The sequence below is a fragment of the Herbaspirillum sp. UBA812 genome (assembly GCF_002296545.1).
In the GTDB taxonomy this organism is placed as follows: Bacteria; Pseudomonadota; Gammaproteobacteria; order Burkholderiales; family Burkholderiaceae_D; genus Herbaspirillum; species Herbaspirillum huttiense.
In genome coordinates this window covers 1-41,977 of the sequence record NZ_DBIC01000298.1, presented here as the reverse complement: position 1 = coordinate 41,977, position 41,977 = coordinate 1, and the positions used below count along the sequence as shown (strand labels likewise).

35 protein-coding genes are annotated in these 41,977 nt (G+C 64.1%); 17 read left to right on the top strand and 18 right to left on the bottom strand.

All coding sequences use genetic code 11. The features are described 5' to 3' along the window. On the bottom strand, window positions 1-723 hold a 723-nt coding region (locus B3873_RS20735), incomplete at its 3' end, for an SDR family NAD(P)-dependent oxidoreductase (RefSeq protein ID WP_286868734.1). Between the two features lie 210 nt (window positions 724-933). On the opposite strand from B3873_RS20735, the gene B3873_RS20730 reads away from it, so the two are divergent. Next, window positions 934-1,824 carry a LysR substrate-binding domain-containing protein gene (locus B3873_RS20730; RefSeq protein ID WP_034332118.1) on the top strand — a complete coding sequence of 297 codons (891 nt, stop codon included), beginning with the start codon at window positions 934-936 and terminating at the stop codon, window positions 1,822-1,824. Here the strand turns inward: B3873_RS20730 and B3873_RS20725 are convergent. The 3 genes from B3873_RS20725 to B3873_RS20715 form a co-directional block, all read right to left on the bottom strand. Then, window positions 1,818-2,711 carry a hypothetical protein gene (locus B3873_RS20725; RefSeq protein WP_286868733.1) on the bottom strand — a complete coding sequence of 298 codons (894 nt, stop codon included), beginning with the start codon at window positions 2,709-2,711 and terminating at the stop codon, window positions 1,818-1,820. The genes B3873_RS20730 and B3873_RS20725 overlap by 7 nt on opposite strands. 67 nt (window positions 2,712-2,778) lie before the next feature. Beyond that, the gene (cls, locus tag B3873_RS20720; protein ID WP_039785938.1) at window positions 2,779-4,197 is read right to left on the bottom strand and encodes a cardiolipin synthase; all 1,419 of its coding nucleotides are present in this window, start codon (window positions 4,195-4,197) and stop codon (window positions 2,779-2,781) included. A 228-nt stretch (window positions 4,198-4,425) separates the two neighbouring features. After that, the gene (locus B3873_RS20715; RefSeq protein WP_286868731.1) at window positions 4,426-6,975 is read right to left on the bottom strand and encodes a PepSY domain-containing protein; all 2,550 of its coding nucleotides are present in this window, start codon (window positions 6,973-6,975) and stop codon (window positions 4,426-4,428) included. Between the two features lie 313 nt (window positions 6,976-7,288). On the opposite strand from B3873_RS20715, the gene B3873_RS20710 reads away from it, so the two are divergent. Beyond that, window positions 7,289-7,663, top strand: coding sequence for a type II toxin-antitoxin system RelE/ParE family toxin (locus tag B3873_RS20710; RefSeq protein WP_134137167.1), 375 nt, complete (start codon window positions 7,289-7,291; stop codon window positions 7,661-7,663). Further along, on the top strand, window positions 7,647-8,027 hold the full coding sequence (locus B3873_RS20705; RefSeq protein ID WP_121044185.1) for an XRE family transcriptional regulator: 381 nt from the start codon (window positions 7,647-7,649) through the stop codon (window positions 8,025-8,027). The genes B3873_RS20710 and B3873_RS20705 overlap by 17 nt, the downstream gene beginning before the upstream one ends. 72 nt (window positions 8,028-8,099) lie before the next feature. Here B3873_RS20705 and B3873_RS20700 read toward each other — a convergent pair whose 3' ends face one another. Both B3873_RS20700 and B3873_RS20695 read right to left on the bottom strand, forming a co-directional pair. Further along, on the bottom strand, window positions 8,100-8,933 hold the full coding sequence (locus tag B3873_RS20700; RefSeq protein WP_209567777.1) for an alpha/beta hydrolase: 834 nt from the start codon (window positions 8,931-8,933) through the stop codon (window positions 8,100-8,102). A gap of 45 nt (window positions 8,934-8,978) precedes the next feature. Continuing rightward, the gene (locus B3873_RS20695; protein WP_121044179.1) at window positions 8,979-9,893 is read right to left on the bottom strand and encodes a LysR substrate-binding domain-containing protein; all 915 of its coding nucleotides are present in this window, start codon (window positions 9,891-9,893) and stop codon (window positions 8,979-8,981) included. A 244-nt stretch (window positions 9,894-10,137) separates the two neighbouring features. Between B3873_RS20695 and B3873_RS20690 the strand changes: the two genes are divergently transcribed. Genes B3873_RS20690 through maiA form a run of 4 tightly spaced genes read left to right on the top strand, consistent with a single transcriptional unit; the run spans window position 10,138 to window position 14,837 of the window. After that, window positions 10,138-11,481: an MFS transporter gene (locus tag B3873_RS20690; protein ID WP_286868724.1), complete on the top strand. Its 1,344-nt coding sequence runs from the start codon at window positions 10,138-10,140 to the stop codon at window positions 11,479-11,481. Next, window positions 11,478-12,815 (top strand): homogentisate 1,2-dioxygenase, encoded by a 1,338-nt coding sequence (gene hmgA / locus B3873_RS20685; protein ID WP_286868723.1) that lies wholly within the window; start codon window positions 11,478-11,480, stop codon window positions 12,813-12,815. The genes B3873_RS20690 and hmgA overlap by 4 nt, the downstream gene beginning before the upstream one ends. Beyond that, window positions 12,812-14,158, top strand: a complete 1,347-nt coding sequence (gene fahA, locus B3873_RS20680) for a fumarylacetoacetase (protein ID WP_286868722.1) — start codon at window positions 12,812-12,814, stop codon at window positions 14,156-14,158. Before hmgA ends, fahA begins: the two co-directional genes overlap by 4 nt. A 31-nt stretch (window positions 14,159-14,189) precedes the next feature. After that, window positions 14,190-14,837 carry a maleylacetoacetate isomerase gene (maiA, locus tag B3873_RS20675; RefSeq protein WP_039785948.1) on the top strand — a complete coding sequence of 216 codons (648 nt, stop codon included), beginning with the start codon at window positions 14,190-14,192 and terminating at the stop codon, window positions 14,835-14,837. Window positions 14,838-14,841: 4 nt separating this feature from the next. On the opposite strand, the gene B3873_RS20670 is transcribed toward maiA, so the two are convergent. The 10 genes from B3873_RS20670 to B3873_RS20625 form a co-directional block, all read right to left on the bottom strand. After that, complete coding sequence (locus B3873_RS20670) at window positions 14,842-15,297, bottom strand: MaoC family dehydratase (protein WP_134137161.1); 456 nt, start codon at window positions 15,295-15,297, stop codon at window positions 14,842-14,844. Between the two features lie 83 nt (window positions 15,298-15,380). After that, window positions 15,381-16,049 (bottom strand): hypothetical protein, encoded by a 669-nt coding sequence (locus tag B3873_RS20665; RefSeq protein WP_276841428.1) that lies wholly within the window; start codon window positions 16,047-16,049, stop codon window positions 15,381-15,383. A gap of 224 nt (window positions 16,050-16,273) precedes the next feature. After that, the gene (fliD, locus tag B3873_RS20660) at window positions 16,274-18,295 is read right to left on the bottom strand and encodes a flagellar filament capping protein FliD (RefSeq protein WP_209532045.1); all 2,022 of its coding nucleotides are present in this window, start codon (window positions 18,293-18,295) and stop codon (window positions 16,274-16,276) included. Between the two features lie 432 nt (window positions 18,296-18,727). Beyond that, the gene (locus tag B3873_RS20655; protein WP_081486017.1) at window positions 18,728-19,222 is read right to left on the bottom strand and encodes an Lrp/AsnC family transcriptional regulator; all 495 of its coding nucleotides are present in this window, start codon (window positions 19,220-19,222) and stop codon (window positions 18,728-18,730) included. Between the two features lie 143 nt (window positions 19,223-19,365). Beyond that, a complete protein-coding gene (locus tag B3873_RS20650) occupies window positions 19,366-20,742 on the bottom strand; it encodes an aspartate aminotransferase family protein (RefSeq protein WP_039785950.1) in 1,377 nt (458 codons plus the stop codon). 190 nt (window positions 20,743-20,932) lie between these two features. Then, window positions 20,933-21,835: a GNAT family N-acetyltransferase gene (locus B3873_RS20645; protein WP_039785952.1), complete on the bottom strand. Its 903-nt coding sequence runs from the start codon at window positions 21,833-21,835 to the stop codon at window positions 20,933-20,935. Window positions 21,836-21,884: 49 nt separating this feature from the next. After that, window positions 21,885-23,366 carry an NAD-dependent succinate-semialdehyde dehydrogenase gene (locus B3873_RS20640; RefSeq protein ID WP_286868716.1) on the bottom strand — a complete coding sequence of 494 codons (1,482 nt, stop codon included), beginning with the start codon at window positions 23,364-23,366 and terminating at the stop codon, window positions 21,885-21,887. Window positions 23,367-23,441: 75 nt separating this feature from the next. After that, window positions 23,442-24,797: an NAD(P)/FAD-dependent oxidoreductase gene (locus B3873_RS20635; protein WP_286868715.1), complete on the bottom strand. Its 1,356-nt coding sequence runs from the start codon at window positions 24,795-24,797 to the stop codon at window positions 23,442-23,444. 132 nt (window positions 24,798-24,929) lie between these two features. Further along, window positions 24,930-25,856, bottom strand: coding sequence for a 2-hydroxyacid dehydrogenase (locus B3873_RS20630; protein WP_209532039.1), 927 nt, complete (start codon window positions 25,854-25,856; stop codon window positions 24,930-24,932). A gap of 20 nt (window positions 25,857-25,876) precedes the next feature. After that, window positions 25,877-26,764: a GNAT family N-acetyltransferase gene (locus tag B3873_RS20625; protein ID WP_209532038.1), complete on the bottom strand. Its 888-nt coding sequence runs from the start codon at window positions 26,762-26,764 to the stop codon at window positions 25,877-25,879. Between the two features lie 157 nt (window positions 26,765-26,921). Here B3873_RS20625 and B3873_RS20620 point away from each other — a divergent pair, with 157 nt between their 5' ends. The 8 genes from B3873_RS20620 to B3873_RS20585 all read left to right on the top strand — a co-directional run bounded on the left by B3873_RS20620 (window position 26,922) and on the right by B3873_RS20585 (window position 35,701). Further along, window positions 26,922-27,386: a hypothetical protein gene (locus B3873_RS20620; RefSeq protein WP_286868709.1), complete on the top strand. Its 465-nt coding sequence runs from the start codon at window positions 26,922-26,924 to the stop codon at window positions 27,384-27,386. Between the two features lie 14 nt (window positions 27,387-27,400). Beyond that, window positions 27,401-28,069, top strand: coding sequence for a haloacid dehalogenase type II (locus B3873_RS20615; protein WP_034332087.1), 669 nt, complete (start codon window positions 27,401-27,403; stop codon window positions 28,067-28,069). 206 nt (window positions 28,070-28,275) lie between these two features. After that, window positions 28,276-29,895: an ABC transporter substrate-binding protein gene (locus B3873_RS20610; protein WP_414651555.1), complete on the top strand. Its 1,620-nt coding sequence runs from the start codon at window positions 28,276-28,278 to the stop codon at window positions 29,893-29,895. Window positions 29,896-30,029: 134 nt separating this feature from the next. Beyond that, window positions 30,030-30,701 (top strand): response regulator transcription factor, encoded by a 672-nt coding sequence (locus tag B3873_RS20605; RefSeq protein ID WP_286868706.1) that lies wholly within the window; start codon window positions 30,030-30,032, stop codon window positions 30,699-30,701. Further along, a complete protein-coding gene (locus tag B3873_RS20600; protein ID WP_286868704.1) occupies window positions 30,698-32,053 on the top strand; it encodes a sensor histidine kinase in 1,356 nt (451 codons plus the stop codon). Before B3873_RS20605 ends, B3873_RS20600 begins: the two co-directional genes overlap by 4 nt. A 93-nt stretch (window positions 32,054-32,146) precedes the next feature. Then, the gene (locus tag B3873_RS20595; protein ID WP_286868702.1) at window positions 32,147-32,710 is read left to right on the top strand and encodes a cytochrome b; all 564 of its coding nucleotides are present in this window, start codon (window positions 32,147-32,149) and stop codon (window positions 32,708-32,710) included. A gap of 299 nt (window positions 32,711-33,009) precedes the next feature. Further along, complete coding sequence (locus B3873_RS20590) at window positions 33,010-35,079, top strand: c-type cytochrome (RefSeq protein WP_414651557.1); 2,070 nt, start codon at window positions 33,010-33,012, stop codon at window positions 35,077-35,079. 244 nt (window positions 35,080-35,323) lie between these two features. Next, window positions 35,324-35,701, top strand: a complete 378-nt coding sequence (locus B3873_RS20585) for a hypothetical protein (protein WP_039785798.1) — start codon at window positions 35,324-35,326, stop codon at window positions 35,699-35,701. 19 nt (window positions 35,702-35,720) lie between these two features. Here B3873_RS20585 and B3873_RS20580 read toward each other — a convergent pair whose 3' ends face one another. Both B3873_RS20580 and B3873_RS20575 read right to left on the bottom strand, forming a co-directional pair. Beyond that, window positions 35,721-37,130 carry a sensor histidine kinase gene (locus tag B3873_RS20580; RefSeq protein ID WP_414651556.1) on the bottom strand — a complete coding sequence of 470 codons (1,410 nt, stop codon included), beginning with the start codon at window positions 37,128-37,130 and terminating at the stop codon, window positions 35,721-35,723. A gap of 2 nt (window positions 37,131-37,132) precedes the next feature. Then, entirely contained in the window at window positions 37,133-37,810 is a 678-nt protein-coding gene (locus B3873_RS20575; protein WP_286868700.1) for a response regulator transcription factor, read from the bottom strand. A 227-nt stretch (window positions 37,811-38,037) separates the two neighbouring features. Here B3873_RS20575 and B3873_RS20570 point away from each other — a divergent pair, with 227 nt between their 5' ends. Together B3873_RS20570 and B3873_RS20565 are read left to right on the top strand one after the other, a co-directional pair. Further along, on the top strand, window positions 38,038-39,186 hold the full coding sequence (locus tag B3873_RS20570) for an efflux RND transporter periplasmic adaptor subunit (RefSeq protein ID WP_286868699.1): 1,149 nt from the start codon (window positions 38,038-38,040) through the stop codon (window positions 39,184-39,186). After that, window positions 39,179-41,977: efflux RND transporter permease subunit (locus B3873_RS20565; RefSeq protein ID WP_286868697.1), on the top strand; the 2,799-nt coding region annotated here is incomplete at its 3' end. The genes B3873_RS20570 and B3873_RS20565, both read left to right, overlap by 8 nt.

Genomic DNA, 41,977 nt, shown 5'->3' with positions numbered 1-41,977 from the left:
GTCCAGCGTGATGCCGGTGCAGTATTGCGAAAGGTCGCTGCCGAGGAAGACGCAGGCGCCGCCGATGTCGTCGGCACGGCCCAGGCGCGCCAGCGGAATGGTCTCGGCGATCTCGGCCTTCTTTTCTTCGGTGAGCTTGCCCTTGATGATGTCGGTGCCGATCAGGCCGGGGGTGATGCTGTTGACGCGGATGCCTTCCGGGCCGAACTCGCGCGCCATGGCACGCGCCAGCCCCAGCACGCCGGCCTTGGCCGCCGAATAGTGCGGCCCCCCCAGGATGCCGCCGCCGCGCTGCGCCGATACCGACGAGATGCAGATGATGGAACCGCTCTGCTGCGCACGCATGGCCGGCAGCACCGCCTGCGACATGTAGAGCGTGCCGCGCAGGCTGACATCGAGGATGCGGTCGTAATCCGCACCGGTGATCTCCAGCGTCTTGACGGGTTGGGTGATGCCGGCATTGTTGACCAGGATGTCGATGCGGCCGAACTGCTTGACGGCCTGGGCGATGGCCGCCTCGCAGGAAGCCTTGTCGGTCACGTCCGCCACCAGCCCCAGATGCTGGCTGCCGATGCGGGCGGCAGCACCGGCCGGATCGGCTTGCGCCAGGTCCAGCACCACCACGCGGGCGCCTTGTCCGGCCATCAGGCGCGCGGTGGCGTAGCCCAGTCCGTTGATTCCTGCACCGCCGGTGATGACGGCAACCTTGTCCTTGAGCAGCATGTCGTGTTCTCCAGATGTTTGCGTTGAAGTGAGCAACAGCGGAGACAGCGCGGATGCGCGATGGCGCGTGCTGCCGTGCAGCATGCAGGGGATTTGACCATGTCTCCGTTTTTGTTCTGATGGGCATGGTCGAACTTTCCTCGCCTGACGACAAGCGAAGTCTCGTCATGTTAAAGTGACGGATCATCATCTTAGCCACAGAGCCCGTCCATGGCCGTTCTCCCGCCGTTACCCAACCTTCAGGCCTTCGAAGCGGTGGCCCGGCGCAAGAGTTTTGCGCTGGCGGCGGCCGAGCTGCACCTGACCGCTTCGGCGGTGAGCCATCAGGTGGCGCGGCTGGAGTCCTATCTCGGCATTCGCCTCTTCGAGCGCAGCGCGCATGGCGTGCGCATCACCACGGCCGGGGAGAGCTATCTGGCGCGCATCCAGGGGGCGATCTCGGCCATTACGGCGGCCTCCATGGATGTGCGGCAGGGGGTCAGCAATACGCTCTACATCCACTCCGCGCCCAGCATCGCCAGCCTGTGGCTGATGGCACGGCTCAATGATTTCGCGCGCACCTATCCGGAGATCACCTTCAATCTCTCGGCGGCACACTCGCAGAGCAATTTCGAACTGGGCGAGGTCGATATCGACATCCGCTACGGCATTCCCAACTGGCCGGGACTGGTGGTGGAACCGCTCTTTGAAGAGCGCATCGTGCCGCTGGCCAGCCCGGCTTTCATCCGTGAGTACAAGCTCAAAAAACCTGCCGATCTGCTGGGCGTGAAGCTCATTCGCAGCAATGTGAGCGTGGTGCAGTGGTCGGACTGGTTCGGGGAATTTGCGGACGTGCGTCCGCCGGAGCAATTCGCTGTGCGCTTCGACCGCGCACAGATGTCACTGGATGCCGCCACCCAGGGATTGGGCGTGGCGCTGGAGAGCGCGACCGTGGCCGCGCGACACATCGAGGAAAAGAAACTGAAACCGGTCTTTGGACTGGAACGCGCCATCAAGGTCAAGGCGCACTTTGCGGTCTATCCGGCGCATCATGCGCGCCGGCCTGCGGTGGCTGCGTTCCTTGAGTGGCTGCGTGAGCAGGCCGAAGTGCAGGATTACTGAGCGGCCTTCTGCTGCCGCGCCACTTCCTTGCGCTTCATGGAGAGATAGTCCTCGCGGCTGACCTCATGCAACTGGCGGGGATATTGTTCGGTCGCACCGTACCAGGCCGTCAGCCGCTTCTCCAGCCGTTCTCCGGCCGGTGCTTCCAGGCCGGACAGATAGGCATCGACGGCCAGGTAATAGCGCATGGTATTGCGCTCCACCGTGGCGCGGCTGCCCGAGACATACTGCGGCTGTCCGTTGGCCTCGCGCTTGACCACGCTGAAACCGACCTTGTCGCGGCCGGCCGTCATCAGGTAGGCACGCAGCGCCAGCTTGCTGGCCATGCCATAGGAATAGGCATAGCTGAAATGCAGGAAGGAGCGCTTGTCATCCAGCGGAATGGCTTCAATCTCGATGCGATAGTTGGAGGTGTCCAGCGGACCCTTGTCGGCCAGCATCGAGGACGAAAAATAATCGACCGCGCTGGCCCCGCCGTGATAGCGCAGGTCGACGCGGTAGGTATCGTTGAGATCCTGTTCGGTCTTCTTGCCGACCTGCATGCGCAGGGTGGTCTTGCCGTTCTCGCGCATCATGCGGCAATACTTGGTGTTGAGGTGCAGGATGAGAATGTCACACCAATGATCAGGATTGTCCAGCGACTCGCGCACTTGCGCAAAGGGATAGCTCAGCACGGCATAGATGTCGCCCTTGACGTTGCCGCCCTCCTCGCGCGAATTCAGGTAAAGCGGGCGATGGTAACCGTTGTTGCTGAGCTCGCCCTGCAATTCTTCGTAACGGCTCTTCATGGCGACCGCACCGGTCTGGGTTTGGGCATGTGCCCAGCTGCCGACCGCCAGGGCACAGGTGGCAGCCAGCAACAAGCGTGAGGTCAGACGGGACAACATCGATCGCAAACCGGACTCCTTTTCGATTTCAGTACATTCGTTCATTCACCGGCGTTTCCCGCCGCGCTCAAAGCAGGCGGGACCAGACGCTGGCACCAAATTCCTTCATCCTTTCACTGATCGGGCGCTGCTCCCATTGTTCCTTTGTGATTTCCTTGGAGGCGCCAAGATCCCGGTCGAACATGGTTTTATTCTGGGCCCCGAATTGCGGGCTCAGGATCACGGCATTGATTTCCTGGTTGTAGACGAAGCTGCGCCAGTCGAGGTTGGTCGAACCGATGGTGGACCAGACGCCATCGATGAGCGCGGTTTTGGAATGCAGCAGCGCGTCCTGGCGCTCGTAGATGCGCACGCCCGCTTCCAGCAGTTCGCTGTAGAAGGAGCGCGAGGCATACAGCACCAGCGAGGAGTCGCTGTGCGAGGGCAGGATCAGGCGCACATCCACGCCGCGCCGGGCCGCATCCTTGAGCGAATCGCGCAGTTGCGGATCGGGCACGAAGTAGGCATTGGTCAGGTAGATCGAGCTCTCGGCATGCTGGATGGCCGAGATGAAGGTGGCGTAGATGATGCTGTAAGGATCATCCGGTGAGCTACCGATGGCGCGCACGATCTCGTTGCCGGCCGGGGCCACGGGCGGGAAATAGCGATGGTCGCCGAGGTCCGGACCGCGCTGCTTGCCCCAGGTCTCAATGAACAGCTTCTGGAATTCCAGCGCCACCGGGCCATCGATGCGCACCTGCGTATCACGCCAAGGGATCTGCTCGCCGTCCTTGTTGAGCTGTGGTTTTTTCTTGCGGGTGCTGAAGGACCCGCTGGAATACACGCTGCTGATGTTGATGCCGCCGACGAAAGCGGTCTTGCCATCGACCACCAGCAGCTTGCGGTGATCGCGCTGGTTGACGGCCCAGTCCTTGCGCAGCTGCGTCGGATTGAGCGGGTTGAATTCCAGCACGTGGACACCGGCATCGATCAGGGGCTGGAAGAATTCGCGCGGGGTATTGATGCTGCCCACGCTGTCATACATCAGGTTGACCTGGACTCCCTTTTTCTGCATGGCGATCAGCAGATCGGCAAACTGGCGGCCGACCTCATCGTCTTCCATGATGTAGGTTTCCATGTTGATGTGATAGCGCGCGGCCTGGATGGCCTGCTGCATGGAGGCGTAGGTGGCCGGGCCGTCGATGAGCAGCGTGACCTTGTTGCCGGTGACCAGCGGCGAGCCGGTGATGGCGCCTTCGATGGCCACGTGGCGGTCCAGCAGGGTGTTGTCGGCATTCTGCGCGCGCAGCTTGTCCAGCGCGGCCTTGGCCTGTGCCTCCGAGAGTACGCCGCGTCCGCCCTTCATCTGGATGGTGCGGGCCGATTGCGTGTCCATGTCGGGCACGATGGTGGGCAGCGAACTGCACGCGGCCAGCATCACCGAGCTCAGCAGCAATACGAGCCCGGCGGCGGACCAGCTCCTCAATCTCATTTTCTTGTTGGTCATGGAAGGATCCCGGTTGGGCGCTGCCATGGACCGCGACGCTGTCCGGCGTCGGCAGGCAACGCTGTGCGGACGAGTATATGCCCGGCCGCAGCGCCGTAGCGCGGCCGCAGGCACGAATCGGAACTGTCCTACAGAGGAAAGCGGGAGCTGCCTACAGGGGGGCGCGGGAGGTGTTGCATCCCGCAGGAGGAGAGGCGGATGGATCGACGATCCATCCGGCGGGAATCATCAGTAAACGTCGCGGCGATAGCGATTCTGTTCGATCAGGGCATGCAGGCCGGCTTCGCCCAGCAGGTCCGTGAGGACGGCATCGACACCGGCGGCCATGCCTTCCAGGCTGCCGCAGACGTAGATGACGGCCCCCTGGTCCAGCCACTGGCGCAGCTCGGGCCCGGCTTCACGCAGGCGGTCCTGTACATACAGGCGTTCGCTCTGGTCACGCGAGAAGGCGAGGTCAAGGCGCGCCAGGCGGCCGTGCTCCAGCCAGTCTTGCAATTCATCGGCATACAGGAAATCGTAACGTTCGTTACGTTCTCCAAAAAGCAGCCAGTTGCGGGACTGCGTTTCTGCGTGCTGCATGCGTGCGCGCAGGTGACCGCGCAAGCCGGCCAGGCCCGAGCCATTGCCGATGAAGATGGCCGGCGTATCGGCCGCGACCGGAGCGAAACCGGCGTTCTCCACCAGTCGCAGATCGATGGACGCATCGTCTGGTGCAAATTCGGTCAGCCAGCCGGAGGCCAGTCCCAGTCCGTCTTCATGCCGGACCTGGCGCACCAGCAGGTGCACCGCGCCATCCTGTGGCACCGAGGCCACCGAGTACGAACGCGCGGCCAGGGGCTGCAACTGGTCGGCCAGGGCTTGGGCATCCCGTACGGGATGCGTGGGCAGCACGCTGCAGGCCAGCGCGTCGGCCAGCGTCTTTTGGCGGCCTTGATGGCTCACCATGGCGCTGCCATCCAGCTGCAGTCGCTGCAGCAGCAGGGCGATACGATCCGGTGCGTGGCGCGGCAGGATCTCCACCAGTGCACCGGCTTGCCAGTCGGGCAGGCTGCCGTCCTGCGGCTTTAATTCCACGTGATACAGCGGCGCGCCTTGGCTGCCCGGATTCATCAGCACGCGTCGTGTCAGCTTCCATTGTTGCCATGCCGGTGCAGTGGTGGGCAGGAGTTCGCTCACATTCGCCTGCAGTCCGTGGGCAGCCAGTTCAGTTTCCCATTTGCGCAGCGCCACGCCGGCCATGCGGTCCACTTCCACCAGCGGGAACAGGGGCTTGGCCCCGCACTGGCGCAGGCCGTGGTCGAGGGTGTGGCCGAAGCCGCAGAACTGTGCGTAGTGACGGTCGCCCAGCGCCAGGATGGCGTATTGCACGTGGGCCAGCGACTGCCCTGCGGCCTGGCGCAGGCGCTTTTCGAAGCCGCGTGCGCTGTCGGGCGCATCGCCCTCGCCAAAGGTGCTGGCGATGAAGAGGATGCGGCGGTGATGGCGCAAGCTCTCCGGCGTGCTTTGTGCCAGCGCTTGCAGCTGCACGGCGATGCCGCTGCGGCGCAGGCCGGCAGCGGTATGCAGGGCGATGCGCTCGGCCTGGCCGGTCTGCGAGGCATAGGCCACCAGGACCGGTTCGCCTTCGGGAGCGGGTGCGGTGCCGTTGAGGCTGGCACGTTCGGCGCGCAGCGCGGCTTTCTTGCGGCGGCGGTCGAGATAGAGCATCCAGCCGGTGATGCCGAAGAGCGGCATCATCAGGCTGGCGATGGCCATGATGATGCGGCCCGGCAGGCCGAAGTAAGTGCCCATGTGCAGCGGATAGATGGCGGCGATCAGCTTGCCGCCATTGCTCTTGTCCTCGTAACGTTCCAGCTGCCGGACCTCGCCGCTCTGCGGCAGGACTACCATGCGGCTGCGGGCGCGCTCATGGGGCGCACCGTGATCGAGGAAGAAGATCTGCACCGGCTGTGATCCCTGTTCCGGCAGGCGCAGCTGGGCGCTCTGGTAGTCCGGTGCTTTGGCGAGGAAACTGTTCCAGGCCTGGGTCAGTTCCAGCGGGATGGCTTCGTCCGTGGCCGGTTTCTTCTTGCCTTCGCCGCGCTGCATGGCGGGGCGGCGGCTCTCGCCGGCCAGCGTATTGAGGCCGTCCTTGAACCAGTCCAGCGCCCAGTAGGCACCCGTGATGGAGAACACGACATACATCACCAGCGACCAGGTACCGATCACCGAATGCAGATTCCACAGGAAGGAGCGGCCCTGCAACTGGAAGTCCAGCCGCAGCCAGGCGCGCAGCGACAGCGGGCGGCGCGGCCAGCGCAGGTAGAGGCCGGAGAGCGCCAGCATCAGCAGCGCCAGTGCCAGCGTGCCCAGGACGATCTTGCCGATCTCGGTGGGCAGCAGCAGCCAGCGGTGGAAGTGCTCGATGAACTCGAAGAATTCCGCGCCTGTCACCGGCGGCAGCAGCGCGCCGGTATAGGGATCGGCATAGCGCACCTCACCGCGCCGCACGCCGGGCGGCGGCGCGAACACCACGCGGGCCGAGGCGCCGGGTTCAGAAGTGAGGGTGAGGGTGGTGACGCGCCGGGCCGGTTCGGCCTCACGCAGTTTGTCCAGCAGTTGCTGGGGCGTGAGCGTGGCCTGCTGGCGCACTTGCACATGCATCACGCCGGGGCTCAGGGCTTCCATGATTTCTTCGCGGAAAGCCAGCACGGCGCCGGTCACGCCGATGGTCATCAACAGGGTGCCGGCAGTAATGCCGATGAACCAGTGCAACTGGAACCAGATCTTCTTGAACATGTATCACTAGGGCGGCGAGAGGCGCGCATGCGCCTTGTTGGTCTTGTCTGCCGGGCCGCAGCGGGGGCGACCGGCGGGTCAGGCCGGTATTATAGTTCAGATGAAAATGATTCTTATTGTTGTTTTGGGTGGCGTGATGTAGCTGTCCGTACACAAAACTCTTCGAGCTCCACCATGAATTTTCCTTGAGGAAATTATTTGCCAGTCTTGCTGGTTAACCTGGCCGACCAAGCCAGGAGCGCATGTTGCCGGAAATTCTCCTGCCATCTTCAAAAAATTCCTTAAGTGGAATATAACTTCAGGGGAATAAAGCATGCAATGCGAGGTAGAATTTACCGATGAATTCGAAGACTGGTGGGATCGGCTCAATGATGCTGAGCAGACGTCCGTGGCTGCCTACGTCGGCCTGCTGGAGAAAAACGGACCCGCTCTCCGACACCCATACAGTTCTGGAATTCTCGGTTCCAGGCATGCGCACATGAGAGAGCTTCGGATCCAGCATGCCGGAAGACCTTACCGGGTGCTCTACGCATTTGATCCATTGCGGCATGCGATCCTGTTGATTGGCGGAGACAAGACCGGAAACCATCGTTGGTACGAGCACACCATCCCTCTCGCGGACAGGCTCTACGACGTTCATCTCGACACACTGAGCAAGGAGGCAGTCGATCATGGCAAAAAAATTTAGTGAATTGCGCGCCCGCATGCATCCTGAGGCGCAAGTGCAGGCAAACGCAAGAACCGAATCCATGCAGACCTGCATCAAATTGCAGGCATTGCGCAAGAGCCTGCAAGTGACGCAGGCCAGCCTTGCCGCGAGTTTGAATATTCAGCAGGCAGCCATTTCGAAGATGGAAAGTCGTGATGACCTGCTAGTGAGCAGCGTCATGGACTTCGTGCGGGGCTTGGGCGGTCAATTGGTGCTGACGGCAACGTTCCCAGGCAACAAGACGTTTGATTTGACACCCGAACCGGTGAAGGTCCTGCGCGCGCCCATTGCCGTTACGGAAAAGCCTCGAGCCAAGATGCGCCGACCGGGCAAGGCAAGCTGACTTCAGTGTCTCTCCGCTACAGCATCCAGCCACCGGGACGTAGCGTGGCTGGGGCGACATCGGCAAGCTCGTTTACCCCAACATCATCTTCAACAGGGTCCGAGTCAAACTGCTCCCGGTATCGGCCGCCACATCCACCACGCTCAGGTGATGTTGCCCGGGCAGCGGCAAGACTTCCACCGCATGTCCCGACTGCCGCAGCGTGGCCGCATAGAAATCGCGCTGGCGCAGGAATTCCGCCGATTCATCGTCGCCCGCGCACAGCAAGGCCTGTACCCCATTGGGCATGGCCAGCAGCTGCGGGCTGGCCTGCTGGGCGTCCGAGGGCGAGAGGTGCAGCACTTCGTTCAGATAGGACAGCCGCACCGGTTCCAGGTCATAGATCCCGCTGATGCCGCACACGCCGCGCACCGGTGCGGCACCCAGCGAAGCAATCAGTGCGGCCAGGTGCGCACCGGCCGAGTGGCCCATGAGCCAGATTGCATCCGGATCGAAGCGCAGCGCCGCCGCCTTGGCATACAGCATGCGCAGCGCGCGCCCGCAGTCGGCGGCGATGTCGCCCATGCGCACTTGTGGGGCCAGGCGATAATTGATGAGGGCCACGTTGATGTCCTGGGCCAGGTAGGGCAGGGCCAGCTGGCTGAACTGGTGCTTGTCCAGCGAGCGCCAGTAGCCGCCGTGGATGAAGACCAGCAGGGGCCGGCCATTGCTGCGCCCGGGAAAGAAATCCAGCGTCTGCAGCGCATCCTCGCCGTAAGGCACATCGGTCAGATGCGGATGCGCTTGCCGCGCTGCTTCTCCCTCGCGCGCAAAGCGGTCGAAATACGCCTGGAAATCCGTAATACGCAGGCGCACGTTGTATTGCTCGTCGAGCGCCTCGCGGTCATAGTCGCGGTAGATGTTCATGTTGTCTCCCCGGCCTTCTGGCCACAGTCGTTGTCCTGCCCGGATTCATTCCGCAAAGTGCGCCGAGATCAGGTTGCGCAGCCAGACATTGCCCTCGTCCTGATTGTAGCGGCGATGCCAGAACATGTTGGTCTGCAGCGCCGGCAGGCGCAGCGGCGGTTTGATGTAGCGCAGTCCGAAGGGCGCGGCAGCACTCTCGGCCAGCTTGCGCGGCACCGTCACCACCAGCGCCGTGGTGCTGACGATGTAAGGGACCGCCGTGAAATGCGGCACCCGGAAGCGCACGCTGGGCAGCACGCCCGCCTTCTCCAGATTCTGGTTGATGCGATCATAAGGACTCTCCAGCGAAGACACCATCAGGTGCTCGGCCGCCAGGAATTCCTTGAGGCTGACTTCGCCGCGCTTGTCCAGCGCATGGCCGATGCGGAACATGCTCACGTATTCCTGGCGGAACAATCGCCGCTGGTACAGCGCCTCCGACAGATTGTCGAACGCGCCGATGGCCAGGTCCACCCGGCCGGCTTCCATTTCACTCTTCAGGTCGATGGCGCCGGCACGCACGGTCGACAGGCTCACGCCCGGCGCGACCTCGGCACAGGCTTCGATCAGGCGCGGCATGAAATACACCTCGCCCACATCAGTCATGGCAATCGTGAAGCGGCGCTCGCTGGTCTGTGGCGCAAAGCCTTCCTGCAGGTTGAGAGCACGGGCCACCTGCTGCAGCGCCGCAGCCACCGGCTCGGCCAGCTGTTCGGCAAAGGGCGTGGGCTGCATGCCTTGCGCCGTGCGCACGAACAGCTCATCGCCGAAGCTGCGCCGCAACCGCGCCAGCGCATTGGACACGGCCGGCTGCGACAGCCCCAGCCGGCGGGCGACCGAGGAGATCTGGCGTTCCTGGAAGACTTCCTGAAATACCACCAGCAGGTTGAGATCGATGTCGCGCGGTTCGATGAGGGCCATGGTCAGCTCGGCAGTACGGCAAACGCGTGCACTGCAATATTCATGAAATGAATGGATCGTATTTTCGCATTTATATCGTAAAAGAAGGGCGATTGCACTACAGTGACGGCGCGACAACACCATCAAGAGCCGCGCAGCAGCGCCTGCGCACACGGCCATGCAATCTGCCATTGTCGGCCTCATCGGCCCATGGATGGCAGGCAACACAACTAAAAAAACGTAAAGACAGACGAGGAGCACGACAATGAGTATCCACGCAAGTGGCGCTCTCCCCACGGTCCATGTGGACCAGGTGGTGGAGCAGGGCCGGTTCGGCACTTTTCAATTCGGCCTGCTGCTGCTGTGCGGCCTGTGCCTCATCATCGATGGTTTCGACGTGCAGGCCATGGGCTATGTGGCCCCGGCCATCATCGCCGACTGGGGCGTGAGCAAGGCCAGCCTGGGACCGGTATTCGGTGCCGGCCTGTTCGGCATGCTGCTGGGCTCGCTGGTGCTTACCCCCGTGGGTGACCGCTACGGGCGCCGTCCGGTCCTGATCGCGTCGACCCTGTTCTTCGCGGTCTGCATGCTGGTCACACCGCTGGTCACCACCATCGATCAGTTGCTGATCGTGCGTTTCATCACCGGCTTCGGACTGGGCAGCATCATGCCCAATGCGATGGCGCTGGTGGGTGAATATAGTCCCTCATCCTCACGTGTGACCCGCATGATGCTGGTCTCCTGCGGCTTTACCGTGGGCGCTGCGGCCGGCGGATTCGTGAGCGCAGCGCTGATCCCGGCACACGGCTGGCATGCGGTGTTCTGGGTGGGCGGTGCAGTGCCGCTGGTGCTGGGCCTGGCGATGCTGGTCTGGCTGCCGGAATCGATACAGTTCCTGGTGCTGCACCGTCGTGCGCGCAGCCAGGTGGCACGCTGGCTGCGCAAGCTCGATCCCGCTATCCGCATCGATGACAAGACCGAGGTCGTGGTCAAGGAAAGCAAGGCCGAAGGCATGCCGGTAGCGGCGCTCTTCCGCGATGGCCGCGCGGCTGTCACCGTGCTGCTGTGGTTGATCAGCTTCATGAACCTGATCAACCTGTACTTCCTCTCCAACTGGCTGCCTACGCTCATTCGAGACGCCGGCTATTCCACCAGCATGGCCGTGCTGATCGGCACCTCGCTGCAAGTGGGCGGCGTGGTCGGTACGCTGACCTTGGGCCGCTTCATCAACCGCTTCGGCTTCACCCGCGTGCTGGGCACCTGCTTCCTGCTGGCCTGCGTGTCCATTGCGCTGATCGGCAAGGTGGCGGCCATGCCGGTGCTGCTGTTCCTGGCGGTGATCGTGGCGGGCTTCTGCATCGTGGGTGGACAACCGGCCGTCAATGCACTGGCCGGTACCTTCTACCCAACCACGCTGCGTTCCACCGGCATCGGCTGGGCGCTGGGCATCGGCCGCATCGGCTCGGTGGTCGGGCCGGTCATCGGCGGCCAGCTGATCGCGCTGCAGTGGAGCAATGGTTCGCTGTTCATCGCTGCGGCGGTGCCGGCGCTGATTTCGGCGCTGACCATCGCGCGCCTGCATCGTACTTCCCGAGGAGTGTCCGCATGAATACCGTCACCGATTCTTCCGTCAGCCATCACGTGCATACACGCGGCTACCAGTCCGGCTTCGGCAATGAGTTCGCCACCGAGGCCCTGCCGGGTGCGCTTCCCGCGCACCAGAATTCGCCGCAGCGTGCGCCCTATGGCCTGTATGCCGAGCAGATTTCCGGTACCGCCTTCACTGCACCGCGCGGTCACAATCGTCGCTCGTGGCTCTATCGCATCCGTCCGGCAGCAGTGCATCATCCCTTTGAGCCGATGGAACGCGGCCTGCTGGTGAGCCACTTCGACGACGTCGCAGCGCCGCCCAACCAGTTGCGCTGGGATCCGCTACCCATGCCGACCGTGCCCACCGATTTCATCGAAGGGATGGTCACCATGGCCGGCAACGGCTCTCCGCAAGCCCAGAGCGGTTGCGCCATCCACTTGTATGCCGCCAATTGCTCGATGACCGATCGCTTCTTCTATTCGGCCGATGGCGAACTGCTGATCGTGCCGCAGCTGGGCCGCCTGCAATTGCGTACCGAGCTGGGCGTGATCGATATCGAGCCGCAGGAGATCGCCGTCATTCCGCGTGGCGTGCGCTTCCAGGTGCGTCTGCCGGATGGCGAGGCACGCGGCTACATCTGTGAGAATTTCGGCGCGCTGCTGCGCCTGCCTGATCTTGGTCCGCTGGGTTCCAACGGACTGGCCAATCCGCGCGATTTCGCCACGCCGCACGCCTGGTACGAAGACCGCGAAGGCGACTTCCAGCTCATCGCCAAATTCGGCGGCAATCTGTGGCAGGCGAAGATCGGCCATTCGCCGCTGGATGTGGTGGCCTGGCATGGCAACTATGTTCCCTACAAGTACGACCTGCGCCACTTCAACACCATCGGTTCGATCAGCTACGACCATCCCGATCCCTCGATCTTCCTGGTGCTGCAGTCGCAGAGCGATACGCCCGGCGTGGATACGATCGACTTCGTGATCTTCCCGCCGCGTTGGCTGGCCGCTGAAAATACCTTCCGTCCGCCCTGGTTCCACCGCAACGTGGCCAGCGAATACATGGGCCTGATCACCGGCCAGTACGATGCCAAGGAAGGCGGCGGCTTTGTGCCCGGCGGCGGCAGCCTGCATAATTGCATGAGCGGTCACGGACCGGACGCGGCCACCTTCGAGAAAGCCAGCCGCATCGATACCAGCACCCCGAACAAGGTCGACCACACCATGGCCTTCATGTTCGAGACCCGCAACATCCTTTGCCCGACCCGTCACGCCCTGTCCGCGCCGACCTTGCAGCGCGATTATCAGGACTGCTGGCTGGGCATCCAGAAGAACTTCAACCCGGAGCGCGCATGAGCCTGCCTAGCCTGACACTGAACGAAACCCATGACACCTCGCTGCGTAGCTGGGTCCAGAGCGCAAATGCAGAAAACTGCAGCTTCCCGATCCAGAACCTGCCTTACGGCGTGTTTCGCCGCAGCGGCAGTGAAGAAGCGTACCGCGCGGGCGTGGCCATCGGCGACCAGATTCTGGACCTGCCGGCCGCGCAGGCTGCAGGCGCCTTCTCGGGCTTCGATGAAGCCACGCGCACGGCAGCCCATGCCGCCTGCAGCGGCAGCAGCCTCAATGCCCTGATGGCGCTCACGCCGACTGCCTGGTCGGCACTGCGCCTGGCATTGTCGCGTCTGCTGCGCAGCGGTTCGGCGCATCAGTCCGAACTGGCCGCCTGCCTGGTTCCGCAAGCCCAGGCCGAATACGATGTACCGGCCGTGATCGGCGACTACACCGACTTCTACACATCGATCCACCACGCCACCACGATAGGGAAGCTGTTCCGTCCCGACAATCCACTGCTGCCCAACTACAAGTGGGTGCCCATCGGCTATCACGGCCGTGCTTCTTCCATCGCGATCTCGGGCCAGCAGTTCCGCCGTCCGGTCGGCCAGACCAAGGCCCCCGATGCAGACCTGCCCGCTTTCGGTCCCTGCAAGCGGCTGGATTACGAACTGGAACTGGGCATCTTCATCGGCGGCGGCAATGCGCTGGGCGAGCCGGTCCCGATGGCGCAGGCCGAGGACAAGGTGTTTGGACTTTGTCTCCTGAACGACTGGTCCGCACGCGATGTGCAGGCCTGGGAATACCAGCCGCTGGGCCCCTTCCTGTCGAAGAGCTTTGCTTCTACCATCTCGCCCTGGATCGTCACGCTGGAGGCATTGGCGCCATATCGTTGCGGATGGACGCGCCCGGCGGAGGACCCGCAGCCGCTGCCTTACCTGGATGCGCCGACCCTGCGCGAGAGCGGTGCCTTTGACATCGAACTGGAAGTGCTGATCCAGACCGCGGCCATGCGTGAAGCGGGCAGTGCGCCGCAACGGCTCTCGCTGGGCAACTATCGGGATGCCTACTGGACCGTGGCGCAGCTGGTCACGCACCATACCGTCAATGGCTGCAACCTGCGGCCGGGCGACTTCTTCGGGTCGGGAACCTTGTCCGGTCCGGCGCCGGACCAGGCCGGTTCGCTGCTGGAACTGAGCGGTGGCGGCAAGACCCCGCTGACCCTGGCCAATGGCGAGAAGCGCGTCTTCTTGGAAGATGGCGATACCATCATCCTGCGCGCAGTGGCTCGTCGCGATGGCTTGCCCAATATCGGTTTCGGTGAAGCGGCCGGCACCGTGTTGCCTGCCCGCAGCCTGGCCTGATCCGATTGTCTTTCCTGAAGGAAGCAAGCGCATGACTACCCTCTACAGCTATTTCCGCAGCTCGGCCTCGTATCGCGTGCGCATCGCCCTGAACATCAAAGGCGTGGCTTACGAAACGGCGGCCGTGCATTTGTTGAACCAGGGCGGCGAGCAATTGCTGCCCGCCTTCACGCAGTTGAATCCGCATGCGCTGGTGCCGGTACTGGCCGACCAGGGCAAGCTGCTCACGCAATCGATGGCGATGCTGGAGTATCTGGAAGAGCGCTATCCGACGCCCTCCCTGTTGCCGGGCGATGCCTTTGCGCGTGCGCATATTCGCGAACTGTCGCTGGCCATCGCCTGTGAAATCCATCCGCTGAACAACCTGCGCGTGCTGCGTTATCTCAAGCACGCGCTGGCGGTGGATGAGGCACAGAAGACGGCCTGGATCCAGCACTGGATCAAGCTCGGTTTCACCGCGCTGGAACAGCAACTGGCGGCCGATACCACGCGTGGCCACTTCTGCGTAGGCGATGCACCGACCATGGCCGATTGCTTCCTGATTCCGCAGATCTTCAATGCGCGCCGTTTCGAAGTGGACATGGCGCCTTACCCGACGCTGTGCGCCATCGAGGCCGCCTGCAATGCGCTGCCCGCTTTCGAGCAGGCGCATCCGGCGCAACAGCCCGACGCCGCGTAAGCGATCAACCCGGGCTGCGGCGCGGTACCAGCAGGTTGCCGGTCATGATGAGCACGGCTTCGTCGTGCTGGTTGTAAGTCGTCACGCGATGGTTGAGGAATCCCTGCTGCGGCTTGGATTGCGAAGTCTTGATGCCCAGCACTTCGGCTTCCAGGCGCAGTACATCGCCGGGACGGGTCGGACGCGGCCAGCGGAATTCATCGAAGCCGGCACCGATGATGCCGCCCTGGATGTGCAGGGTATCGACCAGCAGGCGCATGGTCAGCGCGGCGGTATGCCAGCCGCTGGCGGCCAGGCCGCGGAAGAAGGTCTGCTGTGCAGCAGCGTCGTCGAGGTGGAAGGGCTGGGGATCGTACTGTTGGGCGAACTGCTTGATCTCTTCGGCGCTCACGGTGAGTGTGCCCGGCGAGCGAAATACCTGGCCGGGCTGGAAGTCATCGAGGTAGTTGAGGGTGGTCACTGAGTCTCCATTCCTGGTTTGCACGCTGTAACGTGCTTGTTGTCGTCATGGGGCAGGTAGCCAGTATAACGATACCGCGCCGCTTATGGACGGGCGGCCAGCCAGGTAGTGATTTGCTGGTGCTGATGCATCCAGCGGAAGGTCTGTGGCGAACGCCAAGCGATCAGTTGACCGATCAATTGATACTCGGCCTCCAGCGCACGGTGGAATATCGGCTCGTGATGGGCGATGCGGTTACGCAATTGTCGGATCGTTTCAAGTGCGTCATGGATGGCCTTGCGATGTTGTGCCACGGAGCGGCGCGGATCGAGATACGGGAAGACGCGCCGCAGGTGAGGATTCCATAGTCGTCCATCATGCCTTGCGGCGAACATGCGCTGCCAGAAGACGAACTTGAGTTCCGCAATCACTTTGCCCGTCTGCCCGATCGGTAGTCCTGCCCGGGCCTTGGCCAAATCATGGCGCGCACCATACGCGATCGAACTGGCGGGCAAGCTTTGTTCAAAGGCGAAGGCCCATGGCCACGCAGCACCGTATTTGGCACCAAGGGCGTCGTCCACCGCATTGCGCAGCACGACTTCACACAAGTGCAGGGGTGTCAGGAAGGCAGCGGAGACCTGCGCGTTCCACAGATAGAGATTGAGTGCGGCAGGGTCGTCGGGGCTGTGGCAGTGGGTGGCCGCCGCGTAGGTCGAGATGCGCGCGGGCGAGAGTGCCCGGTGGATTTCCGCTATCTGTGCCTGAATTGACATCGCACCCGTTAACCCCTATAGTCGCCACGCGAGCCCCGGGATTTGTTAGCGCAAGCTTCCCCCCGAGGACACACGAGAGTTTAACGACGAACCCCGCTTGCAGCGGGGTTTTTCCATTGGGCTTCGGATAAAGCGGAGCAACCTGGGATTTATTCGATGCAGCGGTGACGCGCAACCCGGTGTCACCGCTTCCTCTGCCACGCCATTCGGCGCGGCCGTTCTCATCACGACGACTTGGACAACTTCGCCAGCTGCTGCGTCAGGTAGCTCTGCCGCGATTGCATCGTCGCCAGCGTGACGTTGAGCCGGTTGAACTGGTTGGTGTAGTTGTCCTTCAGGGTTTGCAGCCGATCATTGGCCGCGGTCTGCTGGTCGGTCACGGTCTTGAGGCTGTCCTGCAGGCCCTTGGTCTTGGTGGCCAGCGTGCCGCTGTCGCCCAGGATGCTGTCCATCAGCTTCTGCAGCTTGGGCACTACGCCGGAGGTCCCGGTGAAGAGCTTGGCGACCGCGTCGAAATCCTTGTTGCCGGCCGTCGTCAGCTTGGTCGCATCCAGCGCCAGCGTGCCATCCTTCTGGAACGAGATCCCCACCTGCGACAGGTTCATGCCGCCATCGTCGCCCAGTGCACCCAGCATGGTGCCGCGGATCTGCGTCATCATGTTCAGCACGGAAGATTCCGCTGCCAGCGGCGAGCCGGTGCTGGCCTGACCCTTGGTGGTGGACGGGGTCTGCTTGGTGAGGTTGGTCACGGCCTTGGCCAGGTTGTTGTAGGCCGTCACGAAACTGTTGGCCGCCGTCGACAGGCCGCTGGTGTCATTGGCGATGGACAGCGAGAAATTGTCCGCCGCCGTCGTCACCTTCGCCAGGTTCAGCGTCACGCCCGAAATCGCATTGCTGACCTTGTTGGTGGTGCTGGTCACCGCCACGCCATCGATGGTCAGCTTGGCATCCTGCGCCTTGGCCAATTGCCCCATGCTGCTGCCGGACAGGTTGGCATAGTCATTGCTGCCGACCAGCTTGATCGGATCCGTGCCGGCCGGCGTGAGCACCAGATGGTCATTGCTGCCGTCGTTGCTGATGCTGGCGGTCACGCCGGTATTGGCATCGTTGATGGCCTTCATCACGTCGTTCAGGCCGATGGCACCGCTGTTGTCGAGATCGGTCGGGGTGATGGTGAAGGACTTGCTGCCGACCTGCAGCGCCAGGCTACCGCTGCTGTAAGTCTGGTTGGTCGCCACGCCCGTGGTGGTGACGGTGCCGCTGGGATCGAAGTTGAACACCGCAAAATTGCCGGTGCCGCTGACCCGCAGGCTGTTGGCCGCGCCGCTGTCCTTGGCGGTGAGCACCAGGTGGTCGTTGGTGCCGTCGCTGACGATGGCCGCATTGACGCCCGCATCGCTGGCGTTGATGGCATCGCGCACACCGGCCAGGGTATTGGTCTTGGGCTGGATCAGCGTGGTCGAGCCATTGCCGGTCTTGATGGCCAGCACGCCATTGTCGAAGGTGGTGCCGGGCACGATGCCGGCCGAGCTGACCTTGACCGCCTGTGCCAGCTGGCTCACGCCAATGCTGTACTTGCCGGCGGCGGCCTTGGTGGCATCGCGCGGGGCCTGGATCTGCGTCACCGAGCCCGACACGCTGGGGTCATAGCTCAGCCCGGACAGCGAATTGTTGGCCGTGACCTTGATGGTGTTGGCCGTGCCGCCGGTATTGGATTCCAGGACCAGATGGTCGCCGCTGCCATCGGTGACGATGGAGGCCGTCACGCCGGCCTTGGAGGCATTGATGGTATCGCGCACGCCCGCCAGGGTGGCATTGGCCTGCAGCGTGATGAAGGTGGGCGAGTTGGTGCCGATCTTGATGGCGATCGAGTCGCCGGCATTGAAGGTGGCGCCGCTGGCATAGCCACCGGATTTCAGCTTCTGTGCCAGGACCTTGGTCGAGTCGTCACTGTTGGCTTCTGCCGTGAACGGATCGGTGGTCAGGCTGGTGCCGGTGCCGGCATTGGACACGGTGGTCTTCTGTGCGCTGAAACTGGCGGCCGTCATGACCTTCAGGGCGCTTTGATAGCTGGTCAGTGCATTCTTCAGCGAGCCATACGCGGAAATGAGCGTATTGAAGCCGCTTTCCTTGGTCTTCAGCGGTGTGAGCTTGGACTTGCTCTCGACCGCGATGAGCTGGTTGACCAGCGTCGAAACGTCAAGCGGACCGGCCGATGTCGAGATCGTCCCAGTGGAAGTTGCCATGTTGACCCCTAAGCAAACGTGATGTTCTTGTAATTTGAGAAACTGACCCTTCGTCAGCACACCCGAAGGTTAACGGCACGTCTTTACAAAAGTAAAGGGGAGTTTGCTGACCAATAGTGGTGTTTTTCTGGGGGATTTGTGGAGATTGGATGGAGATGCCGCAATCCGGCCTTCGCGGAGGGCATAAATGTAAAGATGAGGCCGAGGGCTTCCTGCCCTGGAAAGAACTTGCTGTGCGGAAATTGACAGGCGGTGTGCAAAAACGATCAGGACCATCCGCGATCGTCTGTACAGAAAAAGGGGCAGGAAAAAAGCCAGGAAAAAGGCCCGAAAAAGCCTGCGGAAAACCGTGCAGACAGCGCTATCGCCGCCTGCAGAGCGTGCCTGGCTGGCGCCGCACGACATCGTCCGGCGGCGGCCAGCTCATGCGCCTCAGGTCTGGATGAATTTTTCCAGCGGATAGTGATGCTTGATGAAGGGCGACTTGATGACGATGTAGCTGAAGTACTTCTCGATGCGCAGGTTCTGTTCCAGCAGGGATTCGATCACGCTCTGGTAGTGCACCACGCTGCGGGTCATGAACTTGAGCAGGTAGTCATACCCACCGCTGACCAGATGGCATTCGATGATTTCATCGACGTTGCGGATGGTGGCTTCGAACTTGGCGAAGTCTTCGCGCCGATGGTCCGACAGCGTCACCTCGGTGAACACGATCTGGACGTCGGCCAGTTTCTCCAGACGGATATACGCGCCATAGCCGCTGATGTAGCCGGCCTTCTCCAGGCGTTTGACACGGATCAGGCAGGGACTGGGCGAGAGGCCGACGGCGTCGGCCAGGATTACATTGGTAATGCGGCTATTCTGCTGCAGGTGACACAAAATCCTCAGATCGATCCGGTCCAGTTTCAACGCGCCGTTAGTCATCATGTTGCCTCGGGTTATTCGACTCAGCCTGCCGGTCTGCCTCGCGTATCGCACGCAGCGCAATCCGGCAGGATGTAGCAGGGCATTTTAACCCCTCCGGCGGCGATTTCCCCATCGTGCCGGAGGCGATACTCGCATGGGCCGGCTCAGCGCACGGCCTGGCGCACCTCGGGTTGGGCCAGCACTTCATCGAGGATGGCCCGCAGGCGCGCAAACATCAGCGCGAAATCCTCTTCCGTGTAGCACAGCGCGGGCGCAAAGCCGAGGATGTTGTCGCCGAAGGCGCGGAACACCAGTCCATGGCGATAGGCCACCTGGAAGATGCGATCGTGCAGCTTCAACTCGGGTGCAAAGCGGGCCTTGGTCTGCTTGTCGGCCACCAGTTCCAGTGCGCCCAGGAGACCACGGCTGCGCGCATCGCCCACCAGCGGATGATCGAGCAGGGCGCGCAGGCCACCGGCGAAGACCGGTTCCAGGCGTCGGCCGTTTTCCAGCAGACCGCCTTCCTCATAGAGCCGCAGGACCTCCAGCGCCACCGCCGCACTGACCGGATGGGCCGAGTAGGTCTGGCCATGGCCGACCACGGTGCTCATCGGTGCGCCATCGGCAATACCGTTGTAGACACGGTCCGACATCATCACCGCGCCCATCGGCGCATAGCCGGCGGTCAAGCCCTTGGCCATGGTCATCAGGTCGGGCTGCACGTCTTCGTCCAGGCAGGCGAACATCGGGCCGGTGCGGCCGAAGCCGGTGATGACCTCGTCCACCACGAACAGGATGTCGAGCTGGTTGCAGGCCAGCTGCATGGCCTTGAGCCAGCCCTTGGGCGGCACCACCACGCCACCGGAACCCTGGATCGGTTCGCAGAAGAAGGCGGCCACATTGTCCGCGCCCAGTTCGGCGACCTTGTCGCGCAGCGATTGCACCGAGGCCGCGATGATCGCTTCATCGCCCTGCAGCTCGCTGCGGTAAGGGTAAGGCGAGGGCAGGTAATGCTGGGTCGGCAGCGGCAGGTTGAAGTTGTAATGGAAATTGGGCAATGCAGTCAGGCCCGCGCCCACCGAGGACGAACCGTGATAGCCACGCTGCAGCGAGATGAAATGCTTTTTGGTCGGCTTGCCGATGGAGTTGTGATAGTGCGTGATGTAGCGAATGGCCGCATCCACCGCATCGGAACCGCCCAAGGTGAAATACACGTGCTTGAGCGACGCCGGGCTGATGTCCACCAGTTTCTTGGCCAGCAGGATGGCCGGTTCCGAGGCGAAATGGAAATAGCCGGTGGCATAGGGCAGGCGCTGCATCTGCTCGGTGGCGGCACGGATCACGCTCTCCTGGCCATAGCCGGTGTTGACGCACCACAGTCCCGAAAAGGCATCCAGCAGCTGCTTGTCCTGGTGATCGGTCAGGTAGGCGCCGTGGCCCGACTTGAGGATGATGGGTCCCAGTTCTTCATGCTCGCGGAAGCTGGCAACGGGGTGGATCAGGTGGCTGCGGTCGAGCGCGGCCAGGGCGGAAGTTTGCATAGAGGTGGACTCGCTGAAGATGCGTTGAACAAGGCCGTGCAGGCAAACGGCACAACCGGCATGTGTTCTATCCTATGCCCTCGGCCTCGCAGGCGATGCGCAAGATGCGGGGCTGAAAAAGCATCTTCATGGGTTTTGCGCGCTGCTGCGGCATTTTCTGCGGCAGCAGCGCGGACACTTCAGCCCAGCCTCAGCCCAGCGCCTGATTGACGATGGAAAACAGCTGCATGCCCGCATCACGTACCGGCGGCTCACCCTTGCACATGCGCGTGACGTGGTCCACGCAGGTCAGGCCCAGCTTGTCGAACCAGGCCGGCAGGCCGCTCGATTCGAAGACGTCGATGCGGATGAAGGAGTCCGAATAAGTATTGATCCAGTGTGCGATCAATCCCTTGGCGCGTTCCGCGTCGGGTGCCACCACCGGCCCGATCACGCGGCCATGGCCGAAGCGGCGCACCAGCGCAAAGCCCAGCATCTCGCCATCGCGGTCCAGTGCCACGCCTTCGGATATCTCCAGCAGGGCCAGCAGCAGCTTGCTGCGATCCATGCCGGTGGCCTGCGCATCCAGTTCCAGCAGGCGATGGACATCATTCTTGCCCATCGGCCGCACGCGCTCGCCCGGTGGCAGCGACACCAGCACCGGCTGCGCTGACGAGCCCTGGAACTGGTGCAGCACATCCTGCTGCACGAAACCCAGTTGCTTGTAGAGCGGCATGCCGGCCGCCGTCGCGTTGACGATGAGGCTGCGGCCATTGACCTCGCTGGCCGCATGCTGCATCAGCCGCCGTCCCAGGCCGCGCCGCTGCAACTCGGTCTGCACCAGCAGCATGCCGATGACTGCATGATGCTCGCCATAGGTGGTGCAGACCACGCTGCCGACGGTGCGCAGCGCCGCGTCCGCGGCGGTGTTTTCCAGCAGGTAGCCTTGCCCCATCTGCAGCAGGAAATTCCAGTCTTCCAGCCGGTGTGGCCACTTGAAGCGCAGCGACAGCCGGTGGCAGTGGCCCAGGTCATCCGTTGCAATCGGCCGCAAGAGCAGGTCGGGCAAGGGCTCGCGGGCGGTCTCGGGCTCGTGGGTGGACAGCGCGGGCATGGTGGCTCCTGTTGGTTTCAGTGAGAGGGGCAGCTAGGCAGGGGAGGACTCAGAGCTGGCCCTGGCAAACGTACTTGGTGTGCAGGTAATCATCCAGGCCATGCACCGAGCCTTCGCGGCCATAACCGGATTCCTTCACGCCGCCGAAGGGCGCGGCTTCCGCTGCCAGCGCACCTTCGTTGACGCCCACGATACCGCTTTCCAGCGCATCGGTGACGCGATGGATGCGGCGCACATCGGTCGAATAGAAATACGCAGCCAGACCGAAGGGCGTGGCATTGGCGGCGGCGATCACTTCCTCTTCCGTCGAGAAGCGGGTAATTGGTGCCACCGGTCCGAAGGTCTGCTCGCAGCTGCATTGCATCTCGCCGGTGACGTTGGCCAGCACGGTCGGGGCATAGTAGTTGTCGCTTTCGAAGCCGGAGCCCTGCAGGCGCTTGCCGCCGGTGATCACGCGCGCACCGCGTTCGATGGCGTCGCGCACGTGCTGGTCGATCTTGCCAATGGCGCGGGCGTTGATCATCGGGCCGATCTGCGAAGCCGGATCAGTGGCCGGGCCGACCTTCAGTGCCGCCACGCGCGCCCCGAGCTTGGCCACGAAGGTTTCATAGACCTTGTCTTGCACGTAGATGCGGTTGGGGCTCACGCAGGTCTGGCCGCCATTGCGGAACTTGGCGGCCATCACGCCATCGATGGCGGCGTCCACATCGGCATCATCAAAGACGATGAAGGGCGCATTGCCGCCCAGTTCCAGCGAGAGCTTCTTCAAGGTGTCGGCCGAATGGCGCGCCAGGTGCTTGCCGACGGCGGTCGATCCGGTGAAGCTGATCTTGCGCACGCGGCCATCGGCCAGCCACACATCGACCACTTCCGGGGTACGTTCGCGCGAGGCCGTGACGATGTTGATGACCCCGGCCGGCACGCCCGCTTCCAGCGCCAGGCGGATCAGCGCCAGTGACGTCAGCGGCGTATCCTCGGCCGGCTTGCACACCACGGTGCAGCCCGCGGCCAGGGCCGGGGCGATCTTGCGGGCGATCATCGCCGCCGGGAAATTCCACGGCGTGATGGCCGCCACCACGCCCACCGGTTCCTTCAATGCCATCATGCGGCGGCCGGTGACCGGTGCCGGGATGATGTCGCCATTGGCGCGCGTGGCTTCTTCACCGAACCATTCCACGTAGCTGGCGGCATAGGCCACTTCGCCCTTGGCTTCGGCCAGCGGCTTGCCCTGTTCGCGCGAGATCAGGCGGCCCAGGTCTTCCTGGTGCGCCAGCAGCAGATCGTTCCAGCGCTTGATGATGGTGGCGCGCTGCTTGGCCGGCGTGGCGCGCCAGGCCGGGAAGGCAGCCACGGCCGCATCGACGGCGGCGCGCGCGTCAGCGGCGGTGCCGTCCGGCACGGTGGCAAACACCTGGCCAGTGGCCGGGTCAGTCACGTCCAGTACGCGGCCATCGGCCGCTGCGCGCCAGTCGGCGCCGATCAGTTGGGCGCCGGGCATCAGGTCCTGGCGTTGCAGAGTCAGAGAGGTCATGGTGAGCATTCAGCAAAAGTTAATGCAACTATCAACGAGCATTCAATAAAAGTTAATGCAGCCAGCGGCGCATCATCAGGCCAGCTTGTCCTTGAGCTGGTAATACAGGCCGATCACCGGCAGGAACCACGGCGGCCCGAAGTGGCCGGGGATGGCCGGCCATTCGCGTTCGCGCCAGGGGTTCGCCAGCGCGTCACCCGCCATCACTTGTGCCATGCACTGGCCCATGTGCACCGACATCTGCGTGCCGTGGCCGCTGTAGCCCATGGAGTAATACAGTCCGTCGCGTTCGCCAGCCTGCGGCAGGCGGTCGCGCGTCATGTCGACCAGGCCGCCCCAGCAGTAGTCCAGGCGCACCTGGCCCAGCTGCGGGAAGGTCTCGTGCAGGCCCTGGCGCAGGATCTCGCCGCTGGCCGCATCGGACTGCGGACTGGAAATCGCAAAGCGCGCCCGTCCGCCAAAGACCAGGCGGGTATCGGGTGTCATGCGGAAATAGTGGTGGATGTTGGCCACCGTCGTATAGGTGCGCTGCCTGGCCAGCATCGTGGCAGCGCGCTCGGCGCCCAGCGGTTCGGTCACCACGATGAAGCTGCCGATGGGCACGATGCGTCGGCGCAGCCAGCCGAAGCTGCCATAGGCACCGTGACGGCTGGCCCCGGTGGCCAGCAGCACCTGCTTGGCCGTGATGGTGCCGCGTGCGGTGTGGACACGATGCGCGTGGGTGTCGCCGATGCGTTCCAGGCGTCGCACTTCGGTACCGGTATGGATGGCCGCGCCGTGACGTTCGGCCGCCGTGGCCAGGCCCCAGGCGAAGCGGCCCATGTGCATCTGGCCGCTGCGCTTGTAGAGCAGGCCGCCGTGGAAGCGCTCGCTTTGCACCTCGGCGCGCACGCGGGCGGCATCGAGGATCTCCACATCGCTGTCCACGCCATCGGCGATGAGACGGTCGGCACTGCGTTGCAGGGCGTCCATCTGGTAGGGTTTGGTGGCCATCTTGAGCTTGCCGTGGCGCAGGAAATCGCAGGCGATCTGCTCCTGCTCCACCAGCCGTGCCACCGTGTCGACCGCGTCGTCATAGGCGTGATACCAGGCGCGGGCTCGCTCCACGCCGACCTTGGCGGCGACCTCGGCATAGTCCACCGCGAGGCCGTTGTTGACGTGGCCGCCGTTGCGGCCCGAGGCTTCCGCCGCCACATGGGGGCCGGCTTCCAGCACCACCACCGAGGCCCCGCGCTTGGCGAAAGCCAGTGCTGCCGACAAGCCGGTGAAGCCGCCGCCGACGATGGCCACGTCAACCTGCGTGGGCAGCTCGCGCGTGGGGGAGATGAACAGCGGTGCAGAATCGGTCCAGTAGGATTCCAGCTTCATGGTCGGGGCTTCAGGCAGGTGAATGGGGAAAGGTGAGGCGGCAGACGCACTGCGCCACGTCATCAAGGATAGAACGCAAAGGCCAGCGCCGTGACGCGAACTGCACGCCGCCAGCGGCATGGCATGCCGTTGTGGCGGGGCGGTTCGGCATTTTGTTTGCCATGCGGCATCTCCGGATGAAGTGACGGTGAGGCATCAGTAACCGCGTTGGCGATCGATCAGGCCCAGCAGCGGCAGGCCCGCGCGATGGCGGCGCAGGTTTTCCAGCACCGCATCGACCGCGCCATCGGGCTGGGTCATGCTGGCGATGTGCGGCGTGAGCACGATGTCGGGATGGGTCCAGAAGGGATGGCCCTGCGGCAAGGGTTCGGTCTCGCACACGTCCAGCACGGCGGCGCTCAATTGGCCGTCATTGAGAGCGGCCAGCAGGTCGTCTTCCACCAGATGGCCGCCGCGTCCCACGTTGACCAGCGCGGCACCGCGCGGCAATTGCGCAAACAGCTCGCGGTTGAGCAGGCCACGCGTATCGTCGGTCAGCGGCACCAGGCACACCAGCACATCGGTACGCGCCAGGAAGTCACGCAGGCCATCGCTGCCGCTGTAGCAATCGATGCCGTCCATCTGGTGCGCCGAACGGCTCCATCCCGCGCAGGGAAAACCCAGTCCGTGCAACTGCTGCAGCACGGCGCGTCCCAGCATGCCCAGTCCGAGCACGCCGACGCGGCAGGCCGAGGCCGGGCGCACGCGATGGGCGCGCCACACCTGGTCACGTTGCTGGCGCGCATAAATCCGGCTGTCACGATGGAGGCCCAGCACGGCGTGCGTCACGTACTGCACCATGCCGGCGGCAATGCCTGGCTCGGTCATGCGCACCACCGGCAGGTCCGGGGGCAGGGTGGACATGTCGAACTGGTCGATGCCGGCCCCGACCGAGAACAGGATTTCCAGATGGGGGAAGCGCTGGGCGATATCCTCCGGCGGCGTCCATGCGGCCAGATAGCGCACGCTGCTGCCATCGCCTTCATGCGGCCAGATATGGAAGGGCAGCTCAGGGGCCTTCTCGGCAAACAGTTGCGCCCATTCGGCGCCGCGTACCGGATCGGCCTTGTAGAGAAAAGTCATGGTGGTCTCGTGCGGGCCGTTCAGCCCAGTGCCTGGTTGATCATGGAATAGGTGCGCCACGCGGTGGCGGGCGCGGGCGGGGTGCCACGGCACATGCTGACCACGTTGTCCACGCAGGTCAGGCCGATCTCTTCGAGCCACGGTTTGAGGCCGGTCCGGCCCGGCACGTCGATGCGCAGATAAGCGCCGGGATAGGCGTTGATCCAGTAAGCGATGAGCGTCTTCGCATCTTCCACATTGCTGGCGATGACGGGGCCGATCACGCGGCCGCGCCCGAACTCGCGCAGATAGGCCACGCCCTTGACCTGGCCCGCCTGTTCCAGCACGGCCACTTCAGAGGTGTCCAGCAGCGGCACCAGCAGGGCGCTGCGGTCCATGCCGCTGGCCTGGCGGTCCAGTGCCAGCAGATAAGGCACTTCGTCCTTGCGCAGCGGGCGGATGCGCGCGCCTGCGGCCAGTACCGGGGTGGCACGCGCGGTGGTGCTCTGGTGCTGGCTCAGGGTGTCGGTGACCACGAAGCCCAGCTTCTCATAGAGCGGGCGTCCGGCCTCGGTGGCATTGAGGATGACGTTGCGCGTACCGGCATCCTGCAGCAGGCGCTGCATCATGGCGCGGCCCAGGCCACGGCCTTGCAGGGCATCGGTGATGATGACCAGGCCCAGCGAGGCATAGTCCTCACCGAGCGGGCAGAGCATGCCGCTGCCGGCCACGCTGCGCTTGCCATCGGGTTCTTCCAGTTCCACCGCCCAGCTGCTGCTGACCTGATGATGGAACTGCCAGTCGGCCAGCCGGTGCGGCCAGTAGAGGTGCAGGCTCATGGCGTGGCAACTGGCCAGGTCCTCGGGGCGCATGGGGCGCAGGGTGGTCTGTACGGCCTGTCCGGCCGGGAGCGTGCTTTGGGTAGTCATGCAGCGTGTCCTTGTCGATACGGTGGCGATGCGGATGAGGCGGGGTCAATGGTCCCTGTTCCGTCAAATCCTATAAATATATAAATAGTTTGCTGGTTTCGGTCTTCTCGCGCTGCGGGCCGCGCCCGCTGGCCGGTTCCGCAACGCTACCCCAGCGATGATGCACCTGGCGCGGCATTGCGCGGCAGTTTTCAAGCCTGCCAATTCGCAATCTTATGGCGATCTGCCCCCTCTTCTCGGCACAAAATTGGGCGGCACCGGCAGTAGCATGATGCAGCCCCCGCAGGTTCTGCTTTGGCAGGCCAGCGCGGTGCGCAAGCAGATGCGGAGCAGGCATCGCCTGCGCAAATGCAGTCCCGGACATGCGCCAGCCTGCGGACACGATCCGCACCAGTTTGGTGAAAATGCCCCAAAGCAGCGCACCCGGCTCGCATTGCTGCACTGCTCGGCAAGCTATGCTGATTGGACCGCAGAAAACACATATTTCTGTTTCGCGGCCCGGTCAAAAAGGAATAAATCGCAAGTTTCGCTATGTTGTAATCCTTCTCATGCAGTCAACCGCAATCCCGCAAGCAAGCAGCCTCCAGCGCAGGCCCAACAGGTGATGCGCCCCCTTTTTTGACAGGACGATTTTCCATGAGCATTTTCAAGCCCAAGTTCATTACCTTCGATTGCTACGGCACCCTGACCCGTTTCCAGATGTCGGAAACGGCACAAAAGATTTACGCCGATCGCGTCTCCGCCGAAGACATGCCGTTCTTCCTGCGCCAGTTCGCGGCCTATCGCCTCGATGAAGTGCTGGATCAATGGAAGCCCTACGAACAGGTCTGCAAGAACGCCATCACCCGCACCTGCGCGCGCTGGGGCATCAAGACCACCGACGAGGAAACCGGTGCCTTCTACAAGGCCGTGCCGACCTGGGGCCCGCACGCCGACGTGCCGGCCGGCCTGTCCAAGGTGGCCAAGGAATTCCCGCTGGTGATCTTCTCCAATGCCGACGACAGCCAGATCATGCACAACGTCGAGCAACTGGGCGCACCCTTCCACAAGGTCTTCACCGCCCAGCAGGCACAAGCCTACAAGCCGCGCCTGAGCGCCTTCGAATACATGCTCGACAACCTGAACTGCAATCCGGAAGACGTGCTGCACGTGTCCTCCAGCCTGCGTTACGACCTCATGCCGGCCTCCGACATGGGCATCAAGAACAAGGTCTTCGTGGCCCGCGGCCATGAACCCTCGACCCCGTATTACGGCTACACCGAAATCAAGGACATCTCCGGCCTGCCGGGCGTGCTGGGTCTGTAAGGCGCTTGTCAGCAGTCAGCAGTGAGCGGGAGCTGCAGGGCTCCCGCGCAGTTTCCGTATTTCCCGGTGTGCTCCCGCCCTGGTATCAATGTTGCGAGGAGTGTGCCGGACCAACAGGCGGCGTGCCCTCCCGAGGGATCTGCAACATGCAGACGGCAGGGCAGGCCGGTGGTCTTCGTGGTTGAACTTTTATCGTGAGGCATTTCATGAGCAAGCAGGAAAACGGACATCACCCCAAAGAGGGTTTCATCATCACCGGCGATGCGCTGGACCAGGCCCCTGGCGGCTTCACCCGTCGCGACATGATGCGCACCCTGCTGGCTGGCAGCCTCATGACGGTCGGCGGCACGGGCCTGCTGACGGCCAGCGGCAGCGTCATGGCGCAGACCGGCAAGCGCGGCGGCAAGATGCGCATCGCCACCCAGACCAGCTCCACTGCCGATACCCTGGACCCGGCCAAGACCGCGCACTCCACCGACTACACCCGGGTGCACATGTTCTACAACGGCCTGACCAAGCTCGATGGCAAGCTCGCACCGCAGATGGTGCTGGCCGAAGAAATGCTGACCACCGACGCCATCACCTGGACCGTCAAGCTGCGCAAGGGCGTGGTCTTCCATGACGGCAAGCCGTTCACCCCGGCCGACGTGGTCTACTCGATCATGCGCCACAAGGATCCGGCCACCGCATCCAAGGCCAAGACCCTGGCCGACCAGATCGAGAGCGTCAAGGAAACCGGCCCCAATGAAGTGACCGTCACCCTGGCCGCGCCGAATGCCGACCTGCCGGTCATCGTCGGCACCTTCCACTTCCACATCGTGAAGGCCGGGACCAGTGATTTCAGCACCGGCATCGGCACCGGTCCCTACAAGCTCAAGGAATTCACTCCCGGCATCCGCTCGGTGGTGGTGCGCAACGAGAATTACTGGAAACCCGGCAAGCCCTATCTGGACGAGATCGAATTCGCCGGCATCGGCGACGAGAATGCGCGCGTCAACGCCCTGCTCTCGGGCGGACTCGATCTGGTGGCCAACCTCAATCCGCGCTCCATCGAGCGCGTCAAGGGCAGTGCCGGCTTTGCGGTACTGGAAACGCCATCCGGGGCTTATACCGACCTGATCCTGCGCAAGGATGTGGGCCCCGGCAGCAACCCCGATTTCGTGCTGGCCATGAAGTACCTGATGGACCGTGAGGTCATGCGCAAAAACATCGCACGCGGCCATGCGGTGCTGGGCAATGACCAGCCGATCGATCCGACCAACCCCTTCTACCTCGCCGGCCTGCCGCAGCGCCAGATGGACCTGGACAAGGCCAAATACCACCTGCAGAAGTCCGGCGTGAGCGGCAAGATACCGCTGGTCTGTTCGGCGGCGGCCATGTATTCGGTGGACATCGCCACGGTGCTGCAGCAGACCGCACAGCGCGTCGGACTGGACCTCGAACTCAAGCGCATGCCACCGGAAGGCTACTGGTCCAACCAGTGGCTCAGCAATCCGGTCGGCTTCGGCAACGTCAACCCGCGCCCCAGCGCCGATGTGCTGCTCACGCAGTTCTTCCAGTCACAGGCGGCTTGGAACGAGTCGCGCTTCAAGAGCGAGAAGTTCGACCAGTTGCTGACCGCAGCACGGGCCGAGATCGATGCCGGCAAGCGCAAGCAGATGTATGGAGACATGCAAACCATCATCCATGAGGAAGCCGGGATCGGCATCCCCATGTTCCTCGCCCTGCTGGATGGCTACAGCAGCAAGGTCAAGGGCCTCTCGCCGATTCCGCTGGGCGGCATGATGGGATACTCCTTTGCCGAGCATGTATGGCTCGAATCGTGATTTGATCCATACAAGCCGGAGGGCTTTCCCGACGGCGGCCTGGCTCACTTTTCCGCAGTCACTCGCGCTTTTGCCTTAGACTCTGGCACCATCCGGTCCAATGGCCGGATGCATTGAAGGAGGCATGGCAAGCGATGCGAATACTGCTGGTGGAAGATGACGCCATGATCGGCGAGGAAGTCCGCGCGGCCCTCCGGGAGGCCAGCTACGCGGCGGACTGGGTGCGCGACGGCAACGCCGCGCATGCTGCCCTGGACCAGCAGGACTACGACGCCGTCCTGCTGGATCTGGGCCTGCCCGGTGCCGATGGCTTGCAGGTACTGCGCCAGTTGCGCCGGCACGCCGCCACCCCGGTGCTGATCCTGACCGCCCGCGATGGCGTGCAGGACCGCATCGACGGACTCGACAGCGGTGCTGACGACTACATCCTCAAGCCCTTTGCCATGGGCGAATTGCTGGCGCGCCTGCGCGCGGTGATGCGGCGCAAGTCGGGGGCGGCTACGGTAGTACTGGACAACGGCGAACTGTCTCTGGATCTGGCCGACAAGACCGCCCGCTGGCAAGGCCAGCCGCCAGTGGCGCTGTCGGCCCGAGAATTCGCCCTGCTGCAGGCACTCATGCATCGCCCTGGCGCGATCCTGTCGCGCAGCGAACTGGAAGAACGGATTTATGGCTGGGGCGAGGAAGTGGAAAGCAATGCGGTCGAATTCCTGATCCATGCATTGCGCAAGAAACTGGATCGTACGGCCATCAGGAATGTGCGCGGCATGGGCTGGATGGTGGCGCGCGGAGCAAGCGTTTCATGAAACACCTGCAGCGATCCCTGCAAGCACGGCTGTCGCTGGCGCTGACGCTGGCCATTCTGCTGGTGGCCCTGGGTGCCGGCGTCTTCGGCTTCCTCAGCGCCTATCGCGATTCGATCCGGCAGCAGGACGACCTGTTGCTGCAGGTGGGCACACTCATCGCCCGCCTGGGCGGTACCCTGCCCGCGGATGGGGCCGAGGGCAGCTATCCCGGGGCCGATCATGAATCGCGCATCAGCGTGCAATGGCTCCCCGAGCCAGGCCAGAGCCTGCCGGCTGCTACCGCCTTGCCGCTGCCGGCAGGCTTGCAGGACGGTTTCCAGACGGCCGTCATGTTTCATGAGAATTTCCGCGTCTATGTCCAGCCGCTTGCTTCCGGCCGCCGCATCGCGCTGGCGCAGGAGACCGATGTGCGCGATGGCATTGCCTCGCGCAGTGCCTGGCGCGCAGTCATTCCCGTCCTGCTTCTGGTACCGGTGCTGCTGCTGGCACTCCGGCACATCATGCGCACGCTGTTCGCGCCGCTGGCCCAACTGCGCCGCGAGATCGACCAGCGGCGCGATGACCAGCTCGATCCCTTGGCCACCCAAGGCCTGCCCCTTGAAATCAGCCCCTTCGTCGACGCCATCAATCGCCTGCTGGCGCGTGTACAAGGCGCGATGACGGCACAGCGCCGCTTCGTGGCCGATGCCGCGCACGAGTTGCGCACGCCCCTGGCCGCACTCTCGCTGCAGGCCGAAGGGCTGCAGCACAGCGACCTATCCGATACCGCCCGCGCACGCTTGCAGCGTCTGGAACAGGGGCTGGAGCGGGCGCGCACGCTGGTCACCCAATTGCTCGCCCTGGCGCGCGTCCAGGATCAGATGGCAGCCTCGCCGCGCACCCGGCTGCTGCTGCGCGAGGCCGTGCGCCCGGTGCTGGAGGACCTGCTGCCACTGGCTCAACAAAAGGATATCGACCTTGGCGTGGACGGACTGCTGGAGGTCGAGGTGGACAGCAATCCGGTAGAACTCGGATTGCTGCTGAGCAACCTGATCGACAACGCGATCCGCTATACGCCGCCGGGGGGCTGCATCAGCCTGGCGCTGGCCGTAGCGGCTCAGACACCGCCGGGTCGCGTGCGTCTTGAGATCACCGACAATGGTCCCGGCATTCCGGCCAGCGAGCGCGAGTGCGTGTTCCAGCCCTTCCATCGACTCGATCCCGCAGCCGCTCCCGGTGCTGGCCTGGGGCTGGCCATCGTGCAGTCGGTGGCAGCGCGGCTGGATATCATGATCGAGCTGGCGGCAACGGACGAGAAATCACAGACCGGATTGCGCGTGATCCTGGATATTCCTGCGCCGGGCCAGGCCTGAGTCAGGTTTGGTCAGCAGTTTCTTGCGCGAGGCTAATGCTGAACTAAGTTTCCTGACTTACCATGCAGGCTCATTTTTCCAATGGGAACCCAGATGAACAAAACCAATAATGCCCTCGGGCAAGGCACCCGCTACCACCCCCTCTACGCCGCGCTGCACTGGCTGATGTTCGTCCTGTTCGTGGTGGCGCTGGCCACCATCGAATACCGCGACGACATCCCCAAGGGCGACCCGCTGCGCGACCTGCTGCGCACGGTGCACATGCATGCCGGTCAACTGGTCCTGATCTTCGTCGTGGTGCGCCTGATCGCGCGCAAGCTGCTGGGCGTGCCGCCCGAACTGCCGCTGCCGCGCCTGCAGCAGCTGGGCGCGAGCGCCGTGCACCTGCTGCTGTATGCCGTGATGATCGGCCTGCCCATCACCGGCATCCTGTTCACCCAGGCCGGTGGCCGTGATGTGGTGTTCTTCGGCATGACGCTGCCGGTGATTCTGGCCAAGGACATGGCCGTGCGCGGTCCCATCAAGGAAGTGCATGAATTCATGGGCAATGCGGTGTATTTCCTGGTCGGGCTGCATGTGCTGGGTACGCTGTGGCACCAGTTGTTTGATCGCATGCCCATCCTGCAGCGCATGTCCTTGCGCTCGCCACGCAAGTAAGCGGATTCGCCACCCGCGCAGCGAATGCTGCGCCGCCTTCGTCGACCACGCCATCCGGACATTTCGGGTGGCGTTTTTTGTTGCGAAAGGCCGGTTTGTGAAATCCATCAAAAACCTGACAGAGGCCGCGCCAGCGGTCTTTGCGGAAGATCAAACGCCTTCCGATCAGCGCATCGATGTGGTCACAGTGCAAGGTTTAAATGGGGCAGGTTTCACTCTCGGAATAACGATCCGGACCCATCATGACAACACTTCACCGCCCCCTTCTTCCCCTGATTTTTCTCTTGCTCGCCGCGCTGATGCTCTGCTCACCGCTGGCCACTGCCGCACCGGCCATCGCCATGCCGACGAGCGCGGCCAGCCTGAGCGACGATCTTCCTTCCGACTTCAGCGACGCACTCGATGCCAGTACCCGCGAGCAAGTTCTGCGCGGCCGCTATGTCGCCCGGCTGGGCGACTGTGTGGCCTGCCATACCCAAGACAAGCGCAAGCCGATGGCTGGCGGCCTGGCGCTGGAGACGCCGTTCGGCAAGCTGTATTCCACCAACATCACGCCAGATCGCCAGACCGGAATCGGGCAATACAGCTTCGCCCAATTCGATCGCGTCATGCGTGAGGGCGTAACGGCGGACGGTCGCCATCTTTATCCCGCGATGCCCTACCCGTCCTACGCCAAGATGAGCGAAGAGGACATGCGCGCGCTCTATGTCTACCTGATGCAGGCGGTCAAGCCGCTGGCGCTACCCAACCGGCCGCTGGAGATGTCCTTCCCCTTCAACCAGCGCTGGGGGATGGCGCTATGGAACATGGCCTTCCTGCAAGCCGGTCCATTCCGGCCCGATCCTGCACAGTCGGCCCAATGGAATCGCGGAGCCTACATCGTGCAGGGGCCGGGGCACTGCGGGGCCTGCCATACACCGCGGGGTATCGGCATGCAGGAAAAAACCATGAGTGAATCCGGCAGCAATGGCCCGCTGTTCCTCTCCGGCGAGACGGTGGAGAATTGGCGCGCGCTCGACCTTCGCGGCCGCTGGCAGCCCGCGGATGTGGCCGGGCTGCTGCGCACCGGCAGCAACCGCTTCGGTACGGTGGCAGGCAACATGGTCGACGTGGTCCAGCACAGCACGCAATACATGAGCGACGAGGATCTGCTGGCCATCGGCACGTATCTGGCCAGCCTGCCCTCGCCCGCGCGCCAGCGCCCGCCGCAGGCCACCGCCGCACCCGTCGCCGCTGCCATCCCGGCCGACCTCTACCTCTCGCGCGGCGGGCTGGGTTACGTGCAGTTCTGTGCCACCTGTCATCGTAGCGACGGCAACGGGGTGCAGGGGCTGTTCCCGCCGCTGGCGGGCAATCCGACCCTGCAAAGCAATGAGCCCGCCTCGCTGATCCACATCATGCTCACCGGTTGGCGTGCGGCGCGCACCCATGCCCAGCCCAAGGCAATGAGCATGCCGGCGTTTTCCGCGTTGAGCGATGGCGAGATTGCCGAGATTCTCAACTTTGCGCGGACCAGCTGGGGCGGCCGTCCACAGGCGGATATCAGTGAGCGCCAAGTCGCAAGGCTGCGCGCCGAACTGGGCGCGCAGCCGGCAAATACGGTGGGGCCGCGCTTCGAAGCGCCGCGCCTGGCTGACATGCTGAAAGAAAAAAATGCCACACAGCTCATCCTTGGTGCCCGCCTCAATATCGAGACGGGACGCCTGCTGCCGCAGCACGTCGGCAACGGACTGAACTGTGCCAGCTGCCATCTCAATGCGGGCACCGTCGGCGGCGGGTCGCCCTATGTGGGCGTGTCGGCCGCCTTCCCGACTTATGCGGCACGGGCCGGGCGTGTCATCACGCTGGAAGATCGCATCAATGGCTGCTTCCCACGCTCCATGGATGGCAAGCCACTGCCGCCGGGATCGCAGGACATGCAGGCCATGCTGGCCTACATCGAGTGGATGCGCCGTGACGCGCAGCCCGGTGAAAAAGTACCGGGACGTGGCATCGGCAAGATCGATCAGAAACTCAAGCCCGATCCGGTCAATGGCGAACGCATCTACCACGCGCAGTGTGCCGCCTGCCATGGCGCGCAGGGCGAAGGCATCCGCAGCCCGTCCGGCCAGTGGGTCTACCCGGCGCTGTGGGGCGCGCAGTCCTTCAACATCGGTGCCGGCATGGCGCGCACTTACACCGCTGCCGCCTTCGTCAAACGCAACATGCCGATCGCCCTGCATGACCGTTTCCCGCTAGGCCAAGGCGGGCTGTCGGACCAGGAAGCGGTGGATGTGGCGGAGTTCTTCACGCATCAGCCGCGTCCCGACTTCGCACCCAAGACCAGGGACTGGCCGCGGGACAAGAAACCGGCCGATGCGCGTTACTGAACCTTCTGGTCGACGCAACAGCCGCGACAGCCAGCCTGATGTCAGGAAGGCTCGGTACCATGATCGATACGCACGCCTGAAGGTGCTGCCGGCCAGTTGAACGCAGGGTGGCCGGCGCTTCGCCCTCGCTGACGGACCGGTCAGTCCATGCCACGGTCTGCTCCCTGCGAGATGGCGCTGACAGGCGGCGAGCAGCATCCCGGCACGCCCTGATGTCAGCCTCAGCCAATGAAGGAGCAAGCGCATGAATGACAAGACCCGCACCACCCCGATTGCATGGCTGCCGCAACCGGAAGAGCATGATTATCCGGCCGCCCAGTCCTATCTCAATCTGCTGTACGACGATGCGCATTGCGCAGAGCTGGTCCGTAAGTTACGCGCCGCGCCCATGTCCGGCTTCAAGGCCAAGGATATTCTGCGTGCCTCGGGACTGTCGCCGCTGGGCGTGAGCAATGACCACGTCGAAAAGGACATCAAGAAAATCCAGTCCGGCACCGCGCTTTCCCCGTTGCTCCTGGTGCGCCAGGAAGGCCAGCGCACCGTGGTGGCGGATGGCTACCATCGCTTGTGCGCCGTCTACAGCATCGACGAGGACGCCTCCATCCCCTGCAAGATCGTCTGAACGGCAGCGTCCTCAGGCCTTACTGCAGCGCCGTCGATCCGCACGGGAAGTGCAGCCGGCAGGCTGCCCCCATGCCATCGCCGCGATTGCTCAGGGTGATGCTGGCACCATAGCCGTCCAGCACGGCGCGCACGATGGCCAGTCCCAGTCCGGCGCCGCTGGTCTGCCCCTGCTGCGAAGCGCGACCGCGATAGAAGCGTTCGAACAGTTGCGGCTGGTCGCCACTGGCGATGCCGGGGCCGCGATCAAGCACTTCCAGCGTGGCCCCGTCACCCTCGGCAAATACGCGGATCTCCACCGCCGAATCGGGCGCGGAGAACTTGATGGCGTTGTCCAGCAGGTTGTTCAACACCAGCAAGGCAGCGCGCTCGCCCACGCAGGCGTGGACCGTCTCCGGTGCGTGCAGCTCCAGCCGGATGCGTCTTGCAGCGGCCGTGCCTTGCCATCTGGCGATGGCCTCGCGCATCACCGCATCCAGCGCAATGCGCTCGGGTTGTCGGCTTTCCTGACCGGCATCGAGGCGCGCCAGCTGCAGCAGCTCCTCGACCATGCTGGTCAGCCCGGCCACTTCCTCCAGACAGGATTGCAGGGTGGCCACCTGCTCTTGCACCGAGCGCGGCCGCCGCAGCGACAGCTCGATCTCGGTGCGCAGGCGCGACAGCGGTGAGCGGATCTCATGGGCGGCATTGGCCGTGAAGTTGCGCTGCAGTTCAAAGGCGCGCTGCAGCCGTGCCAGCATGGAATTGAGCGTGTCCACCAGATGCCCGATCTCGTCATCGCTGCCCGGATGCGCGAGCCGCTCGCCCAGGCTGGCATCGCTGATGCGGCGCGCCTGCGCGGCGATGCGCTCGACCGTGCCGAACAGGCGGCCGGTGAGAATCGCCCCCGCCGCCGCCAGCGCCAGCAGCAGCGCCACGGCCAGGCCGCCGAACAGCAAGGCGGCTGATTCGACGATATGGTCCGCATCGTCCAGCGAGCCGGCCACCAGCACCGCAAACCGGCGCTCGCCCAGCTTGACCGGCACCGCCGCCATGCGCAAGGGTTCTTCGCTCGCCTTGGGCAGGGTTTCAAAGACGGTCTGTCCGCCCTCCAGGCGCTTGAGCAGGTCGGCCGAGACCGGCAGGGTTCCCGCACCCAGGTTGTTGCTGCGCGCGAGCACCTGGCCGTCGGCATCGATGATCTGTACCAGCCGGTCCAGCCGCACCAGCGAAGGCGGTGCCGTACCGGCACGCGGTTCGTGGACGTGGATGGCATCGGGCGCACCCTCCACCAGCAGGCCCGCCTCGGTCTCACCCAATGCCAGCAGCGCGGCATCGAGCTGGCCCAGCACGGATTGCGAAAGCAGCCACCAGCCCGCCGCCGCCGCACATGTCACGATCAGCACCACGGCCAGCATATGCACCAGCAGCAGCCGTTTGCGAAAACCCATGCTCATGGCGCGCCGTCACCGCGCATGCGAAAGCCCTGCCCTCGCAAGGTCTCGATCAGCGCCGGCCGGCCATCGGCTTCGATCTTGCGGCGCAGGTTCTTGATGTGGACGTCCATCAGGTTGTCGATGGCGATCAGGTCGGCATGCCAGACTTCTTCCGCCAGTTGCTGGCGGCTGACTACCTGGCCGCTGTTGCGCACCAGCAGCACCAGTACGGCGTATTCCTTCTGCGTCAGGTCCAGCCGCTGGCCGTCGCGCATGACCTCATGCGCCAGCAGGTCGATGCGCAGGTCGGCCAGCTGCAAATGCAGCACCTGCAGCTGGCGCGGACGACGCAGCAAGGCATGCAGGCGGGCCAGCAATTCCTCGAAGGCGAAGGGCTTGGCCAGGTAATCGTCGACCCCGGCATGCAGGCCCTCGACCTTCTCGCCCAGCGCATCGCGCGCGGTCAGCATGAGGATGGGCCACAGCACCTGCGATTGGCGCACGCGCCGGCACAGCGCCAGACCGTCGATGCCGGGCAGCATGCGGTCGAAGATGGCCACGTCGAAGGGACGATCCAGCAGCGCCAGCGCCTCTTCCGCACTGTGCGCCACCGTCACCGCGAAAGCTTCTTCCTGCAAGCCCTGGGCCAGCAGTCGCGCGGCTTTCATGTCGTCTTCCACCAACAGGAGTTGCATACCTTTCCATTCACGTGCGTCATCGAGATCGGGATTAAACCATGGGCTGGCGGCCCGTTTCCTGAAGAAACATTCAGAAACCCCGGAAACCAGGCCCCCTATCATAGCGACGTTTTCTGCAGCGCGGCCCACGGCGACGGCCCGGCGGCGCGGCTGCAAGACACAGCGGCGACTTCGCCACGCGGACACCCGTCCCTCCCCCCAACCGCACAGTCCACGGTGCCACCATGAAAACCAGAATCTCCACGCGCAGCGGCGTCCTCGCCCTGCTCGGCGCAGCCGCTTTGCTTGTCATCGCCGTACGCGGCACCCTGCCGCTCATGGCCGGCGAGCTCAAGCCGAATCCGGCCGCCAGTCCCACGCTGACCCATGAAGGCGAGGCCATCGTCGTTCCTGCGGGCTCGGCGCTGCGCAGTACCCTGAAAACCGCCACCATCGAGGCCCGTCCGATGGCCATCCCCTTCAGCCTGCCGGCCGTGGTGGAGGCCGATCCGGCCAAGCTGGCCAGGATCCTGCCCCCGACGACCGGGCGCATCGTGCTGCTGCACAAGCGCCTGGGCGATGCGGTCAAGGCCGGCGAAGTCTTGTTCGAAATCGATTCCTCCGACCTGGGCCAGGCCGTCAGCGATGCGCGCAAGGCGCAGGCAGCGGTGCAGCTCGCACGACGCAATCTGGAACGCCAGCGCAGCCTGGACCAGGCCAACATTTCCGCGCGGCGCGACCTGGAACAGGCGCAGAGCGACTATGAGCAGGCCGACAGCGAAGCCGCCCGCGCCCAGGCGCGCGTGGCCGCACTCGGCGGCAACGCAAGCAGCAGCGGTGCCGCGCGGCTGGCGGTGCGCTCGCCCGTGAGTGGCCACGTGATCGAACTCAACGCCGCCGCCGGCAGTTTCTGGAACGACGCCACGGCCTCGGTGATGACGGTGGCCGATCTGTCCTCCGTCTACGTCACCGCCAGCGCCCAGGAGAAGGACCTGGCGCGCCTGCGCCCCGGCCAGGACGCCGATCTGACGCTGGACGCCTATCCGGGCCAGGTACTGCCATCGAGGGTGCAATCGGTGGCCCAGGTACTGGACCCGGATACCCGCACCGTGAAGGTCCGCATGCGCGCCGCCAATCCCGATGAACGGCTCAAGCCGGGCATGTTCGCCCAGGCCACCCTGCACGAGCCGTCCCGGCCCGGTCTGCTGGTGCCCATGACGGCGGTGGTGCAAAGCGGCTTTGCCAATCGCGTCTTCGTGGAAGTGGCCCCGTGGAAATTCGCCGCCCGCAAGGTCAGCCTCGGCGCGCAGATCGGCGATGCGGTCGAAGTGACCGCCGGTCTGGCATCGGGCGACCGCGTCGTCACCCAGGATGGAGTGCTGCTCAATGATTGAACGTCTCGTCAACCTCTGCTTCCAGCGCCGCGGCATCGTCCAGCTGGTGTTCCTGCTGGCCGCCCTGTACGGCTGGTATTGCTGGAACCAGCTGCCGCTGGAGGCCTATCCCGACATCGCCGACGTCACCTCGCAGGTGGTCACCCAGGTCAACGGCCTGGCCGCCGAAGAGGTGGAACAGCAGATCACCATTCCGCTGGAGCGCCAGATCATGGGCACGCCGGGCATGCACGTGATGCGCTCGGAGAGCACCTTTGGCCTCTCGCTCATCACGGTGGTCTTCAATGATGGTGCCGAAGACTACTGGTCGCGCCAGCGCCTGCAGGAGCGCATCGCCGCCGTCAGCCTGCCCTATGGCGCGCAGCCGGGGCTGGATGCGCTGACCTCGCCCATCGGCGAGATCTACCGCTATACCCTGCAATCGAAGACGCGCGACCTGCGTGAACTCTCCGAGCTGCAGTTCTGGAAGGTGATACCGCGCCTCAAGCAAGTCTCCGGCGTGGTGGATGTGTCCAATTTCGGCGGGCTCACGACGCAGTTCATGCTGCAGCTGGATCCGGCCAAACTGGTCAAGTACAACACCTCGCTGAGCCAGATCAGCCAGGCCATCTCGGCCAACAATGCCAATGCCGGCGGCAGCATCATGAAACGCGGCGAACAGGGCCTGGTCATTCGCGGCGTCGGACTCATCCGCAGCCTGGACGACCTGGGCAATATCGTGGTGTCGCAAAAGAATGGCGTGCCGGTACTGGTCAAGGATCTGGGCCAGGTGGTGCTGGGCAACCAGGAGCGCCATGGCGTGCTGGGCATTGATGGCCAGTCCGATGCCATCGAAGGCATCACCCTGCTGCTGAAGAACGAGAATCCCTCGCGCGTGATGGAAGGCGTCCATGCGGCCGTGCAGGACCTCAACGAACACATCCTGCCCAAGGACGTGAAGATCGTGCCCTACATCGACCGCAGCAAGCTGGTGGACGCCACCGTGCATACGGTCGGCAAGACGCTGGTGGAAGGCATGCTGCTGGTGTCGCTGGTGCTGCTGCTGTTCCTGGGCAGTGCGCGCGCGGCGGCCATCGTGGCCATGACCATTCCGCTGTCGCTGCTGACGGCCTTCATCCTGATGCATCATTTCAAGATCCCGGCCAACCTGCTGTCGCTGGGGGCGATCGACTTCGGCATCCTGGTCGATGGCGCCATCGTGCTGGTGGAGAGCGTGCTGCGCCTGCGCGAAGAACGTCCGCAAGGCGAGATTACCGGTGCCGACATCCAGCAGCTGATGCGCCAGCTGGCGCGGCCGATCTTCTTCGGCATGCTGGTCATCATCATTGCCTACCTGCCCCTGTTCGCCTTCCAGCGCATCGAGTACAAGCTGTTCGCGCCGATGGCCTTTGCGGTTGGCTTCGCTTTGCTGGGCGCGCTGCTGGTGGCCTTGCTGCTGACGCCTGGCCTGTCGTGGCTGGCCTATCGCAAGCCGGTGAAGATTTTCCATAACCCGGTGCTGGCCTGGCTGGAGCCGCGTTACCGCCAGGTGCTGGGACGACTGGTCGGCAAATCCCGCTTCGTACTGGCCGCCACCGCCCTGACCCTGGCCGCCATCGGGGTGCTGGGAGCGACCATCGGGCGCGACTTCCTGCCGTATCTGGATGAGGGCTCGATCTGGCTGCAGGTGCAATTGCCGCCGGGCGTGTCGCTGGACAAGGCCAGCGAGCTGGCCGACCGGCTGCGTGCCGCGACCCGCGAGTTTCCCGAGGTCGAGCACATCGTGACCCAGGTGGGCCGCAATGACGATGGCACCGATCCGTTCACGCCCTCCCACATCGAGGCTGCGGTGACGCTGCATCCCTATTCCGAATGGGCCTCCGGCTGGACCAAGCAGGAACTGACCGCGCACATGGCCGAGCGCTACAAGAAGCTGGCCGGCATCGATGTCGGTTTCACGCAGCCCATGATCGATGGCGTGCTGGACAAGCTCTCCGGCTCGCACAGCGACCTGGCGGTCAAGATCTACGGCAACGACTTCGGCGAGATGCGCGTGCTGGCCACGGCCGTGCAAGGCGTGCTGCAGGACGTGCCGGGCGCGGCTGACGTGGTCATCGACCAGGAGCCGCGCCTGCCCCAGGTGCGCGTGAATGTGGACCGTGCTGCCGCCGCCCGGCTGGGCATCAACGTGGCCGACATCATGGCGCTGATCCAGACCGGCATCGGCGGCAGTCCGGTGACCCAGGTCTTCATCGAGGAACGCAGCTACAACGTGGCCGCCGTCTTCAATGGCCGCGCCCGCTCCACGCCCGAGGCGCTGGGCAACCTGACGCTGGTGGCCGCCAACGGTGCGCACATCGCGCTGTCGCAGGTGGCGCACATCACCATGGAAGATGGCGAGACCACCATCACCCGCGAGATGAACCGCCGCCACCTGACGGTGCGCCTGAACCTGCGCGGCCGCGACCTGGCCTCCTTCCTGGAGGACGCCAAGGCACGCATCGCGCAGCAGGTGCAGTACGACCACGGCCGCTACCAGATCGCCTGGGGCGGCCAGTTCGAGAACCAGCAACGCGCCCAGGCGCGCCTGGCGCTGATCCTGCCGATGGCGCTGGCCCTGATGTTCGTGCTGCTGTTTGCCGAGTTCAAGAACCTGCGCCAGCCTGCGCTCATTCTGCTGTGCGTTCCGCTGGCCACGCTGGGCGGGCTGGTGGCACTGCATCTGCGCGGCATGACGCTCAACGTGTCCTCGGCGGTGGGCTTCATTGCCCTGTTCGGGGTGGCCGTGCTCAACGCCATCATCATGATGTCG

What these genes read in the sequence shown, in the direction of transcription:
- B3873_RS20730 (WP_034332118.1), top strand. Translation starts at nt 934, where the DNA reads ATGGCCGTTCTCCCGCCGTTACCCAACCTTCAGGCCTTCGAAGCGGTG.
- B3873_RS20725 (WP_286868733.1), bottom strand. Translation starts at nt 2,711, where the DNA reads ATGTTGTCCCGTCTGACCTCACGCTTGTTGCTGGCTGCCACCTGTGCC.
- cls (WP_039785938.1), bottom strand. Translation starts at nt 4,197, where the DNA reads ATGACCAACAAGAAAATGAGATTGAGGAGCTGGTCCGCCGCCGGGCTC.
- B3873_RS20715 (WP_286868731.1), bottom strand. Translation starts at nt 6,975, where the DNA reads ATGTTCAAGAAGATCTGGTTCCAGTTGCACTGGTTCATCGGCATTACT.
- B3873_RS20710 (WP_134137167.1), top strand. Translation starts at nt 7,289, where the DNA reads ATGCAATGCGAGGTAGAATTTACCGATGAATTCGAAGACTGGTGGGAT.
- B3873_RS20705 (WP_121044185.1), top strand. Translation starts at nt 7,647, where the DNA reads ATGGCAAAAAAATTTAGTGAATTGCGCGCCCGCATGCATCCTGAGGCG.
- B3873_RS20700 (WP_209567777.1), bottom strand. Translation starts at nt 8,933, where the DNA reads ATGAACATCTACCGCGACTATGACCGCGAGGCGCTCGACGAGCAATAC.
- B3873_RS20695 (WP_121044179.1), bottom strand. Translation starts at nt 9,893, where the DNA reads ATGGCCCTCATCGAACCGCGCGACATCGATCTCAACCTGCTGGTGGTA.
- B3873_RS20690 (WP_286868724.1), top strand. Translation starts at nt 10,138, where the DNA reads ATGAGTATCCACGCAAGTGGCGCTCTCCCCACGGTCCATGTGGACCAG.
- hmgA (WP_286868723.1), top strand. Translation starts at nt 11,478, where the DNA reads ATGAATACCGTCACCGATTCTTCCGTCAGCCATCACGTGCATACACGC.
- fahA (WP_286868722.1), top strand. Translation starts at nt 12,812, where the DNA reads ATGAGCCTGCCTAGCCTGACACTGAACGAAACCCATGACACCTCGCTG.
- maiA (WP_039785948.1), top strand. Translation starts at nt 14,190, where the DNA reads ATGACTACCCTCTACAGCTATTTCCGCAGCTCGGCCTCGTATCGCGTG.
- B3873_RS20665 (WP_276841428.1), bottom strand. Translation starts at nt 16,049, where the DNA reads ATGTCAATTCAGGCACAGATAGCGGAAATCCACCGGGCACTCTCGCCC.
- fliD (WP_209532045.1), bottom strand. Translation starts at nt 18,295, where the DNA reads ATGGCAACTTCCACTGGGACGATCTCGACATCGGCCGGTCCGCTTGAC.
- B3873_RS20655 (WP_081486017.1), bottom strand. Translation starts at nt 19,222, where the DNA reads ATGATGACTAACGGCGCGTTGAAACTGGACCGGATCGATCTGAGGATT.
- B3873_RS20650 (WP_039785950.1), bottom strand. Translation starts at nt 20,742, where the DNA reads ATGCAAACTTCCGCCCTGGCCGCGCTCGACCGCAGCCACCTGATCCAC.
- B3873_RS20645 (WP_039785952.1), bottom strand. Translation starts at nt 21,835, where the DNA reads ATGCCCGCGCTGTCCACCCACGAGCCCGAGACCGCCCGCGAGCCCTTG.
- B3873_RS20640 (WP_286868716.1), bottom strand. Translation starts at nt 23,366, where the DNA reads ATGACCTCTCTGACTCTGCAACGCCAGGACCTGATGCCCGGCGCCCAA.
- B3873_RS20635 (WP_286868715.1), bottom strand. Translation starts at nt 24,797, where the DNA reads ATGACGTGGCGCAGTGCGTCTGCCGCCTCACCTTTCCCCATTCACCTG.
- B3873_RS20630 (WP_209532039.1), bottom strand. Translation starts at nt 25,856, where the DNA reads ATGACTTTTCTCTACAAGGCCGATCCGGTACGCGGCGCCGAATGGGCG.
- B3873_RS20625 (WP_209532038.1), bottom strand. Translation starts at nt 26,764, where the DNA reads ATGACTACCCAAAGCACGCTCCCGGCCGGACAGGCCGTACAGACCACC.
- B3873_RS20620 (WP_286868709.1), top strand. Translation starts at nt 26,922, where the DNA reads ATGATGCACCTGGCGCGGCATTGCGCGGCAGTTTTCAAGCCTGCCAAT.
- B3873_RS20615 (WP_034332087.1), top strand. Translation starts at nt 27,401, where the DNA reads ATGAGCATTTTCAAGCCCAAGTTCATTACCTTCGATTGCTACGGCACC.
- B3873_RS20610 (WP_414651555.1), top strand. Translation starts at nt 28,276, where the DNA reads ATGAGCAAGCAGGAAAACGGACATCACCCCAAAGAGGGTTTCATCATC.
- B3873_RS20605 (WP_286868706.1), top strand. Translation starts at nt 30,030, where the DNA reads ATGCGAATACTGCTGGTGGAAGATGACGCCATGATCGGCGAGGAAGTC.
- B3873_RS20600 (WP_286868704.1), top strand. Translation starts at nt 30,698, where the DNA reads ATGAAACACCTGCAGCGATCCCTGCAAGCACGGCTGTCGCTGGCGCTG.
- B3873_RS20595 (WP_286868702.1), top strand. Translation starts at nt 32,147, where the DNA reads ATGAACAAAACCAATAATGCCCTCGGGCAAGGCACCCGCTACCACCCC.
- B3873_RS20590 (WP_414651557.1), top strand. Translation starts at nt 33,010, where the DNA reads ATGCTCTGCTCACCGCTGGCCACTGCCGCACCGGCCATCGCCATGCCG.
- B3873_RS20585 (WP_039785798.1), top strand. Translation starts at nt 35,324, where the DNA reads ATGAATGACAAGACCCGCACCACCCCGATTGCATGGCTGCCGCAACCG.
- B3873_RS20580 (WP_414651556.1), bottom strand. Translation starts at nt 37,130, where the DNA reads ATGGGTTTTCGCAAACGGCTGCTGCTGGTGCATATGCTGGCCGTGGTG.
- B3873_RS20575 (WP_286868700.1), bottom strand. Translation starts at nt 37,810, where the DNA reads ATGCAACTCCTGTTGGTGGAAGACGACATGAAAGCCGCGCGACTGCTG.
- B3873_RS20570 (WP_286868699.1), top strand. Translation starts at nt 38,038, where the DNA reads ATGAAAACCAGAATCTCCACGCGCAGCGGCGTCCTCGCCCTGCTCGGC.